The organism is Parapedobacter lycopersici (assembly GCF_024643285.1).
GTDB lineage: Bacteria > Bacteroidota > Bacteroidia > Sphingobacteriales > Sphingobacteriaceae > Parapedobacter > Parapedobacter lycopersici.
The window spans coordinates 865,073-922,743 of the sequence record NZ_JAMSLW010000001.1; the positions used below are offsets into that span (position 1 = coordinate 865,073).

The 57,671-nt window shown below is 51.2% G+C and carries 36 protein-coding genes (2 of these 36 running past the window's edge); 9 read left to right on the forward strand and 27 right to left on the reverse strand.

What is annotated here, in order from left to right; all coding sequences use genetic code 11:
* Both NEV57_RS03865 and NEV57_RS03870 read left to right on the forward strand, forming a co-directional pair.
* On the forward strand, positions 1-517 hold the 3' portion of the coding sequence (locus NEV57_RS03865) for a helix-turn-helix transcriptional regulator (protein ID WP_257656956.1). The gene continues 407 nt to the left of window position 1, outside the view; 517 of the gene's 924 nt are visible here — the last part of the coding sequence; its start codon lies off the left edge, out of view; its stop codon occupies positions 515-517.
* Positions 518-615: 98 nt separating this feature from the next.
* Positions 616-6,213 (forward strand): alpha-2-macroglobulin family protein, encoded by a 5,598-nt coding sequence (locus tag NEV57_RS03870; protein ID WP_257656957.1) that lies wholly within the window; start codon positions 616-618, stop codon positions 6,211-6,213.
* Here the strand turns inward: NEV57_RS03870 and NEV57_RS03875 are convergent.
* Positions 6,210-7,223 (reverse strand): D-alanine--D-alanine ligase, encoded by a 1,014-nt coding sequence (locus NEV57_RS03875; protein WP_257656958.1) that lies wholly within the window; start codon positions 7,221-7,223, stop codon positions 6,210-6,212. The genes NEV57_RS03870 and NEV57_RS03875 overlap by 4 nt on opposite strands.
* A 199-nt stretch (positions 7,224-7,422) precedes the next feature.
* On the opposite strand from NEV57_RS03875, the gene NEV57_RS03880 reads away from it, so the two are divergent.
* The 7 genes from NEV57_RS03880 (at position 7,423) to NEV57_RS03910 (ending at position 14,257) form a co-directional block, all read left to right on the forward strand.
* Positions 7,423-8,181, forward strand: coding sequence for a PASTA domain-containing protein (locus NEV57_RS03880; RefSeq protein WP_257656959.1), 759 nt, complete (start codon positions 7,423-7,425; stop codon positions 8,179-8,181).
* Between the two features lie 32 nt (positions 8,182-8,213).
* Positions 8,214-9,260 carry an endolytic transglycosylase MltG gene (gene mltG, locus NEV57_RS03885; protein WP_257656960.1) on the forward strand — a complete coding sequence of 349 codons (1,047 nt, stop codon included), beginning with the start codon at positions 8,214-8,216 and terminating at the stop codon, positions 9,258-9,260.
* Positions 9,260-9,667, forward strand: coding sequence for an acyl-CoA thioesterase (locus tag NEV57_RS03890; protein ID WP_257656961.1), 408 nt, complete (start codon positions 9,260-9,262; stop codon positions 9,665-9,667). The genes mltG and NEV57_RS03890 overlap by 1 nt, the downstream gene beginning before the upstream one ends.
* Before the next feature lie 5 nt (positions 9,668-9,672).
* Positions 9,673-10,665, forward strand: coding sequence for a YihY/virulence factor BrkB family protein (locus NEV57_RS03895; protein WP_257656962.1), 993 nt, complete (start codon positions 9,673-9,675; stop codon positions 10,663-10,665).
* 458 nt (positions 10,666-11,123) lie between these two features.
* Complete coding sequence (gene rpsA / locus NEV57_RS03900) at positions 11,124-13,067, forward strand: 30S ribosomal protein S1 (protein WP_257656963.1); 1,944 nt, start codon at positions 11,124-11,126, stop codon at positions 13,065-13,067.
* A 192-nt stretch (positions 13,068-13,259) separates the two neighbouring features.
* Positions 13,260-13,820: a YdeI/OmpD-associated family protein gene (locus NEV57_RS03905; protein WP_257656964.1), complete on the forward strand. Its 561-nt coding sequence runs from the start codon at positions 13,260-13,262 to the stop codon at positions 13,818-13,820.
* Between the two features lie 5 nt (positions 13,821-13,825).
* Positions 13,826-14,257, forward strand: coding sequence for a DUF1801 domain-containing protein (locus tag NEV57_RS03910; RefSeq protein ID WP_257656965.1), 432 nt, complete (start codon positions 13,826-13,828; stop codon positions 14,255-14,257).
* A 98-nt stretch (positions 14,258-14,355) separates the two neighbouring features.
* Here the strand turns inward: NEV57_RS03910 and NEV57_RS03915 are convergent, their stop codons facing one another.
* The 26 genes from NEV57_RS03915 to NEV57_RS04040 all read right to left on the reverse strand — a co-directional run.
* On the reverse strand, positions 14,356-16,581 hold the full coding sequence (locus NEV57_RS03915; protein WP_257656966.1) for an NADP-dependent isocitrate dehydrogenase: 2,226 nt from the start codon (positions 16,579-16,581) through the stop codon (positions 14,356-14,358).
* A gap of 103 nt (positions 16,582-16,684) precedes the next feature.
* Complete coding sequence (locus NEV57_RS03920) at positions 16,685-18,586, reverse strand: RecQ family ATP-dependent DNA helicase (protein WP_257656967.1); 1,902 nt, start codon at positions 18,584-18,586, stop codon at positions 16,685-16,687.
* Entirely contained in the window at positions 18,583-20,727 is a 2,145-nt protein-coding gene (locus tag NEV57_RS03925; protein ID WP_257656968.1) for a ComEC/Rec2 family competence protein, read from the reverse strand. Before NEV57_RS03925 ends, NEV57_RS03920 begins: the two co-directional genes overlap by 4 nt.
* A 104-nt stretch (positions 20,728-20,831) precedes the next feature.
* Entirely contained in the window at positions 20,832-22,610 is a 1,779-nt protein-coding gene (locus tag NEV57_RS03930) for an L-lactate permease (protein WP_307876382.1), read from the reverse strand.
* A gap of 197 nt (positions 22,611-22,807) precedes the next feature.
* On the reverse strand, positions 22,808-23,944 hold the full coding sequence (locus NEV57_RS03935; protein WP_257656969.1) for a lactonase family protein: 1,137 nt from the start codon (positions 23,942-23,944) through the stop codon (positions 22,808-22,810).
* 118 nt (positions 23,945-24,062) lie between these two features.
* Positions 24,063-25,358 carry a RagB/SusD family nutrient uptake outer membrane protein gene (locus NEV57_RS03940; RefSeq protein WP_257656970.1) on the reverse strand — a complete coding sequence of 432 codons (1,296 nt, stop codon included), beginning with the start codon at positions 25,356-25,358 and terminating at the stop codon, positions 24,063-24,065.
* A gap of 11 nt (positions 25,359-25,369) precedes the next feature.
* Positions 25,370-28,474, reverse strand: a complete 3,105-nt coding sequence (locus NEV57_RS03945) for a SusC/RagA family TonB-linked outer membrane protein (protein ID WP_257656971.1) — start codon at positions 28,472-28,474, stop codon at positions 25,370-25,372.
* 113 nt (positions 28,475-28,587) lie between these two features.
* The gene (locus NEV57_RS03950) at positions 28,588-29,883 is read right to left on the reverse strand and encodes an amidohydrolase/deacetylase family metallohydrolase (RefSeq protein WP_257656972.1); all 1,296 of its coding nucleotides are present in this window, start codon (positions 29,881-29,883) and stop codon (positions 28,588-28,590) included.
* Between the two features lie 149 nt (positions 29,884-30,032).
* Positions 30,033-31,490 (reverse strand): RagB/SusD family nutrient uptake outer membrane protein, encoded by a 1,458-nt coding sequence (locus NEV57_RS03955; protein WP_257656973.1) that lies wholly within the window; start codon positions 31,488-31,490, stop codon positions 30,033-30,035.
* A gap of 29 nt (positions 31,491-31,519) precedes the next feature.
* Positions 31,520-34,867 carry a TonB-dependent receptor gene (locus NEV57_RS03960; RefSeq protein WP_257656974.1) on the reverse strand — a complete coding sequence of 1,116 codons (3,348 nt, stop codon included), beginning with the start codon at positions 34,865-34,867 and terminating at the stop codon, positions 31,520-31,522.
* 153 nt (positions 34,868-35,020) lie between these two features.
* Positions 35,021-36,256, reverse strand: a complete 1,236-nt coding sequence (locus NEV57_RS03965) for a FecR family protein (protein ID WP_257656975.1) — start codon at positions 36,254-36,256, stop codon at positions 35,021-35,023.
* A 41-nt stretch (positions 36,257-36,297) separates the two neighbouring features.
* On the reverse strand, positions 36,298-36,849 hold the full coding sequence (locus NEV57_RS03970; protein WP_257656976.1) for an RNA polymerase sigma-70 factor: 552 nt from the start codon (positions 36,847-36,849) through the stop codon (positions 36,298-36,300).
* Positions 36,850-36,968: 119 nt separating this feature from the next.
* Positions 36,969-37,940 (reverse strand): D-2-hydroxyacid dehydrogenase, encoded by a 972-nt coding sequence (locus NEV57_RS03975; protein WP_257656977.1) that lies wholly within the window; start codon positions 37,938-37,940, stop codon positions 36,969-36,971.
* A gap of 152 nt (positions 37,941-38,092) precedes the next feature.
* Positions 38,093-39,232 carry a glycerate kinase gene (locus NEV57_RS03980; protein WP_257656978.1) on the reverse strand — a complete coding sequence of 380 codons (1,140 nt, stop codon included), beginning with the start codon at positions 39,230-39,232 and terminating at the stop codon, positions 38,093-38,095.
* A gap of 19 nt (positions 39,233-39,251) precedes the next feature.
* Positions 39,252-40,190 (reverse strand): 2-hydroxy-3-oxopropionate reductase, encoded by a 939-nt coding sequence (locus tag NEV57_RS03985; RefSeq protein WP_307876383.1) that lies wholly within the window; start codon positions 40,188-40,190, stop codon positions 39,252-39,254.
* An 8-nt stretch (positions 40,191-40,198) separates the two neighbouring features.
* Entirely contained in the window at positions 40,199-41,335 is a 1,137-nt protein-coding gene (locus NEV57_RS03990) for a mannonate dehydratase (protein ID WP_257656980.1), read from the reverse strand.
* 37 nt (positions 41,336-41,372) lie between these two features.
* Positions 41,373-42,839: a GntP family permease gene (locus NEV57_RS03995; RefSeq protein ID WP_257656981.1), complete on the reverse strand. Its 1,467-nt coding sequence runs from the start codon at positions 42,837-42,839 to the stop codon at positions 41,373-41,375.
* The gene (locus NEV57_RS04000; protein WP_257656982.1) at positions 42,836-43,618 is read right to left on the reverse strand and encodes an HpcH/HpaI aldolase family protein; all 783 of its coding nucleotides are present in this window, start codon (positions 43,616-43,618) and stop codon (positions 42,836-42,838) included. The genes NEV57_RS03995 and NEV57_RS04000 overlap by 4 nt, the downstream gene beginning before the upstream one ends.
* A gap of 62 nt (positions 43,619-43,680) precedes the next feature.
* Positions 43,681-45,210 carry a SusD/RagB family nutrient-binding outer membrane lipoprotein gene (locus NEV57_RS04005; RefSeq protein WP_257656983.1) on the reverse strand — a complete coding sequence of 510 codons (1,530 nt, stop codon included), beginning with the start codon at positions 45,208-45,210 and terminating at the stop codon, positions 43,681-43,683.
* Positions 45,211-45,253: 43 nt separating this feature from the next.
* Entirely contained in the window at positions 45,254-48,724 is a 3,471-nt protein-coding gene (locus NEV57_RS04010; protein WP_257656984.1) for a SusC/RagA family TonB-linked outer membrane protein, read from the reverse strand.
* Between the two features lie 122 nt (positions 48,725-48,846).
* Positions 48,847-50,064: a FecR family protein gene (locus NEV57_RS04015; protein WP_257656985.1), complete on the reverse strand. Its 1,218-nt coding sequence runs from the start codon at positions 50,062-50,064 to the stop codon at positions 48,847-48,849.
* Positions 50,065-50,156: 92 nt separating this feature from the next.
* Positions 50,157-50,744: an RNA polymerase sigma-70 factor gene (locus NEV57_RS04020; protein WP_257656986.1), complete on the reverse strand. Its 588-nt coding sequence runs from the start codon at positions 50,742-50,744 to the stop codon at positions 50,157-50,159.
* 96 nt (positions 50,745-50,840) lie between these two features.
* Positions 50,841-51,452, reverse strand: coding sequence for an RNA polymerase sigma factor (locus NEV57_RS04025; RefSeq protein WP_257656987.1), 612 nt, complete (start codon positions 51,450-51,452; stop codon positions 50,841-50,843).
* Positions 51,453-51,626: 174 nt separating this feature from the next.
* On the reverse strand, positions 51,627-53,939 hold the full coding sequence (locus NEV57_RS04030; protein ID WP_257656988.1) for a glycoside hydrolase family 20 protein: 2,313 nt from the start codon (positions 53,937-53,939) through the stop codon (positions 51,627-51,629).
* 63 nt (positions 53,940-54,002) lie between these two features.
* Positions 54,003-55,412, reverse strand: coding sequence for a RagB/SusD family nutrient uptake outer membrane protein (locus NEV57_RS04035; RefSeq protein WP_257656989.1), 1,410 nt, complete (start codon positions 55,410-55,412; stop codon positions 54,003-54,005).
* 15 nt (positions 55,413-55,427) lie between these two features.
* Positions 55,428-57,671 carry the 3' portion of a SusC/RagA family TonB-linked outer membrane protein gene (locus tag NEV57_RS04040; protein ID WP_257656990.1) on the reverse strand. Its footprint extends 1,227 nt past the window's final position, so only the last 2,244 of its 3,471 coding nucleotides appear in the window; the start codon falls outside the window, past its right edge; the stop codon is at positions 55,428-55,430.

Sequence of the window (57,671 nt, forward strand, 5' to 3'; positions counted from 1 at the left end):
CCGGAATGAGGAAGCCGATATTGCACCCCAGCCGCTTCCGATCACGCCCCAGCAGGCAGCCATCGTCAGCGAATTAAAGCACTGTGTTTACCGCGGCCAGATGAGACAGCTGTTTTATGAATCGAAGATTGCGGAGTTGTTTCTCTCGCAGGCACAGCAGGCGGAGTCCATGACTTCCCTGAAAAAAAGCACGTTGTCCACGCGTGAAAAGGAACAGCTGTACATGGCCCGCGAATATGTGGAATCCAACATGCTCCACCCCATCAGCCTGCGGAATATCTGCCAGGCAACAGGGCTGAATGACTTTAAACTCAAAAAGGGGTTCAAAACGCTTTTCGGCGTTACGGTTTTCGAGTACCTGTCCGACCTGCGGATGCGGCATGCGCACAAACTGCTCACCGATACCTCTTCCCCTGTGTTTGAGGTTGCCTATTCCCTGGGATACAGCGAGCCCTATAATTTCACCAAAGCATTTAAACGGCATTTCGGTTACCTGCCCAGCAAGCTCAAGGCCTAAAGGGTATCCCTGAAATCCGTGATTTTCATTTTCCTGCCACCGGCATTTACCATTTCCCCCTAAATTACAGTACATTCGCTTAGCTATAATCCAATACCATGAGTAATACCCCGCTACCCATCCCGCGCAAAAATATCCTGATCACGGCTGCCGTTGCGGCGGTGGTCATCGCGGCGGCCATCTTTGCGATATGGAAATACGGCCAGGCCGATACGGTAAACGCCGGCAATACGGCCTTTGCCCAATACATTGAAGGGTACACTACCGGGGTGATCTCCCGCGAAGGTACGGTGCGGGTACGGCTGGCCACACAGGTCAGCACACTGCACCAGCCCAACCAGGAGGAAAGCCGTAAACTTTTCAACCTGAGCCCTTCGGTCAAGGGCAAAACGTACTGGATAGATGCACGCACCGTTGAATTCCGGCCGGACAAGCCGTTCGAACCCGGAGAGACGTACGTCGCGACCTTCCAGTTGGACCAGGTGGCCGATGTCAGCGATGCGCTTAAGCAGTTTACGTTTGATTTTAAGATCATTGCACCATCCTACCGCGTCGAATTCGACGGCCTGAAAGCACAGACCGGCAACTCGACCGACCGGATGAAATTTACGGGAACAGTACTGCTTGCGGATGTGGAGGAACCGGCAGCGGTCGAGAAAATCGTAAACGCAACCTATGGAGGCAAAGCAACGGCCATCAGCTGGCAGCACCAGCCCGGGTCGCGTACCGCGACATTCACGATTGATTCCCTTGCCCGCGGCAAACAGGCCACCAAGCTGACGCTGGCAATCGACGGCCGGCCGATAAGGTCAGAAAAGCAAAGCAAAAAGGAAATTGAAGTACCCCGGCTGGGCGATTTCAAGGTACTGGATGTCCGTGCCGTGCACGAGCCTGAACAGTATGTATTGGTCCAATTTTCCGATCCCCTGCTGGTTGCCCAGAACCTCGACGGCCTCATCCAGATCAGTGAAACGAATGACACCCGCTATACCATTGACGGCAGTGAGGTAAAAGTATATGCGCCTGATTTACTGGAAGGCAGTTATTCCATTGCCATCAACGAAGGGGTGGAAAACATCAATTCCCAGAAAATCAGCACGGCTTATGCGGCCAACGTAAATTTCGAGAACAGGCTGCCCGCGGTAAGCATACCGGGTATGGGTACCATACTGCCGGGCTCCGACCGCCTGACCATGCCCTTTGAAGCAGTCAACCTGCGGGCGGTGGACGTAACCATTGTCAAAATCTTTGAAAACAACGTGCCGCAGTATTTCCAAAACACCTACGACAGCAAATACGAATTACGCAGGGTCGCCAAACCCGTGGTACAGACAACCATCGCACTTGACACCGACAAGAGTGTCAACCTGCGGCGCAAAAACCGGTTTTCTCTGGATATCGATCACCTCCTTAAAACGGAACCGGGAGCTATCTACCGGGTGCTTATCGGTTTCAGGCAAAGCTATTCCGTCTATCCCTGCAGCGATCAGGATATGGAGGCTATCCGGGAGGCAGAGGAAGCGTATCAGGGCAGCTATTATGCCGATAATATTGATGAAGACGACGAATTCTGGGCACGCTATAACAGCTATTATCCATACGATTACGATTGGGATGAACGCGACAACCCCTGCCACAGCTCCTATTATACGACGGATCGATGGGCCAGCCGCGACATGCTGGCATCCAATATCGGCCTGATCGTCAAGGGGGGCAACGACAACAGCATGACCGTGGTTGCAACGGATATCCTCACGGCACAGCCGATGGCAGGCGTCGAAGTCAAGGTGCTCGACTACCAGCAGCAGGTCATCCAGACGGCAACCACCGATAACGAAGGTTTTGCACGGTTCGACGTATCCCGCAAGCCATTCATGCTGATTGCTTCCCGCGGGGAGGAACGGGGTTACCTTAAGTTAGATGATGGTGCCGCACTTCCCCTCAGCCGGTTCGATGTAGGGGGCGATATTGTACAGAAAGGCATCAAAGGCTTTATTTACGGCGAGCGCGGGGTATGGCGACCGGGTGATTCACTATATATCGGATTTATCATGGAAGATCTTTCGGCTAACTTACCCGAAGGGCATCCGGTTACCTTTGAACTGTATAACCCCAAGGGACAATTGAGTAAACGCCTTGTCGAATCCAAACATACCAACGGATTTTACACCTTCCAAACCAACACCGAAAGCACCGCCCCCACCGGCAATTGGCTGGCCAAGATCAATGTGGGCGGCGCAACATTCCAGAAAACACTGAAAATTGAAACGGTAATGCCCAATCGGCTTAAACTCACGCTCGATTTCGGCAATAAAAAAATACTGGGCAGGGGCACCGATACCAATATCGGCTTATCGGCAAACTGGCTGTTCGGCGCCAGCGGCCGGAACCTGAAAGCCCGTGTGGAGGCCACGGTATCGCCCATGAAAACGGAGTTTCCGGATTTCAAATCGTATACGTTTGACGATCCCACACGTGCTTACGCGACGGAAAGCCAGGTACTGTTCGACGGCACCCTGAATGAACAGGGAAAGGCTGCGTTCTCTTCGGATATCTCGGCCGTCAATAACGCACCGGGCATGCTGCGCGCCAGTTTCACCACGCGGGTGTTCGAGCCGGGCGGCAATTTCAGTATCGACAACGTGAGCATGCCTTACAGTCCGTACAACAGCTATGTCGGCATCCGTACCCCCGAGGGCGACCGCCTGTCGGGCATGCTGCTCACCGATAAGGACCATGAGGTAAGTATTGTCATTGCAGACGCTAACGGCAAGCGGATCAGTGGAAACCGGAACGTGCAGGTCGAGTTTTACAAGATCCGCTGGCAGTGGTGGTGGAACCAGGAAGGAGAATACCTGGGCAATTTCACACAGGACAAATACAACCAGCTGCTCAAAAAGGAAACCATTACTGTACGGAATGGAGCCGGTAAATGGAACCTCCGCGTCAACTATCCGGACTGGGGGCGCTACCTGATCCGCGTGGTAGACCCCGAGAGCGGACACGCGTCCGGCAAGACACTGTATGTCGACTGGCCCGGATGGGCACAGCGCGAACAGCAGAACAATCCTACGGAAGCTTCCATGCTTTCATTCACATCGGACAAGGCGCAATACCAAGTGGGCGACGAGGTAACCCTGACCATCCCTTCATCTGAAGGGGGGCGCGGACTGATCAGTCTCGAAAATGGCAGCCGGGTACTCCGGAGCTGGTGGATCGACACCAAACAGGGACAAACGATACACCGGTTCAAGGTGGAAGAAGCCATGGCCCCCAACCTGTTTGTAAACGTGACCCTGCTGCAGCCGCATGCACAGACTGCAAATGACCTTCCGATCCGGATGTACGGCGTGATACCGCTGATTGTGGAAAACCCGAAAACCCAGCTGAAACCCCGGATCGATATCGCGGAAACACTACGCCCGGAAACAAAATCAAACATCACAGTAACGGAAACGGGGGGCAAGGCCATGACCTATACCATCGCGATTGTAGACGAAGGGTTGCTTGACCTCACGCGGTTTAAGACACCCGATCCGCATGCGAGCTTTTACGCCCGCGAGGCACTGGGTGTAAAATCGTGGGATCTGTTCGATCAGGTCATCGGGGCATGGGGCGGCGACCTGGAGCGGATTCTCAGTATTGGCGGTGATGGAGACATCAACCGGAACGTAAATCCGGCGAAAGCCAACCGTTTTAATCCGGTAGTCAAATTCCTGGGCCCTTTCACACTCCGCAAAGGCGGCAAGAATACCCATGAATTTACACTGCCCCAATATGTCGGATCGGTGCGAGCGATGGTCGTGGCCGGTCAGGACGGGGCCTATGGATTCGCTGAAAAAGCCGTGGCGGTAAAGAAACCGCTGATGCTGCTGGCTACGCTTCCCCGGGTAGTCGGCCCCGGCGAAACATTCAAACTGCCCCTGACGGTCTTTGCCATGGAAGACCGCATCAAACAGGTTCAGCTGCAGGTAACCGCCAGTGGCGGCCTGTCAGTTACGGACGCCAACCAAACAGTTTCATTTGCGGAACAGGGTGAAAAAATGGCCTATGCCACCGTCAGGGCCGGCAACAGCACCGGGGTCGGTAAAATCAGGGCGGTCGCCAAAAGCGGCAATGAAACAGCGGTTTACGAGGTGGAAATTGACATCCGTAATCCCAATCCGTTCATTACCGCCGTCAGTGAGTCGACGGTTAAAGGCGGGTCCGACTGGCAACAGGACATTAAGCCGCTGGGACCCGGAAACGGCAACAGCATGATGGTCGAAGTATCCACACTCCCGCCGATTAACCTGACCAAACGGCTGAGCTACCTGATCCGGTATCCGCACGGCTGCCTCGAACAGGTAACGTCGGGCGTATTCCCGCAGCTGATGATCGACCGGCTGACGGCATTGACAGCAGACCAGAAACGTGCGGTGGATCGCAACATCAAAGCCGGTATCAACCGGATACGGGGATACCAATTGCCCCCGGGCGGATTCGGCTACTGGCCGGGTGCCAGCGATGCCGATGAATGGAGTACGAATTACGCGGGCCACTTCCTCCTGGAAGCCCAGGACAAGGGATACGCTGTCCCGGCCGGCATGCTCGATGCATGGAAACGGTACCAGCAGCGCATGGCGCAGCAATGGTCGCCCAACCAGTATAACTGGCGGGGCGGCGACCTCGTACAGGCCTACCGGCTATACCTGCTTGCCAGGGCCAAAGCACCTGAAATGGGGGCAATGAACCGGCTGAAGGAATTCCCCTACCTTTCGGACGAAGCCGCCTGGCGCCTGGCTGCGGCATATCAACTGGCGGGCCAGGGCATCGTTGCCGGCCAGATGATCAAAGGCCGGAGCACGTCATCCAAACCGTATGACCATGCCGGCTATACGTTCGGGTCGAACCTGCGCGACCAGGCCATGATCCTGGAAACGCTGGAGCTGATGGGCCGGAAACAGGAGGCGGAGAAGGTACTGCTGGCCGTGGCCGCCAGTCTGGGTAACGAAAGCTGGTACAGCACGCAGACCACTGCCTATGCCCTGCTGGCCATTGCCAAATTCGGCGACGGCGCAACCGGCAAAAACAGTTTTACCTATTCACTGAACGGCAAGGATACGCCGGTCGAAATGGAAACATACCTCCATCGGATTACGCTCGATGCATCAAACCCGAACAACCGGATAGCCATCCGGAATCCGGGCGACAAGGCGCTGTATATCCGCGTGATCCGCGAAGGCCAGCTGCCCCCGGGTGAAAACCCGCCGCTGGACAATCATCCCGAACGCCTTTCCATGACGGTACGGTATACCACACCCCAGGGTGAGGTCATTAACCCGGCCCTGCTGACACAGGGCACGGATTTCGTTGCAGTTGTGACACTCAAAAATACGGGAAACATGGGTACGTATGAACAGCTGGCGCTGACGCAGATTTTCCCTTCCGGATGGGAAATTATCAACACCAGGCTCAGCGATAACGATCCGGCATTGCAAAGTGCCCCGGCAACGTACCGCGACATCCGCGACGACCGTGTGCTCACTTATTTCAATATCCGGCAGCAGGAAACACTGACCTACCGCGTGTTGCTGAATGCGTCCTATACCGGCAGGTATTTTCTGCCACCGGTACATGCAGAAGCCATGTATGACAACCGCATAGGTGCTTCAACCACCGGCAGCTGGGTAGAGGTAGCGCCCGAACAGCGTTAGGCCACGTAAGCAGCCGCCTTCAATGCCTGCTCAATGAGCTCGCCATAGAAGGCGGATTCCTTCATGCCGGCCGCACGCACCTGCTGGGGGATAAAGCTTTGGGCAGTTTGCCCGGGAATGGTATTGATCTCAATGAAGTAAAACCGGTCCGTACCGCGGTGGAAGAAAAAGTCTACCCGCACCATGCCTTTGCAGTTCAGCCGCAGGTAAATGGCTTTCACAATCCGTTCCACCCGCCCGCGCTGCTCGGGGTTAAGGTCGGCCGGGGTTACCTCCTTGGTCAGGCCCGGTAAATATTTGGCTTCAAAATCGAAAAACTCCCGATCGGTGATCACCTCTGTTACCGGCAGCACCACCAGGTCATTGGCGCGGCGGTAGATGCCCACCGAAAACTCACGGCCTTCCACAAATTCCTCCACAATGACCTGCCGGCCGGTATTCGCAGCATTGAACGCTTTTTCCACGGCTGCTTCCAGCTGGTCGTCCGCCGTTACCTTACTCATTCCGATGCTGCTGCCCCCCGCGTTCGGTTTTACGAAGTAAGGCAATGTCAGTCCGCCCAACAGTGCCGCCGCCGCGCCGCGCTGGGCATCAAACAGCTGCACGGATTTGGCCAGGTGCAGCTCAGGGATGCCGTTAAGCACGGCTTTCGTATACGCTTTGTTCATGGTCAGTGCCGAAGTCAGTGTGTCGCACGACGTATAGGGCAGGCCAATCAGATCCAGGTATCCCTGAAGACGGCCGTCTTCTCCGGGAGATCCATGAACCATGATGAATGCTACATCAAAACGAATGGTTCGGCCAGCAATCGACAGGGTGAAATTTTCACGGTTTACCGGATATTTTTCTCCGTTTTCCGCCGGATGGTACCAGCCATCGGGTGTAATCACGACCGGATACACTTCGTACCGGGAAGCATCAAGCTGCCGGCCGACAAATTCGGCGCTTTTCAAAGAAACTTCGGCCTCGGCCGTGTATCCACCGGTAATTAATGCTATTTTTGTGCGCATGGTCGTTCGTTGAGTTCAGGCAAACATAGCTAAACTCATTTTGATATGCAAGCAGGGATCCGGACCGATCAGCTGGAAATTTTCAGGATATGCAGCCGGCAGGCACGGGGTGCCCGGTGGATGATAAATTATGGCGTTAATATTGCTATGACATACGCGATACGGATGTATCGGATAAATCGACTATGCAGGATTTGATATGAATAAATTCTTCCAATACCTAAGAACGGAAACTTTTAGGAAAACCCTTATTGCGGCGCTTATTGCCTTGGTTGTCTTCTTTTTAGTCATCTTTTTCGGGCTCAGGCAGTATACACGTTACGACGAATCGATACTCGTGCCGCAGCTCAAGGGCATGCTGATCAACGAAGCGGTTGAGAAGCTCGAATCGCAGGGCTTCTCATACGACCTGGATTCGGTGTACCAGATGGACGCACGGCCCGGACTGGTGATCGAGCAGGACCCGGATCCCAATACCAAAGTAAAAGAAAACCGGACGCTGTACCTGACGATCATTACGCGTACGGCACCCGAAGTTGCATTTCCGGACCTTGTGGAAAAAACGTTTATCGAAGCCAGGGCGATGCTCAACAGCTACGGCCTCAAACTGGGTGACACCACCTATATTCCGGACATTGCCCGCGACGTGGTGCTGGATGTCAAATTCGGCGGGGAAAAGCTAAATGCCGGACGGCCCATTCCCAAGGGATCGATCATCGACCTGGTCTTGGGCGATGGCCGGGGAGCCAATGAAGTGCAGGTACCCGACCTAACCGGACTAACCCTGGAACAGGCACGGTTTGCCCTCCGGGGCGTATCATTGACACTCGGCGCAACCAACTACATGGGGCCCGTGGTGGACAGCCTCTCCGCGGTCATCGTATCGCAGACCCCCACACCGGAAAATCCCCGGGTAAGCATCGGAACGCCCGTTAACGTGGCACTGACCAACCAATAATCACCATAAGGAGCCCCAACCAAATCAGTCATATGGGAGAAAAAAAGAAAGGGAATATTGTCAAGATCAGCGTAGCCGTGCTGATCGTCGCTGTTGCAGTCGGCGGCTTTATTGCATTTAAGTTTTACCAGCGTTTTTTTGCACCCAACGTCACCGACAGGGAAACGTACCTGTATATTCATTCCGGCTGGGACTTTGAAGACCTCATAGCCAGCATGGGCCAGCTCGGAATCGTGCAGGATACCGCATCTTTCCGCTGGGCGGCTGAAAAAATGGATTACCCCGGCCGGGTCAAAGCCGGCAGGTACAAGCTGGAACCCGGAACAAACAACCGTACTTTAATCAATAAGTTGGGCGGCGGATTCCAGGATCCGGTGCAATTGCGGTTTGCAAACGTTCGGTTAAAGGAAAATTTCGCAGCGTTGCTGGCCAGCCAGCTGGAACCGGATTCCCTTGCATTTATTAACCTGCTCAACAGCGACAGCGTAGCGGCAAAATACGGGTTTACCTCCCAGGATTTTTTCAGCATGTTCATCCCCAACACGTATGAGGTGTACTGGAATACGTCCGCGGAAAGCTTCATCGACCGGATGGCTACGGAGTACAACAAATTCTGGGACAACGGACGACGGGAAAAAGCGGCCAGCCTGAACCTCACGCCCTCGGAAGTCAGCACACTGGCGGCGATCGTCAAGGGTGAAGCCCTTCACGTAGCCGAAATGCCCACGATCGCCGGGCTATACATCAACCGGCTGCACCGGGGCATGCTGCTGCAGGCCGACCCTACGGTCATTTTTGCTGCCAATGACTTCACGATCAGACGGGTATTGTATCGGCACCTGGCCCTGGATTCGCCCTACAACACGTATAAATACACCGGACTCCCTCCCGGCCCCATCATGATGCCCAGTATTGCGTCCATCGATGCCGTACTCAATTATCAGAAGCACGACTACCTGTATATGTGTGCGAAAGAAGACTTTTCGGGCTACCACAATTTCGCGGTTACGCAGGCTGAGCACAACATCAACGCCCGGCGGTTCCAGCAGGCCCTGAATGAACGAAATATCAAGCGCTAATGTTTACCTTTGAGACAAAAGTAAGGGTTCGATATGCGGAAACCGACCAGATGGGTTATGTTTATTACGGCAACTATGCCACCTATTATGAGATCGGCCGCGTAGAAATGATGCGCAGCCTGGGCACGTCATACAAGGCACTGGAGACGGGCGGCGTCATGCTTCCCGTGCTGGAGATGCAAACCCGGTTTATCAAGCCGGCCAGATACGATGAAGCGCTGGTAATCCGGGTTCATTTAAGGGAAATGCCGACTGTAAAAATCGCATTTGATTATGAATTGTTTAACGAAGCAGGCGAACTGATCAATACAGGCAAGACAACGCTGGCCTTCATCGACATGAAGCGCAACAAGCCCTGCAGGGCACCCGCCGATTTTACCGAACGCCTGCAACCCTATTTTGGATAGTAAACATGAGCTGGGTACACCGCAATTTACTGAAATTCAAACCCTACTATCAATTTTTGGAGTGGACGAAGGTCGTGGTGCTTCCCGGTTTCGGCTCCCTCCCGCTGTATACCGTTGCCACCTTTTTTTTTCAGGAAATTGCCCGGGAATCCATCCTCAATAAGGCTTCTTCGCTGGCTTATAATTTTATGCTGGCCATTTTTCCGGGAATCATTTTTTTATTTACGCTGATACCGTACATCCCCATCACGAATTTCCAGGAAAAACTGCTTGATTTCATTGAAGTCGTTATGCCCCGCAATGCCTTCCTTGCTGTAGAGACTACGCTTGAGGACATCGTGCGGAACCAGAACAGTGGGCTGCTGTCGGTAGGTTTTATCCTGGCTACGTTCTTTGCCACGAACGGGGTGGGTTCGCTGATGCTTGCCTTCAATAAGGCTTCCCTGGTCAGGGAAAGCCGCAGCTGGGGGCGCCAGCGGGTGGTAGCCATCGGGCTAACCATCATGATCATTATTGCATTGGCCATCGGCATGACTATATTTACCGCCGCCGGATATATTATCGGATATCTCCGTGAAAACATCCATATCAATGCGGCTTTCTGGGGTTTTGTTATTGCCGCTTCACGATGGCTTATCTTATTCGGGATCTACTTTCTTACGGTCAGCATCCTGTATAAATTCGGACCCGCTTCATCGAGAAGATGGAAATTTTTCAGTCCGGGCGCCATGCTGGCAACCATACTGGCCATCCTTACCTTCTCGGGCTTCGCTTTTTACATCAACCAGTTCGGCGCGTATAACAAGCTCTACGGCTCTATCGGTACCCTCATTGTGATCATGATCTGGATTTACCTGAACTCCCTGATCCTACTGGTCGGCTTTGAACTGAATGCCAGCATCGCGCTGTCCAAACAGAGCATTAAAATCGTCAAGCCCCGGAATTACAATACATTCAAAGCCAGTCAGCAGGCTGCACAGGAGCATAAAACCAACTAATGATGAACAAGGCTACGGACGGTTACTGTCCGTTATTATTTCCAATGGGCTCACCCCGCCGGTATACGGGTATGCATTGACAGGTATTCGGGATTTTTACGGGATTCCTTCGGGGTTGCCTCGGGACTTGTTCGGCACTTGTTCGAAGCGCTTCGGAATGCAAACGGTTGCACCCGAAGCAGTGTCGAAGCGGAGTCGAAGCCCGGTCGAAGCCATCCCGAACAAGCGTCGAACAAGTCCCGAAGGAATCCCGAAGCCCCCTCGAACAAGGGTCGAACACTCCCCGAAGCCCAGCCGACACCGCGCCGAACAGGCTTTTATATCGTCACCGGACACCCCCCGAACGGGAATCACCTGTCACAGATTACGAAAAAAACAACGAATAACTACCTAGTAATAAAACTTTTTCATACCTTTGCAGTCCCGATAAAAATCGGGAAAAGGAGACAAATCAATTAATGGCAAAAAAACAAGAAGTAGAAAAAGAACTGGCAGCAAAAAAAGCTGAGCTTCAGGGCGCCGAGGACACCTTGGTGAAAGAACGGGAAGACATCGAATCAGAAGCTGATTCGAATCTGATCGATGAAATCAAATCGACCGCCTGGAGCACCCCTGATTCCGATTTCGATTGGGAAAAGGACGACAAAGGCTTCAGCAACTACAGCGACGAAGAGCGCTCGAAGTTGGAAGAATTGTACGCAGGCACATTTAACTCCATCAACAAGGGTGAAATCGTGCAGGGTACCGTGGTATCCATCAACAACAAGGATGTGGTATTGAACATTGGCTTCAAGTCAGACGGTTTGGTATCGCTTTCCGAGTTCCGCGACACGCCCGATTTAAAAATCGGCGACGCCGTGGATGTGTATGTGGAATCACAGGAAGACGCCAACGGACAGCTGGTGTTGTCACGCAAGCGGGCAAAAACCCAGAAATCCTGGGAAGAAATCAACGAAGCGCTTGAAAATGATACCATCATTGATGGCTTCGTGAAAAGCCGTACCAAAGGTGGCCTGATTGTGGACATCAAAGGTGTGGAAGCATTCCTGCCCGGATCACAGATTGACATTAAGCCGATACGCGACTACGATATTTACGTGGGTAAAACCATGGAGTTCAAAGTGGTCAAAATCAATCACGAATTCAAGAACGTGGTTGTTTCGCATAAAGTACTTATTGAAGACGACCTGGAAAACCAAAAATCCGAGATCGTCTCCAAACTTGAAAAAGGACAGGTGCTTGAAGGAACCGTTAAAAACATCACTGATTTCGGTGTGTTCATCGACCTTGGTGGCGTAGACGGCCTGTTGCACATTACCGATATTTCATGGGGCCGCATCGAGCATCCGCGTGAGGTATTGGCCCTGGATCAAACCATTAACGTGGTGGTACTGGATTTTGACGACGAGAAAAAACGCATTGCACTCGGCCTGAAACAACTTACCGAACATCCTTGGGAATCCCTGGATACCGCATTGGAAATAGGTTCCAAAGTAAAAGGCAAGATTGTAACGGTAGCCGATTACGGAGCATTCCTCGAAATCACACCGGGTGTGGAAGGATTGATCCACGTATCCGAAATGTCTTGGTCACAAAGCCTCCGCAGCCCGCAGGAATTCCTGAAAGTGGGCGACGAAGTGGAAGCCGTGATCCTCACACTGGATCGCGATGACCGCAAGATGAGCTTGGGTATCAAACAATTGACCCCTGACCCTTGGAAAAACATCGCCGATCGTTACCCCATTGGATCGAAGCAAAAAGCCGTTGTTAAAAACATGACCAACTTCGGTGTGTTTGTAGAACTCGAAGAAGGAATCGACGGCCTGATCCACATTTCCGACCTTTCCTGGTCCAAAAAGATCAACCACCCCAATGAGTTCACCAAAGTTGGTGAAGAGCTGGAAGTGGTCGTATTGGAACTCGACGAGGAAAACCGGAAGCTGAGCCTGGGACACAAGCAGTTGGAGGAAAACCCATGGGATACTTTCGAAACCATTTTCACACTGGATTCCATCCATCAGGGAACGGTAATCAAAGTAGGTGAAAAAGGTAACATCGTATCACTGCCCTACGGCGTTGAAGGTTTCTGCCCGGCTAAACACAGCGTGAAAGAAGACGGAAGTTCCCTGAAACTGGATGAAACGGCTGATTTTAAAATCATCGAATTCAACAAAGAGAACAAACGTCTGGTGATTTCGCATTCCCGCATCTGGGAAGACCAACGCGCCGAAGCACGGATGGAGGATTTCAACAACCGTAAGAAAGAAGCCAAAGCTGCTTCCTCTGCCGTGAAGAAAGTGAAAGAATCCGTTGAGAAGTCCACTTTGGGCGACCTGGATGTGCTTGCACAGCTGAAAGAGCAGTTGGAAGACGAAGAAAGCGCTAAAAAAGCGAAAAAATAACGCAGACAGCGGAATATAATACCACTGTTGAAACTCCCACTACGCCCTGTGCATAGTGGGAGTTTTTTTATGCGCGATGCGCTGGTTTTCATGGAAACTTTACCGAAGTTTGTTTAACGATAACGGAACGCTCTGCTACGCCGGCTCCGTGGTTACCTGGAGCCGGTCAGTGAAGCACATGAATGACACGATATGCAGGAACGCTGGAAAGAAGAACTGGAGCTGCTGCTGGCCATCCTCCGAAAAACACCGATGGTAGAAACTACCAAATGGGGCATACCGGTATTTACATTCAACGGACGGAATGTCGTGGGAATCGCCGGTTTCAAGTCCCACTTCACGCTGTGGTTCTACAACGGCGTGTTTCTCCGGGACAGCCACCATGTGCTCACCAATGCACAGGAAGGTAAGACAAATGCCCTTCGTCAGTGGCGGTTTACAGCACGTGAGCAGATCAACGAAGCGCTGATCCGCGCCTATGTTGAGGAAGCGATGGCGAATGAGGCCGAAGGAAGAACCTGGAAACCGCAGCCGAAAGGAAAACTGCCCATCCCGCCCCAACTTGAGGATGCGTTAGCGGACGATGCCCTTCGGCGGCATTTCGAAAACCTGAGCCCATACCGGCAGAACGAATATGCTGCCTATATTTCCGAGGCCAAGCAGGAAGCCACACGGTTATCCCGGATCGAAAAAATCAAGCCGCTGATCCTGCAGGGGATTGGACTTCACGATAAGTACAAAAACAAAAAATAGCTTCGATGGCCAATACAGCGAATAAAACCGTGGAAACCACGGAAAATGTGTTCAATTTTATCCGCACCGTGGCCGATGACACCCGGCGGGAGGATAGCCTGCGGCTAATTGCCATCATAACGTCCGAAACCGGTCTGGAACCCCGTATGTGGGGTACGAACATCGTGGGTTTCGGCCGGTACCATTACCGGTACGACAGTGGACACGAGGGTGATGCACCCCTCGTCGGTTTTTCGCCACGCAAGCAGGAACTGGTGCTCTACCTCGCCGCTGACTTTGAGGGGCGGACAGCATTGCTGCACGATTTAGGCAAGCACCGGAGCGGAAAGGCCTGTGTCTACCTGAAAAAGCTGGCCGATGCAAATGAACAGGTGTTGCGGAAGATGATTACTGCCACGGTGGACTGGATAGGCAGGCACTACCCGGATGGCCGCTGACGGCGCCCATCGCTCCGAAACAGCTACCCGCGCGATATGGACATAAAAAAGGAGCTTTCCGTTATCCGGAAAGCTCCCTTATGGAAAGAACCTCTTATTTACTGGCCCAGTTGGCTGATAATGCCGTTGAGCGTCTTACTCGGCCGCATGGCGTTTTCCGCCAGCTGATCGTCTACAAAGTAGTAACCGCCGATGTTCTGGGGTTTACCCTGGGCGTCAATCAGCTCCTGGTTAATCTGTGCTTCGTTGCTGGCCAGCTGCGTGGCGACCGGAGCAAACAGTGCGCTAAGCGCGGCATCCTGCTGCTGGGCGGCCAGTGCCTCTGCCCAATACAATGCCAGGTAAAAATGGGAACCTCTGTTATCGATCTGCCCTACTTTCCGTGCAGGCGACTTATCATTCTCCAGGAATTTCTCCGTAGCGGCATCCAGTGCTTCTGCAAGTACCAGCGCCTTCGCATTGCCCTGGGTTTGGCTGACGTGTTCCAGGGAAACCGCAAGGGCCAGGAACTCACCGAGGGAATCCCAACGCAGGTATCCTTCGCCCACAAACTGCTCAACGTGCTTCGGTGCTGATCCGCCTGCCCCGGTTTCAAATAATCCGCCTCCGTTCATCAACGGAACAATAGACAGCATTTTTGCCGAAGTACCCAATTCGAGGATGGGGAACAGGTCGGTCAGGTAATCGCGCAGCACGTTTCCGGTTACCGAAATCGTGTCCTCCCCTTTCCGGATTCGCTCCAGCGAAAATTTTGTTGCTTCTACGGGGTTTAATATGCGGATATCCAGTCCGGCAGTATCATGTTCCTTCAAATAGGTGTTTACCTTTTCTATAATCTGCCGGTCATGTGCGCGCTGCTCATCCAGCCAGAATACCGCAGGGGTACCGCTATTCCGGGCACGGTTTACCGCCAGTTTCACCCAGTCGCGGATGGGGGCATCCTTTGTCTGGCACATCCGGAAAATATCGCCCGTTTCCACCTGTTGCGCCATCAGCACGTTGCCTGCTGCATCAACGACCTGGATCGTGCCTTTGGCTGTTGCCTGGAAGGTTTTGTCGTGCGAACCGTATTCCTCTGCCTTCTGGGCCATTAAGCCTACATTGGACACCGATCCCATCGTGGCGGGATCAAAAGCGCCATGCTGCTTGCAGTTCTCGATCGTCGCTTCATATACACCGGCATAATTCCGGTCCGGGATCAGTGCAATGGTATCCTGCAGTTCCCCCGCTTTGTTCCACATTTTTCCGGAACTGCGGATCATTGCCGGCATGGATGCGTCGACAATGACATCCGACGGTACGTGCAGGTTGGTTATTCCTTTATCCGAATTGACCATGGCCAGGTCGGGGCCGTCCGCGATCGCCGCAGCCAAGGCTGCCTTGATCTCTGCTTCCTGTGCGTGTCCGGCGATCTTCGCATAGACATCGCCCAGTCCGTTCCGGGTATCCACACCCAGCGAAGCAAACAATTCCGCGTATTTCGCGAAAACGTCGGCAAAATAAACTTCTACAATCGCACCGAAGATAATCGGGTCCGACACTTTCATCATGGTTGCCTTCAGGTGTGCCGACAAAAGCACGCCCGCAGCCTTAGCTGCGGCGATTTCCCCGGCAACGAAGCTTTTCAATGCGCCCAGGCTCATGCGCGAGGAGTCGATGACCTCGCCGGCCTGCAGCGGTGCGGCGGCTTTCAGCTCGGTTTTCGCGCCGTCTTCCGCAACAAATTCAATCCTGAAGGTGGTTGCCTGCGGCACCGTAACCGATTGCTCGCTTCCATAAAAATCACCATCGGCCATGGAAGCTACACGGGTTTTGGAATCGCTGCTCCACTTGCCCATGGAATGAGGATGCTGCTTGGCGTAATTTTTCACCGCACGGGGCGCCCGGCGATCGGAATTCCCCTCCCGCAACACCGGATTTACCGCCGAACCCAACACCTTGGCATAACGTGCCTTAATGGCTTTCTCCTCGTCCGTTTTCGCTTCTTCCGGATAATCGGGAACCGCATAACCTTTTGCCTGCAATTCTTTAATGGCCGCCTTCAGCTGCGGGATGGAAGCCGAGATATTCGGGAGCTTGATGATATTTGCCTCCGGCGTGGTAGCCAGCTGGCCAAGCTCGGCGAGGGCATCCCCCAGCTGTTGTTCAGCGGTCAACTGCTCGGGAAAATTGGCGAGAATCCGGCCTGCAAGTGAAATATCCTTCTCTTCCACGGTAATCCCTGCGGGGGCCGTAAACGCTTTGACAATAGGTAAGAACGAATACGTCGCCAGGGCAGGCGCCTCGTCGGTCTTGGTGTAAAGAATTTTGGTGTTTTTTGACATAATATTGTTAATCGTGATCAGTGTAGCTAATATGTGCAACAAGTATTGGATTGCGGTCACAAAAGTAGCTAAAAATGACGTGTTTTACAAGAGGAAATAGGTATTAACCTGTGCGCTGGCGCAGGGAATAACGGCCGTCTTCGGCCCTGACCCTGCCCTGATCCAGGTATTGCCCCAGTATGCGGACCCAATCCGCTTCATCGCCAAGCTGTGCCTTCGATACCAGCTCGTGAACCGTCATCGGACCATGTGTTTCCAGCAGCTGGATGAGCTCCCGGCCGATTTTCTCTTCGTCGCCCGCTTTCTTCTGCGAACGGATACACCGGTCGCAGCTTCCGCATGGCGGGGCATCGGATTCATCAAAATAGGTCAGCAGGTAACTGCTCCGGCAGCCGGCCGTCTCGAGGTATCCAAACACACTGTCAAGCTGTCCGCGTTTGACGGTTTTACGCGTTTCAATGTATTGCCGGTCGATATGCAGGTGCCGGTTATCTACGCGCGGACGGAGAAAAGTCAGCTGGGGGTGGTCCGTTTTAGGTAAATAGCTTATTATTTCAAGCTGTTGAAGCTGCTCCAGGGATTGCACCACCGCTTTGTAGCTGGTTCCGGTCCGTTTTGCCAGCTCCTGTTCCCGGATCGGAACGTAATGGTCGAACGCTCCGCCGTAACTTCGCAGCAATGTTTTGATGAGGTTGTCGAACCGGGCATACTGCACCTGAAATTTATACAGTTCCTGTGCATTTGTCTCCATTTTTACCCGTGATGGCAGGTATACACTGTCGGAGACGCTGATCCAGCCGTCGCGCTCCAGGAATTTCAGGGCATTGAGTGTCTGGATTGCATCCAGTTTGTATTTATTGCAGAAATCGCCGATATCAAAATCGAGCACCAGCTGCTCACCTGCTCCGTAAGCCAGCTGGTAGTAATTCCCAAGCCGCTGGTAGACCATGGCGATGAAATCGACCGGAGGAAAGCTTAACGTAAATGCGTTTTCCAGCCGGACACGGTCGCTCTTGTGGTAGAGCAGCACGGTATGTGCCTTCCGTTCGTCGCGGCCTGCCCTTCCGGCCTCCTGGTAATAGGCCTCCAGCGTATCCGGCAGGTCAAGGTGGATGACAAACCGGACATCGGGTTTGTCGATGCCCATGCCGAACGCATTCGTCGCCACAATAACGCGGGTGTGGTTGTTTTTCCAGGCCGCCTGTTTCTCCATGCGCAACGGTGTTTCGAGGCCTGCGTGATAGAAATCCGCCGAAATTCCTTCATGGAGCAGGAAGCGGGTTACCTCCTGTGTTTCCCGGCGGTTGCGCACATACACGATGCCGCTGCCGCCGATCCGGCGGATGATGCGGAGCATCCGGCCCATTTTATCCTCTTCTTCAAAGACCATGTAAGCCAGGTTTCCGCGGAAGAAACTTTTCCGGAACACCTGCTTTTGTGAAAACGCCAGCTTTTCCTGGATATCGGTAACAACTTCGGACGTAGCGGTGGCTGTCAGCGCAAGGAAAGGTACCCCGGGGTGCAGCAGCCGCAGCTGTGCGATGTTCAGGTAAGCGGGACGAAAGTCATAACCCCATTGCGAAATGCAATGTGCCTCGTCTACCGCATAGAGGTTGACCCGCATGTGGCGTATTCTTTCCTGCACGATGTCGCTCGAAAGCCGCTCGGGTGAGAGGTACAGGAATTTAACCGATCCATAGATGCAGTTGTCGAGTGCGATGTCCACCTCCCGCTTTGTCATTCCGGAAAAAATGGCGACGGCGGAAATCCCCCTGGCCTTAAGCTGTTCCACCTGATCTTTCATCAGTGCTATCAGCGGCGTGATGACCACGCATATCCCGTCACGTGCCAGCGCGGGAACCTGAAAGCAGATTGATTTGCCCCCGCCGGTTGGCATCAGCGCAAGCGTATCCCGTCCGTCCAGTACCGATTGGATAATCGACTCCTGCAGGGGGCGGAATGCGTCGTATTGCCAGTATTTTTTGAGGATAGCGGCGATGTTCATGGCAACGGTGCTTCAGTTGGCCAAACATACGCAAAATTGCGCTTCAATACATAAACGGGAACACCTGCGCTTTTCGCTTCCGCGGTAAAACGGGCAATGGTACGGTCGTAATTGGAACCATCCAGTACCAGTTGCCGGAAAGAAAATACCTGCCGCAGTTCATCCAGTCCTACGTGCGGATTATTCCGCAACAGCAGGATATCCACATCCAGCCGACCATGATACGACTTTTCATTATCGTAAACGAGGACGCGCCTGTCGCCGAACTGGATCAGGCCTGACCGGATATAGAGCCGGTCGTCCCGGTATCTGCGGTCCTGCCGTATAAAATGAATGCGGTTGGCGGCAACAGCGGATTCCAGCTCCGGCATTACCCGGAACCGGATGGTAGGGTGATCGGCAGCAGGCAGGTCACTGTAGAGCCACGCGTCATCCGGTCCGATAAAACCGATTGCCATATGACGGCCTGTATTAAACAGCACTACTTCATGCCTGCCGACCTTTCCGGATTCACTTAGGCTGGACGAAAAACCCAGCAGCAGGATAACTCCAAGCGCGCCATACAGCATGCGCTTACTGCGCCCGGAGCATGCCCGCACAAACAGGATAATACCCAGGTAAAGCAGCAGGCTTTCCCACCAGGACATCCGGATGCCGGCAATACGCGCCAGGGGCCACTGGGCCATGCTGTCCAGGAGCCAATAGGTCAGCAAAATCAGGTATTCCAGCAACTGTCCGATCCAGGTTAAATATTCGCCGTAAGGCAGTAACAGCAGGGCAAACCCCAGGTACATGATGGCGCTTACCGGCAGGACGATCAGCAGGTTGGCCGGTAGGAAATAAAGCGGAAACTGGTGAAAGTAATAAGCTGCCAGTGGCCCTGCACCGGCCTGTGCAGCAACGGACATTCCTGCGTAGTCTGCTACCGGCCTGAGGTAAGGATGACGGAGGGGAAACATACGCTGCAGGGTGGGAAGCAGGAAGACCATGCCCAGCACAGCCAGATACGACAGCTGAAATCCAATATCAGCCAGCCATTTGGGATGGTACCACAACAGGAGAAATGCCGAAGCAGCAATGCTGTTATATTGCTGGTGTGACAACCCAAAGCCGGTCGCCAACACGATCATACTGATCATCATGGAAGCCCGCAACACGGCAGGTGAAAAACCGGTGAGCAGCGCATAGCCCCAGATCCCGGCGAGCAGCAGCATCAACCGGGCAATCCGGCCGTAAGTACCGCCGCCCATCCGGCCAAGTAGTTTGGCCAGCAGCCAGCATACGATAACCACATGCATGCCGGATACACTTAACACATGGATGGTACCTGTGACGGAGAATGAATCAATCAGTTCCGGACTCAGGGTTGCCCGGTAGCCCAGGATCAGCGTGGACGCCACCGAAAGGGCAACACTGTCGGAGAGGCAACGGGCAAATTTAGCAACCATGCGCGCACGCAGCGCCAGCGCACGGGCGACCAGGGGGTGGCCACCACGCGAATCCAGTTTATGTACATCCATAGCGGGCAAATAGGCCTGGTGCCAGGTATTCTGATTGGCCAGGTAGCGCCTGTAATCCATCTCACCGGGGTTATACGGTGGTTCGACCGCTTCGTAATCCGCGGGAATGACCAACCGGTCGCCATAGGCAAATGGCGACCGTCCCATACGGTCTTCGCGGCGGATGGTCAGCATCAGCATACCTGAACAACCCATAAGCGTATCCGCCCCCTTGCAATGGGTTATGGCCAAGGGAAACCGGATATGCCCGTCACGGACCGAAGGTTCATCTGCAATATAGCCCAGCAGTGCTGTGGACCGGGCACGACTGAAATGCGTGGCATCAACCGCCGGATCGGGCTGCCATACACGCACCCAGCCCGAAGCAGCGAGGAACAGGAGAAAAAAAACTCCGGGTATCCCAGCGTACCGGTGGCCCCATAACCTACCAAAGCAGGCTATTGCCAGAAAAATAACCAGGGAGGCCAGGCATACCGTTACAAGGGCTGCATAAACCACGTGTGTCGGAGCGATCAGGTTCCCCGCGATGATTCCGGAGGAAAGCGCTAACAGGAACCGGACAAAGGGAATGTGTCCGCTATAAACCGCACGATCCGGCGTTATTTCGGTTGGTTGAAACAAAATGACGATAGCAGGCAGGGCCTGGTTTAGGTGACTTCCTGCTAAGGTAAAAAATATACCGGAGAGATGAAAATGGAAAGGGGCTTTACAAAGCCCCTTTCGTTTTACTGTTGGTTATTTTTCGGGATCAGATCCTCGTTCCGTGAAGACAGCCAGATCAGCAGGCAGATTATCGCCAGTAAGACGGCGAAAACGCCCAGATACAGACCACCGTCGGCTACGTTCGGCGAGGCTGCTGCAGCGTGTTGTACCGCCGACATTTCCGAATATGCCGGAATGATCCAGTCGATCACATAAGCCTGCAGACAAACGATACAGCAGACAAAGAAGAGCATGATAAAACTGTGCTTTACGGTAAAGCGGAAAAGTTCGGATTCGCGCCCGATAAGTCCGCCCGCACCGGCAGCTACCGCAATGGACTGGGGCGAGATCATCTTCCCGACGACTCCGCCCGAAACATTCGCGCTGACAGCGACAACCGGGTCTACGCCGATCGACGTTGCCGTAACGGACTGCAACTTGCCGAACAGTGCATTGGCCGAAGTATCCGAACCGGTGATAAAAACACCGAGCCATCCGAGTACCGGGGCGAAAAATGGAAATAACGGACCGGTGGAAGCCAGCACATAAGCCATGCTGATTGTCATACCTGAATCGTTCAGTATGTAAGCAAACCCCAGCACGGCGCCCACGGTAATAATAGGGAATTTCAACTGGTTCAGCGTATCGGCAAACACGCGGCCGGCCTGTTTCAGGCCAAAGCCGATCAATGGCAACGAGAGAAACACCGAGAAGAGAATGGCCGTTCCGGCAGCGGACAGGTAATTGAACTTGAACGTATGGGGCATGGGATTTCCCTCAACGTCAAGGATCGAAAGGTGAATTCCCGGAATTTCAAATGTGACGGCACCCCATTGATCAAGTATTGTTTTAATGGGACCTATCCCCCAGCCGATCACCATGATGGTCAGGATAATAAACGGCGACCATGCCCGTAAAATCTGTCCGGTTGAATAAACCTGCAGTTCCCGCTCCTGCGCCGGATCCTCGTGTTTGAATTTCCACGCCTGCCGGGGCTTCCAGAACTTGAGAAAAATAATCAGGCTAACGGTGGCACCCAGCCCGGAAATGATATCGGGCAGGTTGGGACCCAGAAAGTTGGAGGAAAACCACTGCAGGCCGGCAAACGAACCGCCGGTAATCAAAATCGCCGGCCATACTTCAACTGTTTTCCGGAACCCGGCCATAATCATTACCAGATAAAAAGGCACCAGCAGCGACAGGATTGGCAGCGTACGGCCAACCATTTGCGAAATGGCCATTTCCGGTATATCGGTCACCTGTGACGCCACCAGGATCGGCGTACCGATCGCACCGAACGCCACGGGGGCGGTATTCGCAATGAGGCAGATTCCGGCTGCATAAAGCGGGTTGAAGCCGAGACCGACCAGCATGGCTGCGGTGATCGCAACGGGAGCACCGAAGCCCGCTGTACCCTCCAGGAACGAACCGAAGCAAAAGGCTATAATCAGTGCCTGTAATCGCCTGTCGTCAGTAATGGATGCCATGAAATGCTTGATGATTTCGAACTGGCCGCTTTTGACGGTAACATTAAACAGGAATACCACGGTAATAACAATCCAGCAAATGGGAAATAAACCATATAATACGCCGTGCCCGGCCGAGAGCAGCGCCAAATTAACGGGCATGCCGTAGATCGCAATGGCAACGACGAGGGCGGCGGCCGTAGCCAGCAGGCTGGCCTTATAGCCCTTCATCTTTTTGATGATAAGTGCCCAAAACAGCAAAAGTATGGGAATGACCGCGGCAATGGCGGATAAGACCATATTGCCTAACGGGTCGGTTGTCTGTGTCCAAGTCATGGGATGATTTCAAATGCACGCCACCACGATTCAGTAGTGAGTGGGTTTTTATTAATTGGTTAAAAAATTAATCTTCGGTTACATTGGGGGCTGCCAATATGCTGCTTGGCATTGCAGGGTTATTTAAAATCACATTGGCCATTTTTCCCGTGTTCCGGTTAAAATGGCCAATGATCAAAAGCGTGTAATTACATCCGTTAATTAACTGCTACGAACTTGAGGCAGACCGGCCGCCCTAATTCAAGCTTGTTATCTGTCAACGTAAGTAATCCCGTTTCTTTATTACGTTTAAACACGTAGATATCATCGGTATTCTGGTTGGCAACCAGCAGGAAATTACCCGTGGGATCAATGGCAAAATTACGGGGGTGGTTACCCATTGACGATTGCCGTCCTACGAATGTCAGCTTACCGGTTGACTGATCTACCGAATAAATCACGATTTCATTTAAATCCAATCGGTTGGAAGCATAAACAAACTTACCGTCAGGAGAAACATGGATATCCGCCGCACCGGTTTTGCCTTCGAAATTATCGGGCAGCATGGTGATCGTCTGAACCGGGGTCAGCTTACCGTTATTATACGTAAACGCGGTAATGTTCGCATCGAGCTCATGCACCGAATAGGCAAATTTGCCATTGGGATGAAAATCAAAATGGCGCGGACCGCTTCCCGGTTCCAATGATACGAACTCCGGATCAGCCGGGGTTAACGGATGGCTTTTCTTCGTGGCATCAAAATGGTAAATACCGATTTTATCGGTTCCCAGGTTAGACGCAATCAGGAATTTGTTTTCCGGATCCATCACCACGGAGTGCATCCGGGGACTTTTTTGTGAAGGTTTTACCATACTCGCGCCGGTATGATCGATCTGCTGCAGGTCCGGACCCAAGGATCCATCTTCCAGTACCGGCACCGCGGCCAGACTTCCACTGCCATAGTTCGCCGTAAAAACAAACTTTCCGGTGTGGTCAATCTCTACGTAGCACGGTCCTCTGCCTCCGGAAGGTTGCTTATTGATAAAAGACATAGCTCCGGTAGCCACGTCATAATTAAATGCCGATACCGAACTATTCTCTCCTGATTCGGAAATAGCGTAAACAAATTTCCGATCCGGCGAAACCGTAAGGTACGACGGGTTATCGACATTGCCAACCTTATTTTTATAGGTCAACGCGCCGGTTTCCTCGTTGAAAGAGTACACATAAATTCCTTCGCTTTTACCGGTATTGGTATACGTACCGATAATGACGTCGTATTTCTTCTGTGCACACGCCGTGCCCATAAATAATAACACTGCTGCCCCCAAGGCAGATAACTTTGTTAGTTTCATAATTGATTTTTTAATCCAGCAATAATAGCCAAATATAAAATATATTTAGAGAACCGGTGGATTATACCAAAGTTTTTACGGAGCTGCCGATTCTGTTGGCAGCTCCGTAAAAACCGGATTAAAATGCGGGATCTGCCGGTGTATTCGGATTCTGATCACGCTCAGCAAACGGGTAGTTCACAAAATTCCGTTTGCGTTCTTCCTGCGGGCGCTCCATCCGACGTGAATCTTCCAGACGCAGGCCGGACATGAACAGCTCAATGGATTTGTGCTTGTAGATCGCGGCCAATAACCCTTCCGGTGAAAGCGATTCCAGTGGTGATAAGCCGGCACCAACGCCAAAGGCATCTTCGGCAGGTGTCTTGGTCACCACCTTGTTCAGTTCGAGCAGGGCATTCACGTAATCCGGTGAAGCCTTGCGCGCATACGCCTCAGCCTTAATGAGGGTCACTTCACCCGGCAGGTATACCGGCCAGGCACGGTCCAGGGCATCGCCAAAACCACCTACCCGGAAACGGGGGGAAATTTCTTCGTTGATGTCCAGGTAAAACGGAATCCGCTGGTCATCCGCATCCGGTTGCAATCCTTCAGGTAAGCCCAGGGAATCGTCAATCGGCTGCCAGATGTTATTGGTGGATGTCACCTGTGAGAAAATAGGATTCTGCGCCAGGGCATCGTAGTTAAACGTCGACGGTTTCGTCAAATCAACAGATTCAGCTGCCGCCAGCGCCAGGTCGTAATCCTCGGCAAACAATGCATACCGTGCTTTCAGTGCCCGCAGGGTATTCGGAATATCGATACCTGCCGGAATGGTGTTCAGGAACGCGCTGCTGATCGGGTTGGCATCAATACCAGCCAAAGCCTCGTCAATTGCGGCAATCGCACGCACATATCCATCTTTCCGCGGAATAAAAGTAACGTTCTCGCCGGTACCATTCGGGATCTGTTCCCAGAACATGGCCAGATCGCCGATGGCCAGCGCCTTAAAAATCGTGGTATAAGCCACGATGGCACGGGCTACCGACTGGTCACTTAAGTTGTTGGCATTGGTGATGATCAGGTCGGCATCACGGATGATCTTGTTGCTTCTCGACCACAGGCCAGCCAACAGCGTGTTCCGGCCATCCAGCTCATCGCCGCCAACACTCAGCTGATATTCGGCCGTGTTACCCTGATTCAGCAGAAATAATTCACCGGTCAAAAATCCGCTTGCCGTTACACGGTTATACAGGTTGGTACGGTCCACGGAGTACGACCGCTGTAAACCAGCTGCGGCTCCCGTGAGGCCCTTTACATCGGCAATCAGCTGATCTTCGGTAGCGCGTCCCGGATCCACGTAATCTTTCACACAACTTCCGGTTGTCAACGCAATCGCAATGGCCAAAACCGGTATATTAAATAGTTTCCTTTTCATGATTGTAATACTTAGAATTTAGCTTGAATACCTAAATTGAAACTTCTTGGCACAGGCACCGCACCGAAGTCGATGCCACGCTGCAAGGTACTTTGACCGCTTGAATTAACTTCAGGGTCATAACCTACGTAGTTATCCCACGAATACAGGTTCCGGCCCGATACGTTGACGGTTAGGCTGCTGAACGGTTTCAGGTTACCGAACGTGTAGGCAAAAGAAACATCCCTCAGCTTCACGTAAGATCCCTGATGCACGCGCCATTCCTCTACGTTATATGCCCCGGCAATATAGCCCCGTGGCAATTGTCCTAAGTATTCCATTTCCGAAATTTTACCTGAGCCAACACCCTGTGCGGTCCGCCAGTCGGCATTCCACATGTTGCCGCCCTGCTGGGTATCAAACTGTACCCGGAAGCTCAGCCGCTTGTAGGAAAGTTCACTCACGAACGAGCCGTTCCAGTCCGGATTCGGGTTGCCGATTACTTTCCGCAATACCTCACCTGTCGGCTGGCCGTTTTCATCACGCTGTGGTGTCGGGTTCAGCAGGTCGGACTGCACACCGCGCTCCGTCTGCGGTGCACCGCTCGGCGTTAACAGCAGGTCGCCTTTTTCGTCGCGCGCAAAGTACGTGCCGTAGAAAATACCAACCGGCTCTCCGTTAACGATAGCCACCGGTGCAGAAGATCCGGGTGTAAAGAAGGTAACGCCTTCACCGATATCCAGCGCCTTGTTCCGATTGCGGTTGTAGATGAACGTCAGGTCCCAGTTCCAGTCGGTATTCCGTACGGGAGCTACCTGTAACAGGACTTCAAAACCGTTGTTCTGCATGCTGCCGAAATTATCCAACCGGCTGGTAAAGCCTGTGGTTGGTGCCACCTGGCGGTTCAGCAGCATGTCGGTTACCTTTTTATGGTAAACGTTGACCGTTAAGCCCAGCCGGTTTTGCAGGAAGGACAGGTCAGCACCGTATTCCAGTTCGCGCTGGCGTTCGGGCATTACGGTCTCATTTGCCTGTACAAAGCTCGACGAGAACGATGTTTTTCCGAGGTAAGACAGCGTAGAATATGCATTGAATCGGTCGTAAGCACCAATGCCCGTCAGGTTACCTGACTCGCCGTAAGCCAACCGCAGTTTCAGCAGGTTCCACCAGGAAGAAACAGCCATGTTTTCCCAGAACCGGGTCGAGGAAACCACATAGCTACCGCTACCTTTCAGGTAAACCTGGTTCCGCTGGTCGACACCAAACATGCTGGAGCCATCCAGACGGACAGCACCGGTGATGAACAGCTGGTTGTCGTATTTAAAGGTCTGCTGGAAATAGCCGCCAGCAACAGAAAACTCACTGCGGTTATCCTGGCTCTGGCCCGGTGTGCTTGCACCCTCTACCGTTTCGACGAATGGAGCTAAACCCCGTCCGTTTACTTCGCTGGCCGTTTCATTCTGGTATTGGTATGAATAACCCAACTGGCTGGTTGAAGCCCATTTATCGGAAATATCAATGTTATAAGTGATGTTCAGATCGGTGTTGAACATGTACTGCGACGCCGCAATTTTCCGGGCATAGCCATTCAGGGAAGGATCCAGTGTCGGGCCTCCGCCGTATGAGCCGCTGCCGGTACTTACGTTATAGGTGTATGGGGGAACCAGCAAGGTACCGATAGCAGAAGAGTTATCAACCCCTACATTGTAATCGATGATCAGGTTTTCAATCGGGGTGAGTTTTACACCTAAATTGGCTAATACCCGGTTATTTCCCTGCCGTTGCTTAAAGTCCTCGATAATGGATACCGGATTCACACGGCCGCGTTCGCCCACCGCTTTCAGGTTGCCCAGTTCGTCGCGATCCCAGATGTTGTGGAAGTTGGCAATGATCCATTGGATACCTACCGGTGTCATCAATCCGTTTCCATAGGGTTTTTCATTGGCATCACTGCGCACATAGTTGATACCGGCACGTACCGTTGCCCAGTCCGTCAGTACCTGATCCAGGTTGGCGCGCAGGCCAAAACGGGTATAATCGGTATTTTGCACGATCCCCTGGTTATCGAAGTACGATGCTGAAGCATAGTATTTCGTTCCTTCCGTACCACCGGCAATGGACACGTTGTTATCCGTACCGAATGCATTCCGGAAGATATAATCCTGGTAATCGTACCGGGTTACTTCCGTTGTTGTTGTCTGAAGCGGCGCAGTGATCAGGTCCTGGGTGAAGGCACCCGGACCATCCGTCGGGCCACCGAATTTAATGGGTGCCATGTTCATCGGCAGCTTTTTACGCAGCTGGTTGGCCATCAAGGTGGTTGAGAACGTTACCGAAGGCTTTCCGGCTGTGCCGCGCTTGGTAAATATCTGTACCACACCCGCATTTGCGCGGGAACCGTAAATGGCCGCCGCCGCTGCACCGTTCAATATTTCGATGCGGTCAATATCCGCCGGGTTAATGTCAACCAGGCGGTTTTGCTGGTTGTCAGTTACACTTGAAGTGGAATTATTGGCAATTACCCCGTCGATAATATACAACGGTTCAGAAGAAGAGCTGATGGAGCTGATACCACGCAGGCGAACCGAAATTCCGCCTGCCGGATCGCCCTGGTTCTGGGTAATCTGTGCACCGGCGACCTTGCCCTGCAGGCCGGTCAATACGTTTCCGGCCGCGCCTTTGGTCAATTCTTCCGCGCTTACACTCCCCACGTAGTTACCCAGTTGCCGCCGTGTAGTACCGGCCGATGTTCCGGTCACGATCACTTCGTCAAGTCCCACGACATCCTGGGCCAATTGTGCATCGACCCTTACCGTGGTGCCGCTACCGAATTCAACTGCTTGCGCCTGCCGTGAATAGCCCACGGAAGAGAAGGAAACGGTATGTGTGCCTGCGGCTACGGATGTAGTAATGGTGAACTGGCCGTTGTCATCCGTAGATGCAGCGGCGTTTGTACCCTCCAGGCGCACGGCTACCCCCGATAAGGGATTGCCTGTTCTGCCGTCTGTTACTAATCCACTGATCGTGTAATTAGCTGTCTGTGCCTGTACGTGACTGCACAAGGCGGTGACCAACAGTATTCCGGAGAGGACATACCATAATTTTGTCCAGTCAGAAAAGTAGTTTTTAGTCATCATGTGTGTTTAGTTAGTTAAGTTAATAAAGCGATTTGTCCTGTACCACTACTAAAATTTAAACGTGTTACCATGTGTGAAATAATTGGATTGCAAATTCATATGTGTGTTATGTATTAATTGGAAGCGTCCCACAGCGGTGCCGATATTCCATTAAGATCCCATACGATCTTTCCGTCCTTTACGGTCATTTCCGCTTCGATTTTGTATTTACCCATCATTTTGTTGATGCCTGTTCGTTCAGCAAAACCAAAATCACCCTCCAGCACGTTAAAGACTGTAATATCGGCAACTGCACCCTCACTTAAATGGCCCAGTTCGGGATGATGGATCACATTTGCCGGTTTCCAGGTGGAAGCGGTGATCACCTCGTTAAGCGTCATACCCATGTTTAAAAATTTAGACATCACATTGGTCATGCTTTTCATACCGCTCAGCACGCTCCGTCCGTGGGCATCGGTGCTGATGGTATTTGGCTTAACTCCAGCCGCCAGCGCCGGCACGGCATTGGCATAAGAAAAGCTGGCGCCACCATGACCCACGTCAAATATTACACCCCGCTTTTGGGCATCCAGCAGGAAAGGACGTACGTTTCCATTCTCATCCAGCACGCCCTGGCGCCCGCCGCTGCCACCACCATAAATGTGGGTGTAAATATCGCCTGGACGGAATTTCTCCATAAACAATGTTTCGAGGGATAAAGGGGGATTTGCACTTCCGAAATCAACCATTACGGGCAGTTCAGCAAGCTTACCGGCTTCGATCAGCCTGTCCACCGGCGTCCAGTCGTGACCGTTGTAGTGCGCCAGTTTAAAACCGACAATATCTTTCCGGTACTGACGGGCGACGAGTGCAGCCATTTTCGGGTTCATATCTTCGATGTTCTGCTCGTGCACACCGGACATCCCGTGTCCAACAATGTTGAGTATGGCAAAAATACGGGTCTGCACCCGGTCAATTACCTGCTCCTTGAACTGCACGAAATTCCGCCAGCCGGAACCGCCGGTTTCCACAGCGGTGGTAACGCCAGCCGGAAGGGTAAATTGATCCGGATTCAATGCGTTGAACCCATTGCTGTATTCGGTATGCGGGTTAGTGCCGTGAAAATAGTGACCGTGTATGTCAATAAATCCCGGGCTGACATACAGCCCTTTTGCGTCAACCACTTTTACGCTTTCCGCAGCGGGGATATCCTTGGCTACCCGCAGGATATGGCCATCTTTCACACCGACGTCCATAATGCCGTCGATGTTGTTTTTAGGATCAATTACGTGACCGCCCTTAATCAGCATATCGTATTGCTGCGCATGCAGCATTAATACGGAGCAAAGCAGGGTAAGACCTGATAGCATGATGCGTTTAAAAGCAACAGCGGCTACACAGGATGTGATTGGTTTGAAAAAAATCATCATTCGTGTTCGTTAATTTGTTTATTGTGTCTATTAGTTAGCGATAGATAAAAAACGAAGTAATCATAAGGCATTTACCTTATGACTACCTTGTTATTCCCGACAAAACTAATCATTTCTCAATGGTTTGGGAAACGATTTCAGGTTTCGGGTCATTTATAGTCCGGGTTTTGCTCCAATTTACCGTTATTGTCAATTTCAGATTCCGGAAGCGGATAGAATCGATGCTTAGCCTGGTACCCCAACGGGCCAAATACCGTTTCACCCAGTCCCCACCGCCTGACATCATGCAGCCGATGGTACTCAAAGGCGAGTTCTACCCGGCGCTCATGTACAATGGCTTCGAAAATCTCTTCTTTATTACCTACGGGAAATTCGGCCGTGGGCAGTTCGGGCATTTCGACACTGGGCCGGCTCCTCACCTTGTTAATGGCGGCAATCGCTTCATCGGGTTTGTTATTTTCATTGGCGGCTTCCGCGTACATCAGTATGACATCGGCCAGCCGGATAACAGGTACATTCCGCCAGCCATACGTATTGTTGGTCCGTTCAACCGGATACAGTCCTTTCTTCATGGTGAAACCCGTAGGCGTCCAGGCCGACTGATAAACCGGTGAAACATCGTCATAAGGATCGCCCTGCCGGAATATAGTGTAGTAAAGCCGGGGATCCGCACCGTTAATGGCTGTCGGCCCGTCGTAAGCTTCGTATTCATCGACCAAGTCCTGTGTCGGAAGCAGGTTAGCATAGCCGCCCTGTCCCTGCGGGTAATTATTCACCATACGGACGCTTCCCTGATTAATCAGGTCGGCAAACTGCACTTCAAAGATGGACTCGGGATTATTATCCACCACAAGCAGGTCGGCAAAATCAGTTACCAATTGATACTCCTGTGAATTCATTACGTTGCCCAGGTGTGTTTCGGCCATCGGGTAATTTTTGGCGTATAAGTAAACTTTTCCCAGGAGCGCTTCCGCCGCCGCCTTAGAGGCCCGGCCGATATCGGCGCTGCTGTACTCAGCCTGTTTAGGCAATAATTCGTAGGCCTGTTTCAGATCGGCAACCATAAAATCGTACAGATCGGCTAACGCGCTTTTGGGCACCACGGCTTTATCGGCATCCGTCGGGTCTGCCTCGGTAATCATCGGTACCTCACCGAACAATGCCGTCAGGTGCCAGTAATATAATGCCCGTAAGAAATAGGCCTCTCCCAGCATGCGTCCTTTTGCCGCTTCGTCTATCTCCATACCCGGCAGCTTCTGCAGGGCAATATTGGCCCGGAAAATGCCTTCATAGCAAGTCTGCCAGACATCGTCAATAATCGCGTCATTGGTTGCAAAACTCCAGGAATCGAGTGAAAGTCCTTGGGTATTGTAGATGATGGCATCATCAGTCGGGGCATCCGTCACTTTGGCGTAGTTGTTATTATAAAGCCCCGCAGCCCGGAGCGGGTTATAGGCAGCGGTGATTGTTGCTTTCGCATCCGTCAGCGTTTTGAAAAATGAATCCTCAGTTAATGAAGAGGTAGGGGTAATATCCAGGAAGTCGGCACTGCATCCGGCCAGCAGGCTTCCGGCTAACGCGACTCCGGCAATTATATTCGTTTTCATGATAAGTATCTTTTGTTATCGCAAGTCAGTTAAAATCCAAGTTGAAGCCCTGCTTCGAAGGTGCGCGGGATGGGATACATCCCGAAGTCAATCCCCCGGGTCAGTGAACTTCGACTGCCCTCGGTCAGTAATCCGATTTCGGGATTATATCCTTTGTAATTGGTGAAGGTAGCCAGGTTATTAGCGGCGATATAAATCCGAAGCGATGCATTCCACCGTTTTAAAGCATCCTTCAGGTCATATCCCAGCTGTACATTCTGTATGCGCAGGAATGATCCATCCTCAAGGAACCGGGTGGAAGGGCGCGTGTTCTGCCCCGGGTTTCCGGTTACCGCCCGCGGAATAACGGTATTAGGATTGGCTACCGACCACCGGTTCAGCATCTCGGTGGTGGCATTGTTATCCCCTTCACCCTCATTCAGGTCGGACCAGATCAAATTATACAACTGGTGTCCCTGCTTTCCATTCAGGGCGATGGACAGATCAAAGGCTTTGTATAAAAAGTTAAAGTTAAAGCCATAGGTAAAGTTGGGGAACGGGCTGCCGATTGTCGTCTGGTCGTTGGCATCAATCACATTATTTCCATCCAGATCACGGTATTTGATATCGCCGGGAGCGGAACCCGACTGGCTGGCATGTCCATTCACTTCGTCCCAGTCCTGGAAAATCCCTTCCATGATGTAGCCATAAAATGCACCTACTTCTCCACCCTCCTGTGTAATGGTAAGGGCTGATTGTTTGCCACTGTTCAGCTGGGCAATAATGGGTTTACCCGCATTAAGACTGGTAATCCGGTTCTTATTCGTAGCGAAATTGCCGGACAATGAATATTCAAAATCGTTGATCCGATCCCGGTAGGTAGCCGTAAGCTCGAAGCCTTTATTCTGCAACGATCCGGCGTTGACAAATGCTCCCTCGTTCCGCCGGATTCCCGATGTGGTGGGTACCGGAAGCCGCAACAGGATATCATCGGTATTTTTGATGTAGTAATCCATCACCAGGGAAAGCCTGTTATCGAGAAATCCGGCATCCAGCCCGATATTGGTCTGGGTAGTCACCTCCCATTTCAGGTTTGGGTTGCCCATGCTCAGGTAAGCGGAGCCCGACGATAGCGACTGATCGATGCCAAACACATAGTTCACCGCCCGTTCCACTACGGCATATTGCGCGAAGTTACTGATCTCCTGGCTTCCCACCTGGCCGTGGCTGGCCCGGAGCGTTAATCCGGAGATGGCGTTTACATTTTCCAGGAAATTTTCACGCTTCAGGATCCAACTACCCGACACCGAAGGAAATACACCATAGCGGTTATTTTTTCCAAACCGGGATGATCCATCGCGCCGCACGGTAGCCATCAGGTTATACCGCTGTTTATACGAATAGCTAACCCTGCCCAATTGCGAACGAAGCGCCCAGCTGGTCTCGTTGCCAGTGATGTTCATATTTTCAAATGAGGCTCCGATGGTGCGCAGGTCATTATTGGGAAAATCGCGCACCGCAACGCCGATATTCTTAATCCATGATTTCTGCTGTGATAAACCGGCTACCACGGTAAGGTCGTGTACCTCGTTGAAAGTCTTCTTGTAGGTCAATACATTTTCAATAATGTAGGAACTGTTCGAACCGTTGTCTTCATTTAACAGCGCCATATTATTTACCCGGTCCCCCATCCGGTAGGTGGGTATGAATTCAAATACGTTATTGAATGTCATCTCGCCGCCTGCGGAAAACCGGTTGGTCAATCCAGGCAGGATGTCTACCTCAACGTATGTGTTCCCCATCACTTTGTTGTCGGAATTCCGGCTGTCGGTTAACGCCAGCGTGCCAATGGTATTCTGCCGGCCTACCGGCGAATATTCCAGTCGGGGCCCGTCATAACCACCTAGGGCATCGGGGTCATACACAGGCACCGTGGGCGACTGCTGTAGCAACTGGCGGATGGTATAGGACGCCTGGTTAAATGTACCGGTCCACTTATTCCGGCTTAGCTCCACGGTTTCGCCTACCCGTACACGCTTTCCGATCTTAAAATCGGAATTGATACGTGCAGAATAGCGGTCATAGCTACTGTTAGGCAACGTGCCGTCCTGGCCGAGGTAACCCAGCGAGAAGGAGTAATTGGACGATTCGTTACCCCCGGAAATGCTTAGCCAATAATTCTGGCTCGCCGCCCGCTTGAACCCTTCTTCCTGCCAGTCGGTATTTGTCTGGAGGTTTTTTGATTTTAGGGGCTCCACCAATGAAACGGGGATCGTTCTCCCTGCATTCTGGTAGGCTTCCGTGGCATAATCAATGTATTGCGCCGAGTTCATCAATGGCAGGAATTTAGTCACGTCCGAAAACCCCGCAGTCGCTTTAAACTGCACCTGTGTGGCGCCGGCTTTGCCCCGGTTGGTTGTGATGATTACCACACCGTTTGCAGCGCGGGCACCATAAATAGCCGATGCGGAAGCATCTTTCAGTATTTGCATGGATTCGATATTCTCCGGATTCAGCGAAGCAAGCGGATTAAAATTCCGGCTTGAACCCTCGGTCAATACCGGGATTCCGTCAATCACGAAAAGCGGATTCCCATTCCCGAAGGTAGTGACCCCCCGGATATTCATATCCAACGCTCCCCCCGGCTGTCCACTGGTGGGGGTGATATTGACGCCGGCAATTTTTCCCTGCAGCGCTTCCTGGAAGCCCCCGGCCGTAACGCGGTTAATTTCTTCACCGCTAATAGAAGAAATTGCTCCGGTGATTTCACTGCGGCGCTGCGTACCATAGCCGATCACCACTACCTCATCCAGGTCGCTTACCGATTCCTGAAGCGTGGCATTGACAACAGCGGCAGTACCAACTGCCAATTCCCGCGTCTCATACCCAATAATGGTAAAAACCAGGGCTGCATCCGACTGGCTTACGGCGATCCGGTATGTTCCTTCCTCATTTGTGGTGGTGGCTGCCGTAGTACCCTTTACGGATACCGTTACACCCGGCAGCGGATTCCCCTGTGCGTCGGTCACCCTGCCCGTAATTTCCTGCTGTTTCGGAACAGCGGGCTTAAAAACGATGATTGTATTATCCCGGATCCGGTATTGTAAAGGGGTATATTTAAAACATTCCGTCAACAGTTCTTCAACGGTGCGGCCCACCGCATGAACGTTGATGAGCGGTGCTTTTCCCAAATCTTCGTTGTTGTAAATGAACTGATAGTTCGTTTCCTGTTGAATGATCTGGAATAGCTTGACGAGTTTTTCATTTTTTAGCGTTACGGTCAGTCGATGCTGGGATCGGGCAACGAGATTGGTCGCCAGCAGCATTGCGGCGAGCACAAGCACCCAGCTACGCATAACCTTGCCCTGAAGAAAACAGGTGTACTGATTTTTTATCATAATGTCAATTTATAAGTGTTAGTTACGGGAGTTTCCCCCGATTATGGAATAGAAACAACAGGAGGGATTAAACGGGTGACAGGAAAGAAAAAAACGGCCCCTGTTTTTTTAACAAGGGCACATATAAAAACCAATACCAATTTTATGAACCGGTTACGGGTGTATTTTATCGATTGACAGGATACCGTTTCGCAGGGTAAACTGCACTTTTGAAGTTTCGGCAATGATATCCAGCAGGAACTGGATATCCGTATAGCGCCGCAACCGGCCGGTAAAATGATAGTTTTTCACCTCATTGTCGGCAAATTGCGCTTTTATGCCATACCATGTTGCCAATTCATGCATCAGGGATACAAGCGATTCATTTTCAAAAATGAAAAGCCCGTCTTTCCAGGCAAGCACCTTCCGGGCATCGGCCTTATTTACAACCATGGCTGCTTCACCCGTTACCACTGCTTCATAACCGGGTTGCAGCAGGGTCGACTGTGTACCCTGACGGGAAGAGACCTGTAATGAGCCGTCCAGTAATGCGGTGCGGTCGGTTTTGTCTTCCGGATAGGACTTTACATTGAACCGGGTACCCAGCACCCTGATCTGTGATTGTTCCGTCACGACAATAAAAGGTTTATCGCGGTCGTGTGCCACTTCAAAATACGCTTCCCCTTTTAATGTCACCCGCCGTTCCTCGCCATCAAATGCCGTCGGATACCGGATCGCGGAGGCCGCGTTCAGCCATACCCGCGTTCCATCAGCCAATGTTAAATGATAAGTCCGTGCCACGGGAGTTATTACCGTATTCATTACGGCGGGCAGCTGCGCGGACCGCTTTTCGGTTGCATAGGCAAGCCCACTGCCGGTTTCCGTGATCTGTGTACCATCCTGCTCATGCAATAAATCCGGGTTGTCGCCCAGCGCAACGGTTTTCCCATCGCCCATAATCAGCGTAATCTCGTTGGCAGCGGCCGGCGGGACAAGAATCTCCGGAACAGTCACTTGCTGCGGGGCAGTGTCCGGTGTTTCCCGGTGCGCTGCTGACAGCGGATCCGCCTGTTGAAAAACACCATAGTAAACGGATAATCCCGCCATCGCAAATACCGCTAACGCGGCGGCATATGCAAAAATACGTTTTAAGGGAAATCTCCGCTGTTTACCGGTTGTTGCGCGCTGTACCTGTGACCACAGGGTATCCGATCGGGTATCGTCAGGCCATTGCCGTAATTGAGTGCCGGCATAGTCTACATTCGTTAACCTTGCCCACAGCTCAGCATGGGTATGATGCGCTTCCCTCCATTTTTCCAATACGAGCAGCTCCTCTTCCTGAATATCATTACGGAGGTATTTATCGATCAACGCCGCGATTTCAAAATCTATATGGTCGTCTTTTATCATGCTGCTTCAGTATAACAATCAATTTCCCGATCAGGGTTACATCATCGATGGAATATTTCCGTTATCAGGAGAAAAAGGCCCGGCGACAAGTTCTTTAAAAATACCCGCAGGCTGCGCAATGCACGCAGTTTCTGCGTTTTCACTGTATTAATCGAGACATCCAGGGCATCCGCCACTTCCTGATTGCTCATTTCCGCAAAATACCCAAGATAGATCACATCCTTACAGCCATTAGGTAGTTTTTCAATGGCATCATACAACCCATTGAACACTTCTGTCTCAATGATTTTTGATTCAATAAACTGTTCTTCTATCTGATTTCCCTGCCGGGAGATATATTTGTCGACGACCTTGGTGTGCTTGTAGGCATTACGGCATGAGTTTTTAACACACAGGTAGAGAAATGCCTTAATGGATAAAAGGTCAGCGAAACGTTCCCTGCGGCACCACAATTTCACAAAAGCCTCTTGCACGATATCCTCGGCAACAGCCGTATCCAAAACTATTTCCGTAGCTAAGTAGAGAAGGCGCTTGTTAAATAAGTCAAAAACCGACTTAAAGGCCTTCTCATCCCCATTTTTGACTTGAAGCACTAACTGATGTTGGTCCACCCTGTTTGTCTCTTTTCAAGCACGCTTGCCGTAAATAATTTAGTTCGTTATAATTAGGGCACGAATATAGGGAAATTTCGATCAGCTGTTTCTATTTTTTCTCATCGGTTTACGACATTCTCCGGCGCACCGTCCAAGAAAGCCGTCAGATTATTAACAACACTGTTCATTAAGCGTACTCTTGCCTCTTTTGTCGCCCAGGCAATATGTGGAGTGATCACACAATTTTTAGCCGTAAAAAGTGGGTTTCCAGCCGGAGGGGGCTCGGTTGATAGCACATCCAATCCCGCTCCGGCTATGTGTCCTTCATTCAGTGCTGTGGCCAGGTCCTCTTCCACGATAAGCGGCCCTCTCGACGTGTTCACCAGAAACGCAGTTTCTTTCATCTTAGCCAAGGTATCCTTATTAATCAATCCGGCCGTCTGTGGGGTAAGTGGGCAATGAATACTGACAACGTCTGATTGGGTCAGCAGCTCATCCAGCGTACCCCATTGGAAGTTTCCGCGATGGGACTGATCGGTTTGGGTACGGCTGTGGCCGATGATGTTCATACCAAATGCGGATGCTACGTCGGCCACTTTCTGCCCGATATCCCCAAATCCAATGATTCCAATGGTCTTATCCATCAGCTCAACCAATGGATAGTCCCAGAAACAGAAATCGGGGGAGCGCGACCATTTTCCTTCCATCACACTGTCACTATGCCGCTGAACACGGTGGCAAAGTTCCAGCAACAACGCAAATGTCAGCTGAACAACCGATGAGGTGCTGTATCCAGGCACATTGGTTACAACAATTCCCCGTTTTTTTGCTTCGTCAATATCAATGATATTATAGCCCGTGGCGAGCACGCCTATATAAGTAAGTTTGGGCAATTGTGCCAAAACGGTAGACCTTATAGGTACTTTATTGGTAAGAATTACGTCGGCATCGGCTGCGCGTTCCACAATTTCCGCTTCCTTTGTCCGGTCAAATACGGTCAGCTGGCCGTATTTCTCCAGTGCACTCCAATCAAGATCACCCGGATTCAGACCATACCCGTCCAATACCACTATTTTTTTGATGTTTATCATTAGCTTTTTGATTTTAATGTTCAATATTAAAGATAACTTTCATCAAAAAGTAAAAGCAATTATAAATTCATCAAAAAAATACATTACGATCCGGTAAATGCAGTCCAGTAATCCGGCGGGCGCTCCGACGGCAATAAAAAGGACAACTGGATTTATGGTCGGCCAAATTGCGCAATTAAATCGCCGAGCTGCGTGGCTGAGCGCACCAGGTTTTGGGAAGTGGTACGCAGCGCTTCCTCCAACGGAACAGGACCATTGCCGATAGCGAGCAGTACGTCAAAATATTGTTTCAGGGCGGGATGATCTTCAACGGGTACCTTACCAGCCAGTCCGATCACCGGAATATTACGGTTCTTAGCCCTACTGGCTACGCCAAATGGTCCCTTCCCTTCCAATGTCTGTGTATCGATACTCCCTTCCGCTGTAATCACCAGATCACTTTTTGCGAGCGATTCATCAAACCTGGTCAGGTCCAGAAAATAATCGATCCCATTGGCCAATGTGGCTTCCAACAGGCCGTATAATCCTGCACTTGCGCCGCCGGCAACCCCACCGGAACGGATATCGGCAAGATTAATCCCTGTTTCGGCAAAAATCACTCCAGCATAGTGCCGGAGCGTATCCTCCAGTTGTTCAACCATCTCCGGGTTGGCACCCTTCTGGGGACCAAAAATGCGGGCCGCACCGTTTTCACCAAGCAGTGGATTCAGCACGTCGCACAGTATAGTAATCCGGCAATTTTTTAAGCGCTCGTCGACCGCGGATCGGTCAATTGCGTGCAATCGTTGAAGTCCGTAAGGAAGGTCCAAGATGGGCTGACCCTGACGATCCAAAAAACGCACACCCAATGCCGCCAATATGCCGCTGCCGCCATCAACCGTAGCCGATCCACCCATTCCGATGACGACGTGTGTTACACCTTTATCCAACGCCGCACGAACCAATTCGCCAGTGCCGTAAGAGCTGGCATGCAGCGGATTCAGCGTCTCCGGCGTTAACAGGTGCAAACCCGAAGCGTCTGCCATCTCGATTACAGCTGTCCGTCCGTTTTCAATCAACCCGAAAGAAGCGGAAACAGGCCTGCCCAACGGGTCTTTTACCCGGGCATGGATAAATGTCCCCTTGCATCTTTCGATAATTAACCTACCGGTGCCGTTGCCCCCGTCGCCAATCGGAAAGCATTCGGCGGTACAGGAAAGCTGACTGGCGGCCAGGCCCTTTTGTATACTGGCCGCCACATCAGGTGCGTCAAGCGCATGTTTAAAGGCATTGGGAGCAATGAGAATATGCATTGGTGAAGCTATTATTTGGTTATTCTATCCCTGAAAGGTGTTCCAGCAGCTGGGCCAGCACGCTGTGATCTGATTCACCCTTGCCCAACGCAATGGCAGCATCCATTTGAGCCGCTACCTGGGCAGCTCCTGAAAGCGGTACTGCAAGCTCCTTACCTGCCTGCAATACAATATTCATGTCTTTCCTATGCAGGTTTAACCGGAACCCCGGAGTGAAATTACGCTCTATAATCCGGTTTCCGTGAAGGTCCAGTATCCTGCTTTGCGCAAATCCACCGAGTAGCGATTCACGTAGCTTCTTCAGGTCTACTCCTGCTTTTCTGGCCAGCGTGAATGCCTCAGCAACTGCCTGGATCGTCATGCCCACCACCAATTGATTGCATGCTTTGGCCGTTTGACCGGCACCCTGTTGCCCTACATGTACAATATTTTTGCCCATCGCCTGCAATATCGGCAATGCCCGGGAAAATGCATGATCATCCCCCCCTGCCATCACCGACAATGAAGCAGCCTCCGCCCCCACCTGTCCGCCCGATACCGGTGCATCCAATGCCGCTACGTCCTTCTGACGCAATGCTTCATATAATCTGATGGCCATGGCTGGAGAAATAGTAGACATATCAATAAAAAGTGCCCCGGCTGCAATACCTTCCAGCACTCCGTTTTCACCGAAGACCACCTCCTCTACCTGCGGCGAGTCGGGAAGCATCGTAATCAGTACATCGCTGTGCCGAGCGATGGCCGCATAGCTATCAAACAGCTGGGCCCCTGCCGACGCTAACTCTACTGCGGCCTTGCTCTGTTTGAGTACCGCAAGGGGATAACCGGCCTTAATTAAATTGTGTGCCATGGGTTTCCCCATAATACCCAAGCCAATGAAACCTATTTTTTCCATATTAATTCCATTCATTATGCATACCGGTCCGGATGTATCCGGACCGGTACAGCAAACTTCCATAAAATATTTTAAACTTCATCCGATACGGCCTGTAAAAGCCCCTTGATATAACCGTAACAAAAAGCAAATGCCTGGGCATTGCTCCCCTCAGCGGCGTGTACCGGAACATGATCAGGCATCACCATGCCATCAAAACCTACATCGCGCAGCGCACGGATTACCTGGAAAAAATCCATGTCGCCATTATCAGGATAGACTTCCTGAAAATTGTCCCACCCTCCTTTGATGTTCCGCAGGTGAATATTGAATATTTGATTCCGTTCTCCCACCCATTTGATAATCGGTAAAATTTCGGTTTTCGGATCTTTGAGCCCTTCGGCAATGGAACCGATACAAAAATTAAACCCGTGGTATTCGCTGTCGGAAAGCTGCGCAAACCGCTTAATGCCTTCAAACACGTCGGGACTGTTCCACCGGGTAATCCCCCGATAACCGGGGTGGGTCGGCGGATCCGCGATGTGATTTCCCAGCTTCACTTTGTATTCTTCTGCCACAGGCAGCACCCGATCAAGAAAATAAGCAATCCGTTCAAACATGTCATCGATGGAAACATCGCCGGCGACGGTCTTCGGATCATTGTTTTTGACTGCCTCTTCGTAATTCCACGTACTATATGAGGCATTGCCCCGTTTAGGATCGACTGTCCTGCCCGTACGTAATACCGGAAGTATCGTGGTATTGTAATTTAACAATTTGACACCAGTCTTCCCGGCCACCTCGATCATCTGCTGGATGATTTCGATTTCCCGGTCCCGTTCGGGACTTTTTCCCAGCATAATATTGGGGTACAGCACCCGATCGATGCCTGCAGAGGTGAGCGGCAAGTGATAAGCATCCAGGCTGATGCCGTACTTTTCGCAGGCCTCACGTTTAGCCATGGAATCTTCGAGATCCCACCCCACACCATCGATCACTTTGGGCATCCCGCCGTCAATATTGTACACCCCATGCCGGGCTTTAAATTCGAGGTTCTCGATGGTGGTCCCCCCCGACTGGCACCCCACCTTCATCAGTACCTTCTTCTTGGCTGACGCGGTGTTTTCAGCCACAGGTGTATTGCAGCTCACCGCCGCCGTGCCTACAGCACCGCCCAACACAGCAGCACCCATGGTACCGGCGGTTATCACAAACTTTCTTCTTTTCATCGTTTCATTATTTATGGTAAATATTCAGTTAACTAAATCAGATCAGCGGCAGCAGCTGTGCGGCGATGAGGATAACGATCAACCCGGTTACCCCCATGATAATGCTCATCGGCATGAAGGTTTTCAATGCCTCCTGCTCCGTGAGATTACTCATCTTGCACACAATCCAGAAGCCGGCATCGTTCATCCAGGGAACCAGCTTGGCGCCACAGCCGATGGCCAGGCCCAGGTAGAGGTGGTGGTATTCGAGGTGACCGGTATTAGCCATACCAGACAGGATGCCGGACGCCGTAATAAGTGCAACCGTGGCCGAACCCTGTGCTGTACGGACTACCGCGGCGATAAAAAACGCCAGCGGGATCAGCGCCATCTGGTAACCGCGGGTCATTTCCACGATGGTGGAGCTGATGCCGGTATATTGAAGCATACTACCGAAAGCGCCGCCTGCGGAGGTAATCAGGATAATCCCACCACCGCTCATTAGTGCCGCCTGCACGAAGGCCGTCATGCCTTCTTTACTTTCCCTTTTCTGCTTCACCAGCAGGATCAGTGCAACCAGTCCACCGGCAATCAGTGCGATATTCTTGTCGCCAAGAAAGTTAATCAGGGAGATGGTGGCCGAAAGCACAGCCGACGGTGCCGCAATGCTTTCGGCGGGCAATAACGAATGTACGAACGTATGTGCACAGATGAATACCAGCGGAATCAGCACCGGCAACAGCGACCAGCCCAATGAAGGAAGTTGTTTATCATCCTTTTCCGCGTTGCTCCGGATATCTTCCAAACGGGCATCCAGCGAATCCCGGACGGGAATAGTCCACTTCCGATTCGCCCAGGTGGCAAACAGGTAGCCTGAAGCGCTGGTAACGATTCCCAAAAGCGCCCCGGCAATCATCATCAGGCCGATGGGTATCTGCATCTCCCCGACCAGAAAGAGCGGTCCGGGAGCAGGGGGCACCAGCGAATTGGCCATTACGGCGCCGGCAAGGATGGCCAGCACAAGCAACAGGTAATTTTTCCCGATACGCATCGACATGGTTTTCGCCAGCGGCATCATCAGAAAAATAACCGTATCGAAGAATACCGGTATTCCAATGAAAAAACTGCTGATCAGGAATCCGATTGGCGCACGCTCAATGCCGGTCATACGCAGCATGGAACGTACAATCTTTTCGGCAGCACCGCTATCCAGCATGCATTTGCCAATAATGGCAGCCATCGCAATCAGGATACCGATTTTGCCGCACGTATTACCAAATTCCACGGCGATCCGCTCACCAATGCTACGCTCCGACAGCTGCAGCGCAGCATCTGCGGACAGCCCCTTATCCAGTCCAAACTGTTCGATCGCCGCCGCGGGCGTCATCCAGGCGACCACGAAAGCGCCCAGCAGCAATGCCAAAAAAGGATGGAGCTTCATTCCGATAATCCCGCCCACCACGATAAACATGCCGATGAGCAGGATAAATATGGGATCGGCTATCAATTGGGTGATGCTCATCATGTTCGATTTAAGGGTTTGGAAATAAATGAATTTAGCTTGTCAGCCGTCTGACGGGCACCCTGGGCTACGAATGTCGCATCCGCACCACAGGCAATCAACTGGATGCCCATTTCGTGATAAGTGGGAAAGTCAGCTGGATCAAACAACAGGATTCCCGTGGCTTTACCTGCTTTTTTCGCGGCATTTACCGTGGCCCGGATGGCGTCTTTAAAGATTGGGTGGTCAAACTGTCCGAAAATGCCAAGCGCCATGGACAGGTCTGCCGGTCCGATAAAAAGCACGTCTACCCCATCCAGGGCAGCAATGCCGTCGAGGCAGTCAAGGGCGCCGGGCGTTTCAATCTGGACGATACCCAACAGGTTGTCTTTGGCAGTTTCCCGATATTCGGAGAAACGCGTACCGAAATTAGTGGCACGTACCATTTTGGCTACACCACGGACACCTTCGGGCGGATAAAATAACCCATCGACAACGGCCTGGGCTTCTGCCACGTTATTTATCCGTGGACACATAATGCCTTCAGCGCCTAGGTCGAGCACCCGGTGCAGCCGTTGCCGTTCAAAGCTCTCCACCCGCACTATAGCAGCTGCCTGGGTGTGGGTCAGCGCCTGCAGCTGAAACAGCAGGTCTTTGCTTTCTCCGGCACCGTGTTCGAGGTCAATCAGTACCCAGTCAAATCCGGACAGGCCTACAATTTCAGCGGTGACCGAACTTCCCAGGTTCAGCCAGCAACCGGTGAGTGTTTCTCCCCGTTTAAGTCTTGTTTTTAAGTTTTTCATTAGCCTAATTTTTTGGTTTTTTGCTGTTAGTGGCATCAATGGGGCCGCGGATTTAATGTCCGTTAGGGAGTATCCCACCAGACACGTGTATCCAATAGATCGGGTCCCTGCCGTGTAATTGCCTGTTGTACGTTTTCCTGGTTTACATTTAATTCCGAGTCCGGGTAAGTAATACGGCGTATAAAATCTTCCGATTGCAGGTCGCTGCCCGGATAAGGATTGGGTGTTAGTTCCGGGTAGCCACTCCTGCGGAAATTAGCAAACGCTTCCGGGCCATTTAAAAAGGAGGCCACCCAGTATTCCGTATTGATCTGCTCCATGGCCGCACCCGCATCCAGCGGATGAGCTGCCAGATAAGTAGTAATCGCATCTTCACTGATTGCAGTACCGCCCCCGTATGCAGCCAATTGCTGCATGTGTGCCCTTACACCGTCGGCATATAAGGCAGCTGCATCATCCGAAATCCAGCCCCGTACAGCGGCTTCAGCAAGCAGCAGCCGGGTCTGTGCATGCGTTACCAAAAAACTCGGCGCCTGCGGGTCAGCCATGCGCGTACGGTCAAGCTGGCTATAATCCCACAGGCTGGCCAGGCCACTTGCCGCCACGGCCTCCGATACGGTGGTGTTATCATATCCCTGGGGCATTCCAATCTGTACGTCAACCGACCGGTCGGCCACTCCCTCCGTCTGGTCGGCTCCGCTGGTGGCACCGATGTAGCGGACAGCAATGGACATAAGGCGCGGATCGTCATTCATCTTAAGGTAATCCACAAAATCCTCGGTAAGGTAATAGAAGGCCGATTGGCCACCATTCAGCTGACTGCCAATGGGGTTGTTAAAATTGGCATTGTGGCGGATTATGGCGTTGTCGTCATTTGATTCCATTACTCCCCCGGCAACGGCCCGTGCGGCATAGTCGGCTGCTTTACCGGGGTCTACCTTGGAAAGCCGCATTGCTGCCCGCAGCAGCAGCGAATTCCCCAAACGCCTCCACTTTGTAATGTCCCCTCCATAGAGTACTTCACCTGATACTGGCTGACCCGCGGGATCCAACGCGGACGAGGCCCCTTCCAGCTCATTCAGCAGATCGGCATAAATGGCTTCCTGCGCGTCGTATACCGGGTTCGACACATTCTCCAGGTAGCCCTGCCCTGCACTGAAATAGGGAATATCCCCATATGTATCGGTTAATACCATAAAGGCAAATGCCCTCCATATCCTCGCGATATGGTATAAGTTGGCCTGAGCAGGGTCGTCCTGGGTACGGTTGATGACGTCGACCAGGTTTTTGATCAGGTTACGGTAACCGTTCTCCCAGTTTCCGGCAGCTACATTCCGATTATCCTGATTGAAATTGGCCGCGGCGCCGACACCACTGAACGGCGTAATCATCTGCTTGACGATCGTTGTCTCATAACTCAGGTTACCGTATGTCGGTGCGCTGGAAACAAGCGCACTGTTTAGCTGGAATACCGGTTCCACATCGGTAAGGGCGATGGGATTGATATTCATCTCGTCAAACCCGCTGTCGCACGAAACGCATACGGCAAGGGAGAGCATACCGCCTAATATATATGTGTTAATCCTTTTCATGTTATCCATACTTAAGTGTTGAAAAATTAGTTGCGGCGATTCATTAGAATTTCACATTCAGGTTGAATCCTACACTCCGGGTAATGGGCAGTCCGGTTGCCTCCAGGCCCACCAGGTTATCTGATGGAAACCCGAATTGATCCGGATGGATATTAGGCACCCATTTTTTCAAAACAGCCACATTATTCACCACGACACTCAGCCTGAGACCATCTATAAACCGCACCTGATTCAGCAGTTTTGAAAAATCATAACCCAGTGTCACCTGCCTTAGCTGCCAAAGCCCGGCGTTGTATACAAACTGCTCGGCGATGTTCTGGCTTCGCACCGTTTCATAGAATGCCTGCAATCCCGAAGCGGTGGTATTGGGCTGTCCATCTTCGTTAACGCCACTGCCCACCACTACATTTTCTTCCCTTCCGGGCAATGTTCCTTGATGCAGACCGTGCCGCCAGGCATTGAAGTTCGTCCCCGAGATCATCTTATGTCCCAGCTTAAAATCAATCAGGAAAGAAAAGGTCAGGTCTTTGTACCTAAAGCCGTTGTTGATCCCGCCCACCCAGAGCGGCAGCGCGCTGCCAAAAGCGATTTGTGAGGGTGTCCGCAGCGGACGTCCGTTTCCGCTGTCAAAAACCTGCCGGCCCTGATCATCTCTCAGGTATCCAAAACCATACAACTGCCCCATGGCTTGTCCAACTACCTGCCGGAGCTCGCCGGTAAACTCACCGGTACCGACCGTGATCATATCATCGCTCACATCCTTCCCTAGATTCAGCACCTTGGTCACGTTATAAGCCGCATTAAAACTGGCGTTCCATTCAAAATGTTCCCTTGCTACCGGCGTGCCCGTAACCAGCATTTCCAGTCCACGGTTCCGGCTTTGGCCGACATTCACCAGTTGATTAATGTACCCCGAGGCATCTGAGATCTGTGCCTGCAAAATCTGGTCGGACGATAGCTTATCGTATCCCGTTAACTCAAAGCCCAGTCGGTTGGCAAAAAACTGCATTTCGATGCCCACTTCTTTTTCGGTGACCCGCATGGGACGGAGATTGGGATTCGGAACGACCGTACCATTGATGTTGGCCAATGTCCGGGCAGAACCATCAGGACCGGCGAACTGCAACGGGTTAATGAAATAAAAGAGGTTATTGGAATAGGGCTGCACATCGGTGTCGCTACCTACTTCGGCATATGCCGCCCGCAGCTTACCAAAAGAAATCCAATCCGGCAGTGATTCACGCAGGGCCTGGGAAAAAACGAAACTGGCCGTGACGGATGGATAACTGATGCTTCTGTTCTCAGGTGACAGGGTAGAAAACCAGTCGTTCCGCAACGTACCGTTCAAGTATAAAAACTCCCGATACGAAACCTCAGCGGCGCCATATATCGAGTTTACCTGTCTTTCGCTAATGCTGTAGATCGGGCTAAGCTGCCGGCCATTACCCAGCGTATACAGACCACGCGTATAAAAATCATCCACCAATACATTATTGTTGGTCAGTTTGCGATACATCTGGTTACCCCCCAGCGTCAGGTTAACACCAAAATCACCGAAAGTACGCGTTGCATTGATTAGGATGTCTGCGTTAATCTCCCTGAAATGGCGAACATCCTGCACGTATTCACCGTTAACGAATCCCGGGGGAGCAGGTGCCTGCCGCTGGCTGCCCGTAGGCAGGTTATATTCCTGATCCCGGGCATAATAATCCTGTCCCACACGCCCTTGCAGGTAAAGCCAGTCGGTAAAATTATAGCGCGCAGTGATGTTGCCAAATATGCGGTCACGGTCGATATTGTCGAAACGCGTTAACGCAAAATACGGATTGGTCCGGTTGGTAAATCTTGACCACAGGTATTCATTTCCGTTTTCGTCGGTGGCGTACTGTTTCAATAGGTCCAGCGGCATGGAATTGGCCAAGTTGTAAATGACTACCGGGCTGTAGTCCTGTTCAGCAATATTCGGCGGATTATGCCGCCGTTCATTAGAGTAATTGATATTGCCGGAAACGGTCAGTTTATCGGCAAATGTATGGGTAAAGCCCAGGTTCACCGTTTTCCGGTCATAATCCGATCCGGGTAAAATGGCGTTGCTGTTCATATTGGAAACCGAAAGGTTAAAGCCACCGAATTCACCCCCAGAAGAAAGGGTTACGCTGTTGGTGAAGTTAAAACCGGTCCGATAATAATTGGTGATCTGGTCCCTTTGCGGGGCATACGGTACTTCGACCCCATCAAACAGTATCTGTGTCATTCCCGGTTCAAACCGTTCCCCGAAACTCCATTGGCCTGAAGTGGGGTTTGGTGCCGTAGGCCGTACCCCATTTTCTCCTTGGCCGTAATCATATTGGTAATCGGTATAATCCAGCGGTGTATCGTGCGTGAAGTTGGTATTATATTCCAGGCCGATACCCCCACCGGCATTCCGGCTCTTCGTGGTAATCATGATCACTCCATCCTTAGCCCGCGAGCCGTACAACGCAGAAGCTGCCGCTCCCTTCAGTACGGTCATACTCTCAATGTCATCGGGGTTAATGCTGCTCAGGCCGTCACCACTGTCCGATGTACGGTTACTGCCGCGTTCACTCACATCGCCCCGCGCACCGAAATTGGTGTTGTCTATCGGCACCCCGTTGACCACAATCAACGGTGAATTGTTCCCGCCGAAAGACGACTGGCCCCGGATCCGTATCTTACTTGTTCCCGCCGTTCCCGAACCCATTGACGTAATGTTTACACCTGCCATTTTTCCCTGCAGGGCATTCATAAAATTCGAGGTACGGTTCACGGTTACTTCCTCAGGAGCGGCAGTGGCAGTGGAATAGCCCAGGCTTTTTGCTTCCCTTTTGATACCCAACGCGGTTACCACCACTTCACTGAGCGCCTGCTGGTCTTCCTCCAGGCTGATGTTGACCGTCCTTTGAGAACCGATGGCAATTTGCCGTTCCAGGTAACCGATATAAGTAAAAACAAGCGTACTGTTTTGCGCAACATTCAGTGAGTATCGTCCATCCGCATTGGTAGTAGTACCCTGATTGGCGCCCCGGACCCGGATGCTGACCCCCTGAAGCGGGTCACCCTGCTGGTTCGTAACACGGCCACTTACCTCCTGTTGCTGCGAGGGTGTTACCGGTGTCTTGTTAGGTGCCTTTTTGGAAATGATTACGCTATTGTCGCGGATCACATACCCAAGGGGCAGTCCCTTCAGGCATTGATCAAGCGCCTCCGTTACCGTAACGCCAGCCACATGGATACTGACGTTCGGTGCATTGAGCAATGCGCCGGCGTCATACAGAAAATTATAGCCACTTTGCCGTTTAATTTCCTTAATCACCTCGGTTAGTGAGACATTTTTCTCGTCAAGCGTAATTTTTTGCGCAATGGCAAATACGCTTACGTGCATGCCGACAATCAGCAATATGAAAAACAATCGCATAATTATTGGCGAGTTAATAAAATTGGTTAGTGTATTGCCATAGTGGTTTACGGCAATTTTTTTATACTTTTGCATCATACAGGTTTATTAAAATCGTTAGCTATACATTTTGATAAACTGAATTCGGCCTAAGGGCTTGGATAATCTTCCGGAAGCGTTCCCCCGCTTCCGGTTTTTTATTCAGCCGCCGATGTGAACGGTTATTCCATAATGACGACCCTACCTCCTTCCATTTTATAGCGCAGCAGGCCCGTGGCCATCAGCGCGTCCATGAGTTCATTTATTTGCGCAAACCGCGGAATAGTGCCGCCGATGCGCTTACCAGCCATGCCGTCCTGGTAAACAACTTCCACATCGTACCAACGGCTCACTTTCTTCATGATTTCGCTGATCTCCTCATTATTGAATACGAACAGGTTTTCTTTCCATGATACTGCTTCATAAGGGTCTATCGCATCTACATTGATGGCCTCCTTATTTAAATAGGTGGTCGCTTGCTGACCGGGCTTTAATACAGTTGACGGCTCATGCGCATTGGGGCCATTTCCCGGCCGAACCAAAGAGACTTTCACGCTCCCTTCCACCAATGTCGTTTTTGCTTTTTGATCCCCGTCATAAGCACTCACATTAAAATGCGTGCCCAGTACCTCCACCTGTTGTGTTTTTGTCTTTACAATAAATGGCCAGTTCGCTGCTTTCTGCACTTCAAAATAGGCCTCTCCACTAATTTCAACCACACGTTTATCACGATCAAACTGAACCGGATAAGTCAGCGTCGTCGCTGCATTCAGCCACATTTTGCTGCCATCGGGGAGAATGACCTGATATTGACGGCCTTTGGGTGTTATGATCGTATTTTTCAGTGTTTTCCCTTCGGCATCTTTTGTATCCCCGCCTTCATAATGCAGCTGATTGCCTTCCAACGTAATCTGCATGCCATCTTCCAATGCCAATACACCGCCGGCCACACTATCGAGGTTGATTACACGGCCATCAGCCAGCCGCAACACAGGGATATCCGAAGGTGCAGTTGTGACCGTCCGCAGAACGGGCGTCCGGTTGTTCCCTTGTAATGAGCCCGTTTCCGAGTAGCGGGATCCCCCAACGCCCCAGAAAAAAACACCCGCAACCACGAGGACGGCGGCGGCGGCACCCACCCACTTCCAGTACCTTCTTTTTTTGAATATCGGCTGCCGATTAAACTGCGAATGGCTGATTATGCGTTGGTATAATGCCGCTGAGTCAACAGCTGTTTCCGGATCCGGCGCCAGGTCAAGCAATGACTCATTCATCAGCTGATCCAGCTGTACACCGTTTTCCTTTGCCGCCACGTAATCCAGCAGCATAATCAAATCGGGCTTACTGATCGTTTCTGCCATATAATCGGCCAACAGCTGTCTCAGCTTATTTGTATCCATGTTGAAGCATTCAAGGTTATGGGACCGTGCCCATGAACTGGTTATATAGGGGAATACGTACGAACGGATAGGATGGGTAGTGGGAATTTCTTTTATGCGATGAAATACAGAAAATACAGGTAGAGGATGCCGTGTTCACTAAAGTGTGCCCGCAGCACCTTCAACGCATTCATCAGATGGTATTTTACCGTGTTCTTGGAGATGTGCAGCTGTTCGGCAATTTCTTCATAAGACAATCCTTCATATCGACTTAATGCAAACACCTTTTGCTGTTGTTCGTTTAGTTTTTTCAGGGCATCCTGGGTGATGCGTTCCAGTTCCGCAGCAAACAGCTTTTCTTCCACATCATTGCTCAACTCCGATTCCATTCTCGCAATCAGCCGGCGCCGGAAGTTTTCCGATGAAGCCGCTTTGCGCCAGGCATCCACCAGCATACGCCTGGCAATGGTAAACAGCAACGGGGCAATCGGCAGGTCCGGTCTGAGGTTCTCTCGGTGCATCCAAAAATTCAAAAATGTATCCTGGACAATCTCCTCACTCCGTTCCTTATCTTTAAGAAAGCTGAAAACAAACCGATAAATTTTAGGGTGGAAGCGGTCAAACACATTACGGAACGCCCACTCATCACCTGCTAATAAGTGCTGTACAAGGTCAGGCTCCGGAAAATGCTTCGTGACCATTTTGGAAAATTGGTTAATTGGTTCGGCCCGCTATTTCAACAGGCTTATGCAAACTTAACCAAAAAAAGGAAAAATGCAAATCGGTAGACCGGGGGGCTACCAGAGTTTGTATATACCTAACATAACGATGATAAGCAGAACAGAAAGCAGAGTTCCCAGTTTGATACGTAAGACTTTTAAGGCATTATTTACCTGCTTTTTTACCGTTGCTTCAGAAAGGTCCAGTTTTTCCGCGATTTCTCTATGGCTGAAATTCAGCTGCCGGCTCATGTGGAAAATTTTACGCATTTTCGGCGGCAGTCCGTTTACTTCCTTTTCGATCAGCCTTTTCAATTCATTTTCTCTCAATTGATGATCCGTCATTGTCGGCTCACATGTGTAAGCACCTATCATCGCATCCATATAAGTCATTTCCAGTTTTTTACGAGACAGTATATTGATTATTTTATAGCGGATGGCACGGTATAGATAGGCGGACAGGTGTGAGTGCAGTGTCAGCGTATTGCGATTATTCCAAAGTGAAATAAATAATTCCTGAATGAGGTCTCTAGCCTCCTCCCTGTCGTTGAGTTTTCTGCGTGCATGAAGGTAAAGCACTCCGGCATATCGGTTGTATATCTCCCGATATGCTTCGTGATTGTCCTCCGAAATTAGGTAGACCAGCTCAATATCCGTGCAGGATTGATATAATGTAATTCTGTTCTTCATTTTGAAGCCGATTTGAGCCAACATGGGGAGTGGGCCCTTTTACTTCATTGGTCTATATCTGGTTCTGATCACCTGCTGTACGCAAACAGGCTTAAAAAATTATCGCGGTACGCCAGCCGTAACTAACGTTATTCGTCCGGGAATATCCGATGGAATATTCCCGGACGATGTACGTTACTTTACTACGATCTCATCAGTGAAAATACTGACCGGGTTACCTGCGCGTATATGCCACGACGGCATCTTCAACAGGTTTTCCGCGTGCACTTTAATGTAACGGGCTTTTCCGTTCGTATCGGCCCGAAACGATTGAATAGAAACCTTGCTGATGTCCGGATTTTCAAACGGGTTGGGGTTATGCGGATTGTCAATCCGAATGGGGCTGCCATATGTTGTACCATCGGCAGATAGCGCATAAGTCACGTATTTTGGAAGCGCCATCAGGTGCCAATCCGGCTGAGCCTGTGGATTAAGAAAATCCATATTGATGGAATTGACCGGCATAACCTCACCCAGGTCCAGCACAAAATCCATATGTACGCCTTCATAGGATATCCAGTTAGTATCTGCTTTCTGCCAGGATTCATAGGATGCAAAAATGCCGTCGGTTAATGCTTCTACACCTTTCGATTTACTACTCGGCTGCGTGATGGCGGTCACTTTCTTGCCAAAAGACTTAACAGAACCGGTTTCCTCCATATTCGTGAAAATCCGGTTATAAGATTCCAGGAAGTGATCAGGGGTACCTGCCCGTTCCCGTACAAGCGCTACCTCCTCCTTTTTACAGCCCGCCACAAATTGTTCCACCAATGCTTTCATTTCGGGTTTGGCTATGATAGTACCATTGTCGGCATGTTGGTACATGCTGCGTGGCGTATCAATCTCCGTCCGCCCGATCTGGATTTCAGCGTACATGATTGGTAATCGTGCCACATGTACCCGCTGGAGCAGTTCGGGGTCGCTCTTCACTGCATTTTCGGCCTGGTCAAACAATTCCTTATATTTTCCCATTTTTTCGGCCGATAAAAAGGCGTCCTTCGCATCAATGGGGTCGCCGAAAATATCCAGTTGCATGCCGCTTTCGGTAAGGGCCTGATGCAGGGCATCAATGTATTGCCTGATATACGGTCCGGCAGCGCCGTAATAACCGTTTACAAATTCGTCTATGATTGCCTGGTCATCGGCATCCGGGTCCCACATCAATTTGTAAATCAGGTAACCCCGGAGCAATGCCATTTCAGCCGCAGCCTCATTATTTGCCTGCATATACAGGGCGTTCACGCTATGGTCGGTGTAAAACTTGATATTCGGCTTAATGGTAAAAAGGTTGGGGAAAGGCGCAAAGAAATTCGTAAACTGGATATTGTAATCCCAGATTAGAATATCGTTTGTAAGGCTGGCCCAGTCTTTCAGGTCATTGGAAAATGCCGGGTCCGTTTCATAGACGGGTGCCTGCCGTTTACTTTCAATATTACAGAGCATAATATTGACATTCGGTTCCGGTTTGATATTTTTCGGCGCCTTCCGGGTATACCAGTAAGCCAGCGTGGAGATGATTTTGTCCGGCACCTGTTTTGCCACCTCATTGACGAAATAAACCATCGAACCACTGGGTACATCTCCGTATTTTTTATTCAGCGCGGTACAGGCGGCACACTGGCAATACTGGTCGTTATCATTCTGACTTACTGACCAATAAGTAGCTTCTGGATTTTCGGCAATTTCCTTTTTCAGGTTTGCCACTACGATTTCCACCACCTTTGCATTGGAGAGACAGAGCTGGGTACCCGGGAGCCGCGTCCCGTTGATCAGTGAAAAATACTCCGGATGCGTTTTACCGTATTCTTCCGGCGACAACAAGGTATTGAATGTGTGCACAAACAACCCCCAGTCGTCCCGCGAAGAAACTTTATGCCAATCGGAAAGCTGCTGGTCGCCCATCCGGCTGTACGATGTTGTCCGATAGGTCACTTTCGGTGCAACAACCCTTTCCGCTCCCGGGAATGCGGCAGCATCGTCTTTCGGCATATAAGTATAATCGGGTGAATACATCCGGAAGCCCACGGCCTCCAATAGGTCATAGACCCCATAAAGCAAGCCCTTTTTCGCTCCACCGGCAATAATGATATGATTTCCCACCGGTTTATAGCTGTATCCGCCATCCGCTAACTGGTCGGCGTTTACCCCTTGGGTTTTTGCGTAATCGGTTTGCCCGAGATAAATGGCATGGGTGCCCTGAAATCCACTTTCTTCCACGACCTGTATAGCAGCACCAGAGATTTCCGACAGGTAATGCTGCAATCGTTCTGCGGCTTCCTTTTCTACCGGGTCAGCACCGGCACGGATAACAAGTTGGTATTTTTTGAGGTCACTGCCCGATCCGCAGCTGATAAATCCCGGGAGAAATGCCAATCCGGCCGCCATAAACCCCGAAGTTCTCAGAAAATCAAGTCTGGAGATGTCTTTGTTTTTAGTCGTGCTCATCATAATTATTTATTATCTGTTATTTACCAATATTGGAATACTAATCCACGTGACAATAGCTATGGTTTATTCTCTGGGATATCCAGGGTTTTGTTCAAGATTAGGATTATTTCTTAAATCATACAAGGGAATGGGCCATAAATAATCGTCTTCACTGAAGTTTATCTGATATTCTTCCCGGACCTCGTCTTTCAATATCCGTTTCCGGATCAGATCAAACCACCGCTTTGGACCTTCGAAGCACAACTCCCAATTCCGTTCCGCTATTACCTTTTTATCAAATACGGCCTGACTCATCGAACGTGTGGCCAACGGATCAGCTGCGTTGTCTTCATGACCATTTGCCCGGTCAATAACCTGGTTAATTGCCCAAACTGCATCATCGGTCGGTCCTCCATTGGCCATGTTTGCTGCTTCCGCATAGATCAGCAAAACATCGGCATAGCGCATGATCGACATGTTTGCCGTGAGGAGTCCGGTTTCCACATTACCGGCATACAGGTATTTCTTCATACTGGGGTTGATACCCACATCTAAATAATAATTCCCCTCAAGATCCGTAAACATAAACCATGCGGATTTACGCGGCTGCTCCGGAAATCGGCCCAGCCATTCGAGCGATACTCCGAAATTATACCAGGTACCGGCTTCAATCGACGGATCGTTCTGTGTGGCATAAAACCCCCACATCATCTCTTTCCCGTGTTCCTCTCCCGCCGTAAACAGTCGGTTTACATCCTCCACCAATGCGTATTTCCCTTCGCTGATTACTTCCCATGCATATTCAGCCGCTTTACTGTAATATTCCGGTTTGTTCATTGGGTAACTGGCCATGGTCAGGTACGTTTCCGCCAACATGGCCTTTGCCACGCCCCTGCCCGGCTCTCCCTGGTTTACCGTAGCGGGGATGTGCCCAATGGCATATTCAAAATCACCAATGATAAAATCATATATTTCCGTAATCGGTGATCTCGCCAGGTCACCTGCATAGTAGTTCTCCGTTGCGTCGGTCAGCAAGGGAAGCGGGCCATAATACCGGACCAGCTGAAAATAATTCCAGCCGCGCAGAAACCGCGCTTTGCCCATTAACCCGTCCATCACTTCCGGCGATTCGTCGCGTAACCCCTTTTCGTTCATCGACCGGATAATATGATTCAGGTCATTTATCGCCTTGTAATGTGAAGTCCACATTCTGTTCCCATGCGTTACCGGGATAATCAGGTTCCCGTCAGCATATTGATCGTCAAAAATTGAATACTCATAATGGGAGTCGTATGGGCCCCAGCCGCCATAGAGGTAGTTCATGCAATTCGCAAAAACACCTTCGATCTGCCGGGCATTGGTATAAAAATCCGTTGCGCTCACAAAACTCTTTGGTGTTTCCTGCAATAAGTCCTTTCCACATCCGCTGGCTAGAAACGTCAGCGAAGCTAACAGCGTGAAAGACGTTATGTATTTTCTTTTGATGTATTCCATGTCAGAATCATTTAATTAAAAGCCAATAGTTAAACCAAGGCTAACGGTCCGGGCAACCGGATAATTCACAACAGAAAACCCCTGACGTGTTGCTTCACGGAAGGCGCTTACCGAGGGATTGAAGCCGCTGTAATTCGTTATCGTAACCAGGTTTTCACCTTCAAGATAGATGGTAAAATTCTTTAGCCTATCCGGTTTAATTACCGTGCCGGCCAGGTTATAGGACAACCGGACGTTTCTCAGCCGGACGAATGAACCGCTCTCCAGAAAACGGGTTGTGGCACCGAACATGGTATAGGGAATATTGATTGTCGTCGGATGACCTGCCGTTTCCGCAGCCCGCGTGCGTTCATCAATGATAGCGGGGATATTTGTTTGCTGGTTTGTTTCCGTCCAACGGTTGCTGTACAGTTCATCCAGCAGTACGTCACCATTCATCCGTTCCTGGTTCATGATTTTATTTCCCGCAACACCGTTTATATTGAAAGAAAAACCAAAATTCCGGTAGGTCATCTGTGAATTAATACCGAAATAGACATCCGGGTTAATACTGCCCGACCGGACACGGTCCTGCTCATCAATAATACCGTCGTCATTGACATCCAGGTATTTGGTATCACCGGGCAGCTGCCCATACCGGAGGGCCTGTTGCCGTTCATCGGTTCCCCAGGTACCCTGATCCACCCATAGGTAAAACTGGCCGAAACGTTCACCCTTAAACATGAAAACGACCTCTTCATTCGCACCGTATCCGCCGGTGCCGCCGTTATAGCCTATTTTGTCGTCACCACCCAGATCCAGGACCTTAATGTAATTTTTGGTGAAATTGACATTCGTGCTCATGGTAAAATCCCCCGAACGGAAAGAATAGCCGAAGATGGTCTCAACACCGGTATTGCTTATTTTCCCCGCATTGCCGATAATGGTACTTACACCGGTGTATTCTGCCACTTCCCGCGGCATCAGCATATCACGTGTTATCTTATGGAAATAGTCGCCTACGAAAGTGAATTTGCCCTGAAACAACGAAAGGTCGATACCCACATTCTGCTGTTCCGTTTCTTCCCATTTAAGGTCGGGGTTTTCCGGTCGCAATATACCATAGCCGGGTATATCCGAACCGTTTCCATACAGCGGGTACCTGCCCGTTGTACCGATTGCGCTCAGCGATTGGTAGGGAGCGATGGCCTGATTTCCCGTAATCCCCCATTCGACGCGAAGCTTCAGCTCGGTGAGGGCGTCCACATCGCTGAGAAACTGTTCCTCGGAGATCCGCCAGCCCAGCGAGGCAGAAGGGAAATACCCCCATTTATTATCGGCACCAAAAACCGACGAACCGTCTGCCCGGTAGCTGACGCTCGCCAGGTAGCGATCGTCAAAATTATAGTTGACGCGACCGGCCCAGGAACGTATGTAAGACGCCAGAGCCGCCGATCTTGTCACCTGGTTCAGCGTTGAGCCCAGATCGTTGATATTGGTTTCCGGGGTCGGAAAATTCCGGTTCTCAAGTGTCACCTGATAATTCTGGTCGTGTTTCTGCTCATAGATACCTGTAAATTCCAGGTTATGCCGGTTGAATTGCTTTCGATACCTTAAAATATTCGTGTTCTGCAAAAACCGGGAAGAAAGGTAATTAATGGAGCTTCTTCCATTTGAACTGGCGCCCTGAAACGTTTTAGTATTATTATAATTCAAAAAATTATATTCGTTGAACCGGGCACCTGCATGGATTTCCAGCGACAGGTCCTCGTCCTTAAACGGCGTAAATATGATGGATGTATTGACATTGTTTGTCGTGTTTTTCCCCCGGTTGATGGGTTCAAGTGCCGTTGCCACGGGATTAAAGCTCCAGAACGGGGCTCCGCGGTCATTTCTTACATCGGTATAATTGCCGTCTTCGTCATACACCGGATAAACCGAAGGATAAATAAGTGCATTATACAGGGGATTCATGAGTTTGTCACCTATACCGCCACGCAGGTTATTCTGCTGGTCGGTTTTAACGCCCAGCCAGTTTACATTGAGTTGCATCCAGCGCAGCAGGTCGAAGCTCAAATTAGTCTGTAACGTATAACGCTTATTTCCCGAATTCAACGCCGTACCCTGCTGATCCAGGTACCCTCCCGAAAACAGGTAATTAATCTTTTCTCCCCTCCCGCTGATACTCAACGCATTATTAAAAGTAGATCCTCCCCGGAAAATGGCTTTCATCCAGTCGGTCCCACGGGTATTCTCAAATGCGGCGATCTGTTCGTCCGA

Bases quoted from the DNA above. Each gene is read 5' to 3' on its own strand.
- NEV57_RS03870 (WP_257656957.1), top strand. From the start codon at position 616: ATGAGTAATACCCCGCTACCCATCCCGCGCAAAAATATCCTGATCACG.
- NEV57_RS03875 (WP_257656958.1), bottom strand. From the start codon at position 7,223: ATGCGCACAAAAATAGCATTAATTACCGGTGGATACACGGCCGAGGCC.
- NEV57_RS03880 (WP_257656959.1), top strand. From the start codon at position 7,423: ATGAATAAATTCTTCCAATACCTAAGAACGGAAACTTTTAGGAAAACC.
- mltG (WP_257656960.1), top strand. From the start codon at position 8,214: ATGGGAGAAAAAAAGAAAGGGAATATTGTCAAGATCAGCGTAGCCGTG.
- NEV57_RS03890 (WP_257656961.1), top strand. From the start codon at position 9,260: ATGTTTACCTTTGAGACAAAAGTAAGGGTTCGATATGCGGAAACCGAC.
- NEV57_RS03895 (WP_257656962.1), top strand. From the start codon at position 9,673: ATGAGCTGGGTACACCGCAATTTACTGAAATTCAAACCCTACTATCAA.
- rpsA (WP_257656963.1), top strand. From the start codon at position 11,124: ATGGCAAAAAAACAAGAAGTAGAAAAAGAACTGGCAGCAAAAAAAGCT.
- NEV57_RS03905 (WP_257656964.1), top strand. From the start codon at position 13,260: ATGCAGGAACGCTGGAAAGAAGAACTGGAGCTGCTGCTGGCCATCCTC.
- NEV57_RS03910 (WP_257656965.1), top strand. From the start codon at position 13,826: ATGGCCAATACAGCGAATAAAACCGTGGAAACCACGGAAAATGTGTTC.
- NEV57_RS03915 (WP_257656966.1), bottom strand. From the start codon at position 16,581: ATGTCAAAAAACACCAAAATTCTTTACACCAAGACCGACGAGGCGCCT.
- NEV57_RS03920 (WP_257656967.1), bottom strand. From the start codon at position 18,586: ATGAACATCGCCGCTATCCTCAAAAAATACTGGCAATACGACGCATTC.
- NEV57_RS03930 (WP_307876382.1), bottom strand. From the start codon at position 22,610: ATGACTTGGACACAGACAACCGACCCGTTAGGCAATATGGTCTTATCC.
- NEV57_RS03935 (WP_257656969.1), bottom strand. From the start codon at position 23,944: ATGAAACTAACAAAGTTATCTGCCTTGGGGGCAGCAGTGTTATTATTT.
- NEV57_RS03940 (WP_257656970.1), bottom strand. From the start codon at position 25,358: ATGAAAAGGAAACTATTTAATATACCGGTTTTGGCCATTGCGATTGCG.
- NEV57_RS03945 (WP_257656971.1), bottom strand. From the start codon at position 28,474: ATGATGACTAAAAACTACTTTTCTGACTGGACAAAATTATGGTATGTC.
- NEV57_RS03950 (WP_257656972.1), bottom strand. From the start codon at position 29,883: ATGATGATTTTTTTCAAACCAATCACATCCTGTGTAGCCGCTGTTGCT.
- NEV57_RS03955 (WP_257656973.1), bottom strand. From the start codon at position 31,490: ATGAAAACGAATATAATTGCCGGAGTCGCGTTAGCCGGAAGCCTGCTG.
- NEV57_RS03960 (WP_257656974.1), bottom strand. From the start codon at position 34,867: ATGATAAAAAATCAGTACACCTGTTTTCTTCAGGGCAAGGTTATGCGT.
- NEV57_RS03965 (WP_257656975.1), bottom strand. From the start codon at position 36,256: ATGATAAAAGACGACCATATAGATTTTGAAATCGCGGCGTTGATCGAT.
- NEV57_RS03975 (WP_257656977.1), bottom strand. From the start codon at position 37,940: ATGATAAACATCAAAAAAATAGTGGTATTGGACGGGTATGGTCTGAAT.
- NEV57_RS03980 (WP_257656978.1), bottom strand. From the start codon at position 39,232: ATGCATATTCTCATTGCTCCCAATGCCTTTAAACATGCGCTTGACGCA.
- NEV57_RS03985 (WP_307876383.1), bottom strand. From the start codon at position 40,190: ATGGAAGTTTGCTGTACCGGTCCGGATACATCCGGACCGGTATGCATA.
- NEV57_RS03990 (WP_257656980.1), bottom strand. From the start codon at position 41,335: ATGAAAAGAAGAAAGTTTGTGATAACCGCCGGTACCATGGGTGCTGCT.
- NEV57_RS03995 (WP_257656981.1), bottom strand. From the start codon at position 42,839: ATGATGAGCATCACCCAATTGATAGCCGATCCCATATTTATCCTGCTC.
- NEV57_RS04000 (WP_257656982.1), bottom strand. From the start codon at position 43,618: ATGAAAAACTTAAAAACAAGACTTAAACGGGGAGAAACACTCACCGGT.
- NEV57_RS04005 (WP_257656983.1), bottom strand. From the start codon at position 45,210: ATGAAAAGGATTAACACATATATATTAGGCGGTATGCTCTCCCTTGCC.
- NEV57_RS04010 (WP_257656984.1), bottom strand. From the start codon at position 48,724: ATGATGCAAAAGTATAAAAAAATTGCCGTAAACCACTATGGCAATACA.
- NEV57_RS04015 (WP_257656985.1), bottom strand. From the start codon at position 50,064: ATGGATACAAATAAGCTGAGACAGCTGTTGGCCGATTATATGGCAGAA.
- NEV57_RS04020 (WP_257656986.1), bottom strand. From the start codon at position 50,744: ATGGTCACGAAGCATTTTCCGGAGCCTGACCTTGTACAGCACTTATTA.
- NEV57_RS04025 (WP_257656987.1), bottom strand. From the start codon at position 51,452: ATGAAGAACAGAATTACATTATATCAATCCTGCACGGATATTGAGCTG.
- NEV57_RS04030 (WP_257656988.1), bottom strand. From the start codon at position 53,939: ATGATGAGCACGACTAAAAACAAAGACATCTCCAGACTTGATTTTCTG.
- NEV57_RS04035 (WP_257656989.1), bottom strand. From the start codon at position 55,412: ATGGAATACATCAAAAGAAAATACATAACGTCTTTCACGCTGTTAGCT.